This is a genomic window from Hoylesella marshii DSM 16973 = JCM 13450, assembly GCF_000146675.1.
Taxonomy (GTDB): Bacteria; Bacteroidota; Bacteroidia; order Bacteroidales; family Bacteroidaceae; genus Prevotella; species Prevotella marshii.
In genome coordinates, this window is sequence record NZ_GL397214.1 from 2316112 (window position 1) to 2373782 (window position 57671).

Below are 57671 nucleotides of genomic sequence, written 5' to 3' on the forward strand. Positions count from 1 at the left end.
AAGGACGTTTCCGCCCCGTTTTGAGAAGTAGAAAACAGCCATGGGGGCTTACGAGCAAGGGTGCGGCCAATGAAAAGGCGTTCGACACCGAAAGCATCAAACCGCACGTGATTATCACGCCCGGCGTGGAGTTTAAGGAGCGGATGCGCCATATTTCCTACGAACGCGAGGTGAAAAAGAAAAAGCCGTAAGCGGCACGGCTCCGCTTTACTTCTCGCCCGCTGCGGGGCAAGGAGAACAAGGCTTCGCTTCCCAACTTACCTCCCGAGGCAAGAAGAACGGATTTCACCGCCTCGCGCTGCGATGATGAGGAAAGAGCAAGCCTCGCCGCCGGTCATGCAGGAAGTATAAGAAACACCTTTATATAAAAATTGCTTGATTGTAAATTGCTTTATTACACACGAAGAGTGGTACGCGTCGCGATGACGCGTACCACTCGCTTTTTAATGATTGAAAGGTAAGCGCTGTGGACATCAGGTGGGGTCTCCACCTCTTAGAACGATGCCTTTGTAAAAGGGAAAACCTCGGAGAGGTGACAGAATACAGGCAGGGGTGTATAACCCCTGACAAACATGCGCAAAAAGAAAAAGCCCCAAAGGGGCGATGGAATGGCAGCATATCCACTATCGTTCTGTCACTCCTCCGGAGTTTTAATGGAGGGGACGCTTTCATACAGGGGTTGCACTATCGCTTACCCCTACCTGTATTCTGTCGCACCTACAGTGCTCCATTCTGCTGTGATTTTTCGCCCCTTCGGAGCTATTGGATAAGATTCTCTTATCTCAAACTCGCATATAAATTGCTTGATTACACACAAAGAGTGGTACGCGTCGCGATGACGCGTACCACTCGCTTTGTGTTTGTGTGGACGATGTGTCGTTAGTTTTTAAACACCAATCCATCTCCGAAGGAATCTACGACGATGGGCTTATCCCTTGTCACCTTCTCGGCAAGTATCTGCTTCGACAAGTCGTTGAGCACATACCGCTGGATAGCCCGCTTTACCGGCCGCGCGCCAAACTCGGGGTCGAAGCCCACGGTGGCTAAGTAATCGATGGCCGCCGGCGTGACGTCGAGCGTGAAGCCCTGCGGGGCGAGCATCTTTTTCACGGCTGCTATCTGCAATTTCACCACCTCGGCAATCTCACTCTTGGAGAGCGGCAGGAACATGATGGTCTCGTCGATTCGGTTGAGAAACTCGGGGCGTATCGTCTTTTTGAGCATGCTCATCACCGTGGTCTTCGTTTCGTCGATGAGGTGGTCGCGGTTGCTATTGTTCATCTTCTCGAACTGACTCTGGATGTACTGTGAGCCGAGGTTGGAGGTCATGATGATGATGGTGTTTTTGAAGTTTACCGTGCGGCCTTTGTTATCGGTTAATCGGCCGTCGTCGAGCACTTGCAGAAGGATGTTGAACACATCGGGGTGCGCCTTTTCTATCTCGTCGAAGAGCACCACACTGTAAGGTTTGCGGCGCACGGCCTCGGTGAGTTGTCCGCCCTCGTCGTAGCCCACGTAGCCCGGAGGTGCACCGATGAGGCGCGAGACGCTGAACTTCTCCTGATACTCGCTCATATCGATACGCGTCATCATGGTCTCATCGTTGAAGAGATAGTCGGCGAGTGCCTTGGCCAACTCGGTCTTTCCTACGCCGGTGGTACCGAGGAAGATAAACGAGGCGAGGGGACGCTTCGGGTCTTGCAGGCCGGCACGGCTGCGGCGCACGGCATCGCTCACGGCGGCAATGGCTTCGTCTTGTCCGATGACACGGCGATGGAGTTCCTCCTCGAGGTGCAGTAGCTTCTCGCGTTCGCTTTGCATCATGCGCGTCACGGGGATGCCTGTCCATCGGCTCACGACCTCGGCAATGTCCTCTTCGGTCACTTCCTCGCGCACCATGCCCTCGCCGCCTTGCGTGGCTTTGAGCTGGAGCTGTATGTTTTCGATGTCGTCTTGCAGTTCTTTGAGCTTGCTGTAGCGAATCTCTGCCACGCGCTCGTAGTTGCCTTCGCGTTCGGCACGGTCTGCCTCGAACTTGAGGTTCTCTATTTGTTGCTTGTCTTGCTGGATGCGGTTGACAAGCGTCTTCTCGCTTTCCCACTTTGCGCGGAAAGTCTTTTCCTGTTCGCGTAAATCGGCAATGTCTTTGTCTAACTGTGCAATCTTAGGTTGGTCGTCTTCGCGTTTGATGGCTTCGCGTTCAATTTCGAGTTGTTTCAGCTTTCTTGTTATCTCGTCGAGCTCTTCGGGCACGGAATCGCGCTCCATGCGCAGCTTAGCGGCTGCCTCGTCCATGAGGTCGATGGCCTTGTCGGGCAGGAACCGGTCGCTGATGTATCGTTCGGAGAGCTTCACTGCGGCGATACAAGCATCGTCTTGGATACGCACCTTGTGGTGATTCTCATAGCGTTCTTTCAGTCCGCGGAGGATGCTGATGGCACTCATCTCGTCGGGTTCATCTACCATCACAGTCTGGAATCTGCGCTCCAAGGCCTTATCTTTCTCGAAGTATTTCTGATATTCGTTGAGCGTCGTAGCACCAATGCTGCGGAGTTCGCCCCGAGCCAATGCCGGTTTCAGTATGTTGGCGGCATCCATAGCACCCTCGCCTCCGCCGGCACCCACCAGTGTGTGTATCTCGTCGATAAAGAGGATGATGCGTCCTTCACTCTTTGTCACCTCGCTGATAACGCTTTTCAGTCGTTCCTCGAACTCGCCTTTATACTTTGCACCGGCCACCAGCGCACCCATGTCGAGCGAATAGAGCTGCTTGTCTTTCAGATTCTCGGGCACATCGCCCCGCACGATACGTTCGGCCAATCCCTCGACGATAGCTGTTTTACCCGTGCCCGGCTCGCCTATCAGTATGGGGTTGTTCTTTGTACGTCGCGAAAGAATCTGCAATACGCGGCGTATCTCGTCGTCGCGTCCAATCACGGGGTCGAGCTTTCCTGCGCGGGCTTCCTCCACCAAGTTCTTAGCGTATTTGGCGAGACTTTGGTAGTTTTCATCGGCCGATTGCGACGTCACTTTCTGGCCTTGACGCAGTTCGCTAATAGCGGCACGCATCTCTTTTTCCGTGCATCCCGCATCTTTCAATATGCTGCTTGCAGCGGAGCGCATCGCGAGCAGTGCCAGCAGCAGCGACTCAATGCTTACGAACTCGTCGCCCATCTCTTTCGAGATGTCCTCTGCCTTGAGCAGCACGCTGTTCGTATCGTTGCTCAGATAGGGTTGTCCGCCCTGTACGCGGGGCAGGTGCTGTACTTCAGAATCGGCAAGTGTAGAAATCTGCGCACCGTTTACGCCTAATTTCTGGAAGATATAATGGGTCACGTCACTCGCTTTTGTGAGCAACGCCTTCAACAGATGTACCGGTTCGATGCTCTGCTGACCGGCACGCTGCGCCGTATTCACGGCCTCTTGCACAGCCTCCTGCGCTTTGATTGTGTACTTATCGAAATTCATAGGGTGTTCTCCTTTCTTTGTTTGTTATTATCCTTGTTGATTGTTTCTGCTTCGCATCCCTCAAATCTTGTGCCCGCTTGCAATCGTGCCATTCTGTCTCCTCAACTACGACAGGATGGCAATACCCGCTTCCATGCAGACGCCTCTGAAGATAAGACAGCAATAATCCCCTTTCCACCTCGTCTGTGGGGGTGAGGAACAATAGGAATGGTACACCTTATTATATATGCGAGTATGGGATAAGGATATTGGGATGTTAACATAAGTGTTGAAAACGAAATTTGCAGTGCGGAATGGAGCGGAAACGAAGTTCGCTGACACGAAGAGGAAGCAAAGGCAAAGTGCGACAGAATCCCACAAACGATACGATTTGCCGTGGGAAAGGTTGCCGACCTTTCTATGTGCAAACGCCACCTGTACATAGGACGGACACCATCTGTACGGGGCATGAATGCCGACTTATCATCTGTCACTTTACGATCCTTAGAAGTTACAATCTCAAACTTTTGAGCACTGAATACTAAGGAATCATTACAAAAACGGGATGAAAAGTGATGAATTGAAAGCACCCTTTCCTGCCGAATCGGGAAGAAAAGGGTAGGGGAACCGGCACAGGAGGATAAAAGTATGGCGAACGGTTGCGGGTGAGAAGAGATAAAAAGCGAGGATGCCCCGACTTCGGCACATCTTCGGGTATCATTTTTATTTATAACTTACTGCCATAGCAGAGGTCTCCGGCGTCGCCGAACCCCGGCACAATGTACTTATGTTCATTCAACCCCGGGTCTATGGAGGCGCACCAAATGACCGTATTCTCGTGGGGGAATGTCTTTTCGATATGGGCGATTCCCTCTGGACTCGCAATCACACAGGCCACATGTATTTGTCGGGGTGTGCCCTTAGTAAGGAGTGCTTTGTATCCCAACTCCATAGAGCCACCGGTGGCGAGCATAGGGTCGGCAATAATGAGTGTCTTTCCTTCCAAATCGGGCGTGGCCAGATACTCCACGTGAATGCCTACCTTGGTATGAGCAGAATCTTCATATTCGCGATACGCGCTGACAAAGGCGTTACCCGCATGGTCGAAGACATTGAGGAATCCGTTATGGAAAGGTAGACCGGCACGAAAGATAGTGGCCAGCACCATTTTGTCTTCCGGCACTTGCACGCAGGATTCTCCCAAAGGTGTGGTGACGCGGCGTTCGGTATAACGTAGTGTTTTGCTGATTTCATAGGCCTCCATTTCGCCGATACGGAGGATGTTGTTACGGAAAAGAAGTCGATTTTTTTGATATTCAACGTCGCGAACCTCTGCTAAGTACTGGTTGATTATCGAATTTGTTTCACTGAAATTAATAATTTTCATCGTATGAATACTTAATTGATTTCAGAATACAAAGGTACTCAAATTCCCTTGCTTTTTGATAAGCGGGAATTACAAATATCTACTACTGCACTTTTTTTTCGTATTCTTTAACCTAAAAACGTGGCATTCTTCTTTTTTTCTAAACTATTTCTTGTGCAGAATAATTATTTTTTTCTACCTTTGCTTGCCGAATCGAGATAGGAAACCTATTTAATCACAACTAAAAAAGTATTAGGTAAAATGGCAAAATTTGACAAATCCGTATTAGAAAAATACGGCATTACAGGAACAAAAGAAGTCCTGTACAATCCTTCTTATGAAGTACTCTTCAATGAAGAAACCAAGGAAGGCCTGCAAGGCTATGAGGTGGGACAAGAGACCGAACTCGGTGCTATCAACGTGATGACGGGTATCTATACCGGCCGCTCGCCCAAGGACAAGTTTATCGTTGATGATGAAAATTCACACGATACCGTGTGGTGGACTTCAGAAGAGTACAAAAACGACAACCACCGTGCAACGAAAGAGGCTTGGCAGGCTGTAAAAGAAATTGCAAAGAAAGAGCTTTCCAACAAACGCTTGTTTGTGGTAGACGGCTTCTGCGGCACACATAAAGACACCCGTATGAAGGTTCGTTTCATCATGGAAGTAGCTTGGCAGGCACATTTCGTAACGAATATGTTTATTCGCCCCCAGAGCGAAGCCGACTTTGAACAGGAACCCGACTTCATTGTGTATAACGCCTCGAAAGCAAAAGTAGAGAATTACAAGGAATTGGGACTGAATTCGGAAACAGCCGTAGTCTTCAACGTAACAAGCAAGGAGCAGGTTATCATCAACACATGGTATGGTGGTGAGATGAAGAAAGGCATGTTCTCCATGATGAACTACTTCCTTCCGTTGAAAGGCATTGCCTCTATGCACTGCTCCGCCAATACAGATATGAACGGTGAGAATACGGCCATCTTCTTCGGCCTATCAGGAACTGGCAAGACCACACTCTCCACCGACCCGAAACGTAAGCTTATCGGCGACGACGAACATGGCTGGGACGACAAAGGCGTGTTCAACTACGAAGGCGGATGCTACGCCAAGGTTATCAATCTGGATAAGGATGCCGAACCCGACATCTACGGCGCCATCACACGCGACGCCCTGCTGGAGAACGTAACAGTAAGCAAAGACGGGAAGATAGATTTCGCAGACAAGAGCGTAACGGAGAATACCCGTGTTTCTTATCCTATCTATCATATCAAGAACATACAGCGACCCGCATCCGAAGGCCCTGCCGCCAAGCAGGTTATCTTCCTTAGTGCTGATGCTTTTGGTGTGCTACCTCCTGTGTCTATCCTCACACCCGAGCAGACCAAGTATTACTTCCTGTCGGGCTTTACAGCCAAATTGGCCGGTACCGAACGCGGCATCACAGAGCCTACCCCCACGTTCTCCGCATGCTTCGGACAGGCATTCCTCGAACTGCATCCTACAAAGTACGCCCACGAATTAGTGCGTCACATGCAGAAGAGCGGTGCCAAGGCATACCTCGTAAATACGGGATGGAACGGGACAGGTAAGCGTATCTCCATCAAAGACACGCGGGGTATCATCGATGCTATCCTGAACCACTCTATCGACGCTGCACCTACGAAGACGATTCCCTACTTCAACTTTACCGTTCCGACGAGGCTCGAAGGCGTTGCTACAGATATTCTCGACCCGCGCGACACCTATGCCGATGCCGCACAATGGGAGGAGAAAGCCAAAGACTTGGCCGCACGCTTCATCAAGAACTTCAAGAAATACGAAAGTAACGAAGACGGAAAAGCACTCGTGGCAGCAGGTCCGAAACTCTAACTCTCTATTTTTCTCATCTGGCCTGTCTGCCACCCGCAGACAGGCCTTTTAAATCTTTTATAACCATGGATACAATTAGAAAAATGTTTAGCGCATCGCCGCTTGTCGCAGTGGTCTTCTTCCTCTACGTCAAGTACATGCCCCTGTTTGCTCACTTCTTAGGTTTTACGGGAGAGCGAGAGGCCATCATTACACATGGGCTCTTTATTCCCCTCTCCTTTTTTCTCTGTATTGGCACACTGCGTTCCTATTTCCGCATTCAGTCAGAGGGACATGAAAAGCCCCAATCCCATACGATTGCCCGCCGCAGGAGGAATACCCTTATCGCCGGTTTTATCTACCTGTTCTTCTTCTGTTTCTCCATCTATGATGTCGTGTCTGTGCTCTAAGCTGCACCGCATCTGATGGGAAACCCCTGTAAAGTATAGGAGATTCCCTATCTAATAATAGGAATATCCGGTAGGTCGGTAAGAAAGAAACCTCTACTTTTGCATTATATCAAAGCGTATAAACTATTAAAACCATACTAAGATGAAAAAGTGGAACACCTTACTGACAATGATGCTCGTTGCAGCATTCTCTGTTGTGCTGACCGGCTGCGAAACCGACGACTATGATCAAGCACAAAACCTTTGGGGCGTGTGGGAAGGCAACCTCCACGTGACCATGACCTATGGCGGTACTGTTTATAAGGCTTATAAAACTGTTATCCGGTTCGATTACGACGAGGGCACTTACTCATCGGGTACGGGCTACGAGATAGACTATTACAGAAATGCGTTTTGGGGGCGCGACTATGCCGCCAGCCGCTTTACGTGGACAGTGCGCAACGGCAATATCTATATCTATTATACCGACGATGATTACAACGCCGTTATCCGCGAGTACACCATGCAGGGTGATTACTTTGAAGGCTACATCGACGGGGAGGATAACAGTGCTTATTTCCGTCTTATCAAAACGGCATCGCCCTACCGATGGGATACTTTCCGCTACGGATGGCATTACAATGCATCGATGAGCCGTGCCTCACTCGGCACTGATACGGCTCACACAGGGTTATCACCCAAACGTGGCATCGCCTCCAATCTTGTGATAGACGATAATACTTCTAAAACTGACAGGTTCGCACCTTAACGACAATTCAATACTCCATTTCTTCAAAGACAACGTGAGGGTATGCCTAAATAGGCATACCCTCAAAGCGTTTTCATGCACCATACATGATGTTTCAAATGGAGCGCTGTAGGTGCGACAGAATCTCCCAACCGATACGATTTGCTGTGGGAAAGGTTGCCGACCTTTCCTCGTACAAACGCCATCTATACATCGCACGAATGCCGACTTATCATCCCTCACTTTATGACCCCTTAAACCCCCATCGGTTCTCCATTCTGTTTCGTTATGAGAGGTGCTAACAGGAAAATAGGGAAAAAGTGAGAGGCGGGGTAGAATGCATGAAAAACAAAAAGGGCAGGAAATAAAAAAGAGGATGCGTCTGTTATTGACACGTCCTCATGACTCTCTGTGCGGAAAGTGAGGGATTCAAACCCCCGATACCCGAAAGGGGTATACCGGATTTCGAGTCCAGCGCATTCGATCACTCTGCCAACTTTCCTTCGATAGTGCAAAGGTAAATATTTAAATCGAGAAACCTGCAACAAAGCAAGGAATATTTACCCCAATCGATCATGAAACTGCCCATCTACCTTTTTATAGGGATGACATCGCTTCCCGTACAGCCTTTCATGACAGATTTGGATTACTTGAGTGCAAAATAAGACATTTTTTTGGAAGATTCGGAACCTTGGTACATCAATGCCGGTTGTATATTAGATGCAAAGCCGATTAAAGAATGAGCAGAAGGGGCAATGCGTGGGATATTTATCCCAACCGGTCATGTATTTTTCATCAACTATCAGTTCTTTTTTGCGTAAAAAAGGCAAGTATAGTGAAAAACCTACTATCTTTGTAAAAGATAGGCGGCACCTCGCGCTCTCGTAAGACAAGAGAATAGGTTCAGCCATCGGTATACTATCGTGATAGAATATGAATAAATAAAAGGTATGAAAAAATTATTGATGACCGCAGCCATAGCAAGTATTTCCCTTGTTGGCATGGCGCAGGAAACAGAAGAACTTCCGGTACAGAAACACTGTGTAGCCACCAATTCCTTTTGGAGCAACTGGTTCATACAGGCTGGTGCAGGTTGGAATACATGGTATTCGAGTCAGGAACACGGGCAGGGATTGCCCCGCAGTCCGTTTAAGAAGTTCCGTTCAAACCCCGGCTTTGCTGTTGCCATCGGCAAATGGTTCACCCCCGGTATTGCTTTGCGCACCAAGTTGCAAGGCATTTGGGGTAAGACCGTAGTAGATGCAACAGGCAGAGATAACGGAAACAAGTATTGGTCGTTGAATGAGCATGTGCTCTTCAACCTAAACAGTCTGGTGAAAGGCTACAATCCCGATCGCAGATGGAGCGTTATCCCGTTTTTGGGAGCCGGCATCGGACGTTCACTCACCCACAATCGTTATGCGATGAACCTCAGTATCGGTCTGATGAGTGAGGTGTATTTGTGTGAAAAGACGGCCATACACATCGAGATGGGATGGAACTACTTTGAGTCCGACATCGACGGAATGGAACATGTACGTGTACGACGCGGATGGTCTGCCCACGACAATCATCTGTATGCAGAGGTGGGGTTGACCTATCGCTTGGGCAAAGCCACATGGAGCAAAGTGCCCGATACGGAGGCGATGCGTGCGCTCTCACAGGCCGAACTCGACGCACTCAACGCCCAACTCAGCGATGCCAATGCCGAGAACGAGCGGCTACAGACACTGCTCAATGAGCAAAAGCCGACAGAAGAGACTGCAACTCCGGCTGCCCCACCGGTCACTGAAGTATCGGTATTCTTCGACCATGATGACGTACTGTCGTCGCCTAAAGACCTTGTAGACGTAGCAGCATTGGCAGACTATGCCAAAGAGAATCATGCAAAACTGACCGTGACAGGCTATGCAGATAGTGCTACAGGTCATGCAGAACAGAATCAGACGCTCGCTGAAAGACGGGCACAATGTTTGGCCAATGAGTTGATAAAGATGGGTATTGCCAAAGAAGACATCAGCATTGTAGCCAAAGGAGGTGTAAGCCAGCTCTCTCCGGCTCCCTATAATCGGCGGGCTACCGTGCAGATAACGACAAACTGACGAACGGCTTCTCGTAATGACCGCTAACAAAAATCGGCACCCGTAAGAACACGGATGCCGATTTTCTTTTGTGCAAACTATCGTCTTACCTCACGGCAATGGCTTTGGCCACTCCTTGGGTCTTTACAATATAGACACCTGCAGGCAGGCTGAGGGTATAACGATTGTTCACCATGCCCGTAAACATCAGCTTCCCACCGGCAGTGAATACCCGTACATCGGTAGGTGTAGTGGCAAGGAATGTCAGTTCGCCTGCTCCACCCATAGCAGTAAAGGTAGACCCCTTGGCATCATTGATACCCGACGAGATAGTGAAAGTTGCGGCTACTGTGGTCGCTTCAGTCACGATGAACTGTCCATCGTTGTCGAGCGGCTGGCCGTTAGCAGTGGCACTGACCAGCGCATATCCTGCGGCCGGTGTACTCTTAGCCACAAGCACGGTGTTCTTCGCTACCTTAGTGCCCGACAACACTTCCGTATCGGTGGTGGTAAATATCTTTACCGTACCGTTCTCTGCCGTAGCAACAGTGATATAAGCCATGGTACAACCGGAACCGTCTCCCTCGTAGTTAACTTTCCATCCCTTGGCAACGGCAATGGCCGATTCCGCATGCTCTGCATCATTATAGCTATCCGCTTTGTCGCCTTTCGCATAGAGCGTGTTGCCACGAGGCTTGCTCTCATCGCCCGTCTTGGGATATTGAGAGAGGCTGTAATAAAGGTCGTTGAGTGTGCAGGCATCCCATGAATTACCTCCCACATTAAGGTAAGCTAACTTATCGTGGCCGGTAAGGTCGAGTGAAATGAGTTTGTTGCCCTCGACAGACAACGTCGCAAGCAGCGGATTATGGGAAAGATTGAGCTGCGTGAGCTTATTGTTTGCAGTATGAAGCTCGGTCAAGTGCATATTGTTATCTACATTCAATACATTGAGGTTGTTATTCGACACATCCAGCTGTGCGAGGTCGGCCATGTCTCTCACGTCTATCTGCGAGATTTCATTGTGGTTCAGATTGAGGAACGTGAGCTTCTTGTTGTGGCTTACATCCAAAGCGGTCAGCCAATTGTTTTTCATATCAAGGTGGAGTAAGCCGGTTGCATTGGCTAAATTCAGCGATTCAATGTGGTTTCCATAGGCACGCAGGGTGGTGAGTTTCGGATTATTGCTCACATCGAGTGCCTCAAGGTCGCCATATGCGCAGTCGAGTGTTTCGAGTGCAGACAGACGGCTTACGTCAATCGAACCGATACGGTTCATATATGTTTGGAGGGAGCGTAGGTTGGTATTGCGGCTCAGGTCGATACTTGTAATGCGATTGTCGATGCTTACGCCCGGATAACTCGATATGTCGGCACCTGTTACTGCTCCATAAATGGTGACAGTGGTACCGGCCGTCGTACCCTTCACGAGGGTTGGAGTTGCACGCAGTACTACGGTCTCTTTCTCACCGTTGCCCCAATCTATTTGGATTTCCGTATCATCCGTATCAGCAGAGAGGAAATACTGTTGCTCTTTGCCGGAAGGAACTTTCAGAACAATGGCGTTGTTGTTGCCCGTAGCTTTGAACACAGGTTTCACCGTGGCAGCGGCAGAAACGACAAAGATGCTGTCAGCATATAGTTTCCCGTTGATTTCCACTCCCACGAACTCCATGCCGGCTGCGGGCGTACTCTTTACTCGGATGGGGAATCCCGGCAGAGCCTTGGCGGTAATATCGCCCCATGTATCATAGCTTCCGCCGTTTATCACTTGTGAAAGGGTGTACGTGCCATTGTCGGCCGCCAGAGCAGTGATGGAAATGGAGTCCATCGGTGCTGTACCGTCGCCCTCCACATCTACCTTATAATAATTGTCCTCATCATACTTCAGCAATTCGGTCTTGGCATGTTCGCCATGGGAACCGGCTATGAAAACATTCTTTCCATACGATGCCCCTGTGTGCACCGGCATGGCCATGAAAGTGAAGTTCAGCGACTGTGCGGTCATGTTTTCACAGTTCCGAATGTCGAGCTTTCTCAATCGATTGGTACCTATGGCGCCGTGCATATCAAGGAATTGTATACCTGTAGCCCGTGCGCTCACGTCGCGTAAGAAACGCTGATGCGAGAGGTCGAGGCGCTGAATGAGCGTACTGTCCACGTTGATATACTGCAAGTTGGGTAAATGTGCAAGCACCAACCGTTCTATCTTCGTACTGTTGAGGATAAGCGTTGTCAGAACCTTATTCGTTGTTAGGTCGAGCTTTGTCAGAGCAGTATGCGGAGCATTGAGTGCGATAAGCTCTGTGTTGTTCACAAGATTCAGCTCCTTAATGGACGTCTTGCCGATAGAGAGTTTCTCAAGTTTGGCTTGGCAGGTCACATCTATTGCTTCCATCCACTGGCTTCCCGTCACGTCGATGTCGCGCAATTCGGGGTAATTGGTGTTCAACTCCAGCTCCGAAAGATTGTCATTCGCCAGATTCAGGTATTTCAGATTCGGTAAACTGACGGGATAAAAATGTGTCACATCGCAATCAGACATATCAATATTTGTAAGTGCTGTGCTACCGTTGGCAAACAACACCGTCGTCAATGTCGGGTTATGGTTGATGGAAAAGATGCTCAGTTTCGTAAACAGACGCAGGTCGAGCCTCACGATACTGTTGTTGTTCAGGTTGATATTCTCCAAGTTGGGGGCTCCCGACAGGTCGAGTCCGTCGTAGGTCAGCTCATTCTTGTGCATATCAAGATTGATAAGATGGGGTTGTGCCGAGAGTTTCAGGTAACTCACCTTACTTTCAGATACCTCCAGTTCCTTAAAGTCTCCATACACTCGCACGGTATCGCTCAACAACTTACCCGTACACTTCTTAGAACTGCTCCACCCCTCGAGTTGCGCTTCCTTGATGGTGCCATCGCCCCAATCCACATACACCTTGTCGGCATCATTCATTCGGGTTACACGCACTGTAAGGTTTTCTCCCGTGGGAATAGCAGTTGCAATCACCACTTTTCCCTCATCGGCCATTACATGACCCACGGAAAGACACGTTAGCAAAAAGCTAAATAGTAATTTTTTCATGCATTTGTTAGGTTTTAGGTTATAGAATAGTATCAATAATAAATGATTGCAAAGATAGTATTTTCCTTTTACGGCGCAATAGCAAACCGAATAAATCATTTCATCAATGGGAATAAAAACTGTAATAATGAAATAGGAAAGGCATGAACATTCTATGTGAAAACCAAACTATTATCGGTAAAAATACCCGATTCGTCCATTGAAATCTATTAGTATCTTTAACTTTATTCTGTTTTTATTACCATATGTTCTTCGTGTTCTTCCTTTTAATTGCGTATCTTTACGCCCGATTTAATGAAAGACATATCCTATTAAACTCAATTATTATGAAAAGAAACGTTACTGTTTTTTCAGCATGCTTGTGCATGTTTTTGCCTTCTGTTTCTGTGAAGGCGCAGGTGTTAAAGGCCGTGGAATGCAAACCCAAGGCAGAATTGATGGTATCTCAGTCTGGTGGTACTACCGATGCCAATTACAGTTTGCCGGTACCTTTACGTAACATCGCGACCATTAAGAAGACCGACAATGCCGTGTGTAACTTGCTTGTAAGGCATCGCGCAATTAACGGCGGAGCTTGGTTGTTGGCATCTAAAGAGCGCGAAGTCGTGTTTAACGATGCTTCGAAAAACAGCCCTACAGCATGGGAATGGACAATTCCCGGGGCAACCGAATCGTCATTGCAGACACAAAATGCTGCTGCCAAGTATGCCACACAAGGCGTCTTCGACTTCCCAACACTCGAAGTTACAACAGCAGGAGGCAAGAGTTCGTACCATGCCGACTTAAAGATGAAGGCTGGAGGTACCTCTGAAATCACTACAATAGACATGCGTCAATGGGGATCGACCTATCAACTGACCATGTTACCGTTCAATGATGGTATTAACGTAGGGGGATGTTTAGGTGGCACCAATAACAAGGGCATCGTCGGCGTAGGCAATCTTTTCATGATAGGAACAGATGAAGCCTATCTGGATGGAGTAAATGTTTACCTGCACCACAAGCCTACAAAGTATAAGGCAAATGCTAAGCTTGTACTGAAAATATGGATGGTGCAAATTCCGAAAACGGGTGATTTGAAGTTCACAACCACTCCCGTAGAAGCACAAACCTTGAAGATGGAAGATATAAAAGCCGATGGTGAAGACGGTGCATGGGCTCCCGTTGAGGGTGGAGCTGTTGCTGCATTCCGTTTCGATACGCCTTTAGACCTCTTTGGGAAAGGTCTTTTCTTTGTTTCGGTTGAAGGTTTCAGCAATGACCCTGCTACAGAAGACTTCTGCATACTGACCGACCAAATCGGAACGAACCTCTCCGGTGTCGATGTAAACAACCGTCTGGCACACAATTCCTTTGCCCGATTGAAAGGTGAGACCGATTACCTGCGTCCCATCAGTTCGTATGGAGGCGGAACAGGTAGCTTTGCCATCTGCCCGCTTATCAGAATCCCGATGGCGACAACCGGCATCTCATCTGCCCAAAACGGCACTTCAAAAGTATTCCATGCGACGTATGCCAACGGAGCACTGACCCTTTCAACTAATCATAGCGGTATTGTGAAAGTATTCGACCTAACAGGAAAGCTCGTGAGAAATATAGAAGTGCAATCCGGTACAGCAAGCATTTCGATGCCCGAACTGAACAGTGGCGTTTACATTGTGCAGGGACCTCGTGGAGAAAACGTGAAACTCGCATTCTAAATCATCAGAAATATATCAAAGTAATAAACATGAAAACAATTATTAAAACCCTTTTGGCATCGATATTCGCTATCTTTGCAACACATCATGCCGGTGCACAAACCCATCAATGGAAGTTTGTCACCACAGGCGAAGGCAGCACCTACGCCATAGAAAAAGACGGTTCGCTATGGGCTTGGGGATGGAACGAAAGCGGACAGTTAGGTATCGGAGGCGGTGCCGGCAAAGTATCAATCCCCACAAGAGTTGGTACGGACAACAATTGGAAGAGCGCCGTGGCCGGACAATCTTATGCTTTCTTCATTAAAACCGATGGTACATTATGGGCTGTGGGTGACAATACGAAGGGAGTACAAGGCGTTGGCGACGGTACAGGGCATAAGACACCGGTACAAGTAGGCACCGACAACAATTGGAAAAGCGTTGCTGTGACCCGTTTCTTCGGACATACCGCCATCGGATTGAAAACAGATGGCACTCTATGGGGCTGGGGAGAAGGAGAAAAAGGAGCGTTAGGCATGGGCAATTATGCCAACCAATCTACTCCCAAACAGATAGGAACAGACAATAATTGGACGCAGGTGGCCGTAGGGGATGCATCTGTCATAGCTCTGAAAGCCGACGGTTCACTGTGGGGATGGGGCTGGAATAACAAAGGTACGCTCTGCGGTCTTCCCAAACACACAAAAGTTCCTACCCGTATCGGCACAGAAACCGATTGGAAAAGCGTATTTGCTGTTTCCACAAGTGCTTACGGAATAAAGACCGACGGCTCGCTTTGGGTATGGGGCTCGGCAGACAACAACGTATTGGGACTCAACGATGAGAACATTACCAAGGTGACAACGCCACGGAAAATCACGTCCATCAGCGAAGAGGTGGTGTTTATTTCGGGCTACAGAAACGGCCGCGTGATAGGCGTCGGCACAGCAGGTGTGGCCACAAAGATATATGTTTGGGGCACAAACGAGGACGGTGCATTGGGCAATGGCACAGGAGTAGCTGCCGATAACCCCAGTGGCGGTATCACGTATGCAGCACTTCCTGTGGTTGTTAAACTGCCGAAAGATGTAAAAGTCACACAACTGACATCGGGCGAGGCCTATTCCATCGTATTAACCGATAAGGGAAAACTGTACGGTTGGGGGAAGAACCGTGGCGGACAATTGGGCGATCATGCCACAGAAAGTCAGATGACATTCAGCTCTCTGCCTATTGTGGCCGGTGAAAAAGCCAAAGAAGTACAGACGGTATTTACGTTCGACGCCCAACACATTCCCGCATCGTTGAAAGATGCCAAAGAAATCATATTGGAAGGAGAATGGAGCACCGTAGACTTTGCTCATCTCACAGCTGCTATCGGCAATAACTCCGGCTTCCCGCCGGCAGGCAATTCCGTGATTGAAAAGCTGGATATGAGCAAAGCTACCATCAAAGACGGTACGTCATTATATGTGGAATACGGCGCAGGAAGCGTGGGCACATTCCAAGGATGCAAAGCTTTGAAAGAGGTGGTGATGCCGGCTGATGCCGAAGCTGCTCACTTCACCAGTTTCCGTTCGGCTTTCCAGAACTGCAAAAAACTGGAAGCAATCAATCTGAAAGGTTGTATCAATGTACGGAATATGTCGGATGCCTTCTTCGGATGCGAAACATTGAAGAATTGCGACCTGTCGTCCTGCAACAAGCTCACCGGCACAGAAAGTCTTTTCGACCAATGTTCGTCTTTGGAAGAGGTGAAACTTCCTGCCACGATTACATTGCAGAAGTATGCTTTCGGCAACTGCTCAAAACTGAAAAAGATAGATTGGAGCTTGTATGGGGCTATCGTTGCACCCGACTTTGCCAAAGATTTGTTCCAATACGTCACCAACTTAAAGGCAATCACTCTGGTTGTTCCCGATGCCGCATACAGTGCCTTTGCTGCCCACAACGATTGGAAGAAACTGAATCTCGTAAAGGCATCTACCACCGGTATTCATGATGTTGTACAGGGCAAGGCCAATATGAGCAACAAGGTTTACGACCTGCAAGGACGTTATCTGACAACTGTAAGCAGCGAGAAGGAACTCGACAATCTGCCGAAAGGTGTCTATATTTATAATGGTAGGAAAGTGATGGTGAAATAATCGTCACCCTGCTCTACACACTCTGCAAAGCAAGCATCTACTGCTCTCTTTGCCGATATCCTATAAGTGCTAAGGGGTTATGTCGTAACCCTTTAGCACTTACTTTTTTGTCTATACCTTTTCTTCTATTCCAAATCGTGCATGAGCGCTTGTATAGATTTTATTTGATGGTCGTGCAGATGGTTTGTCGTCTGTCGAAGGCATAGCGAGCTACATCGAGAAAGGGCGGCATGCAAGATACCGGCAAGCGAATGGAAGATGACAGGAAGCGAAATCATCCCTATTAAAAGGGTAGATGAGCAGTCTCATGACCGATTTTGGTCCAAGATATACAGGTGGTTGCGAGCATCCCATATTCTGCTGGTGAGCAAAAGAAATTCCGCTGGTGAGCAGAAAAAAGTTTGCTGGTGAGCAGAAAACGGCTCGCTCATTAAGGCCTTTCTCCACCCTCTGCGCAGAGCGTATCAGCGCTTGTGATTGATTGGGGTTCTAACAGCGCCTCGTCGTTTTTCCTCCGCTTGGTCATTATTTGCTGTCAGGAAACGGTTTATTCATCATAAATTCGTATATTTGCCACAAGCAATTGTTCAACTTAAAACAAGCTGGCCTCATGAAATATGCAGACTACATCGAACAGATTGAGATAGAATCGTTGTGGAGCGGACGAAAGCACGTGGTGTGGAACCTCGACCGTCAGGTAAACGTACTCAGCGGTGTAAACGGTGTGGGCAAAAGCACCATCTTAAACAAAGTGGTGAAAGGCCTGTCTACAAGTGGCGAAATAACCTACGAACCCGCACGGGGCGTGCACCTGAAAGTCTATCCTGCCGATGCCGAACGCATTCGTTACGACGTAATCCGCTCGTTCGACAAACCGCTCATCAATGCCGATACCATCACAAAAATGAACCTCTCGTTGGCTACGGAGCTTGATTGGCAAATCTTCCAGCTGCAACGCAAATACCTCGATTACCAAGTAAACATGGGCAATCGTATCATTACAGCCCTGCAAAGCGGTAACCCCGATACGGCCAGCGAGGCACAACGCATCTCCGAACCCAAACGTAAGTTTCAGGATATGCTCGACAATCTCTTCGCCGAAACAGGCAAAACTATCGTCAGAAGCGAAAACGAGATACAATTCATGCAGATGGGTGAGACGTTGATGCCTTATCAGCTCTCGAGCGGCGAGAAACAGATGCTCGTCATCCTGCTCACCGTGCTCGTAGAAGACAGTCTGCCCTATGTACTCTTTATGGATGAACCGGAGGTCAGCCTGCATGTGGATTGGCAGCAACGTCTTATCGACCTTATCATCGACCTCAATCCCAATGTGCAGATTATCCTTACCACCCATTCGCCGGCCGTTATCATGAACGGATGGATGGACAGAGTCACAGAGGTTTCCGATATCACCGACCAACACTGACATGCCATGGGCAGACGACTCAACGACCATCTTTCCTCTCATTATTTCGACGCTGCCAACCACCTCACCTCCAAGCGTGCACGGCGAAAGATAGTAGCTTATGTGGAGAGTTACGATGATATTCTCTTCTGGCGCACCGTGCTTGGCAGTTTTGAAGACCACACCCGTTACTTCGAGGTGATGCTTCCCTCGCGAATCAGTCTCGTGAAAGGCAAGAAATCCGTATTGATGAATCTGCTTTCCCGACAAGTGGGCAGCAGTATGATTGCCTGCGTAGATGCCGACTATGATTACCTTCTGCAGGGGTGTACACCGCTTTCGCGACAGGTTGTGGGCAATCCTTACGTGTTCCATACCTACGTCTATGCCATCGAAAACTATCGCTGCTATGCGCAAAGTCTGCACGAGGTCTGCGTGATGGCAACGCTCAACGACCATCATATCTTCGATTTTGTGGAATATCTCGAAGCCTTTTCCAAAGCCATCTTTCCCCTCTTTGTCTGGAATATCTGGGTTTATCGACAAGGCATCTACGGCCAATTCACTTTGACAGATTTCAACCGAGTAGTAGAAACCGGCCATTTCAACCTGCAAAATCCCTATGCCGCCATTGAAAAACTACGGCGAAAAGTAGGCCGATACATACAGATACTGCAAAGAAAGCATCCCGATGCCAAAGAGAGTTACATCGCTTTGAAAAATGAACTCAAAGCACTTGGCGTAACGCCTGCCACCACCTACCTTTATATACAAGGACACCATCTGTACGACAGCCTTGTCGTTCCCATGCTCAAACGTGTGTGCAATGAGCTTAGACGTGAGCGCGAGAACGAGATTTACCGCAATGCCGTGCATTCCACACAACGTCACAACGAGCTGGCTTCTTATGCCCATTGTGCAGAAGAGGTAGAGGGAGTATTGAGAATGAACATGGGGTACACACTCTCCGCTCCTTTCCAGCGACTCTGCAACGATATTGCAGCCTTCTTGGAGCGAGATGCCAACCGCTCGTCTGTGGATGCCGTCTCATGAAAGAACCGGCAACAAACACTCGCTTTCCCCTTTTCCTTTTGTATCTTTGCAGTCAATCAACCCTTTAAAAACATCATTTTATGAAAATACAGATTATCAACGGACCTAATTTAAACCTGCTCGGCATGCGGGAACCGGACATCTACGGCAACAACAGCTTTGAGAATTTCCTGCCGAAGTTGAGGGCTGAATATCCCGAAGTGGCGTTGGAATACTTTCAAAGCAATGTGGAGGGCGAACTGATAGACAAGATGCAGGAAGTAGGATTCTGCTTCCAAGGCATTATCCTTAACGCCGGAGCTTACACGCACACCAGCATTGCCCTGCAAGACTGCATCCGCGCCATCACCGCTCCTACCGTTGAGGTGCACATTTCCAATATTCACGCACGCGAAGAGTTCCGCCATCATTCGCTGATAGCCGGTGCCTGCGTGGGCACTGTCTGCGGTTTCGGGCTTCTTTCCTACAGACTTGCTCTCGAAGCACTTATCAACCGGCAAAACAAAGAACGATGACCGACAACGAGAAACTCGACCGTTATATCCTCGACCATATTGATGCCGAGGGCGAATACCTGTACCGTCTTTATCGCGCCACGAATGTTCATCTGCTTCACGGGCGAATGGCCAGCGGACATTTGCAGGGACGTTTGCTCAAAATGCTTGTGCAGATGATACGTCCGAAGAATGTGCTCGAGGTAGGAACATTCAGCGGTTACAGTGCGATATGTATGGCCGAAGGTCTCGAAGCGGGAGGCATGGTATGGACATTTGAAGTGAACGATGAGCAGGAAGCCTTTACCCGACCATGGATAGAGGGCTCTTCGGTGGCGGAAAAGATACGTTTCCTTATCGGCGACGCTGTGGAGGAAGCCCCCAAATTGGGCGTTATTTTCGACTTCGTGTTTATCGACGGCGATAAACGCACTTACCTTGAGACCTACGAAATGGCACTTTCAATATTGCGGAAAGGTGGCTTCATTTTGGCCGACAACACCCTTTGGGATGGTCATGTGACAGACCCTGCCTATGACAAAGATGCCCAGACACGCGGCATCAGAACCTTCAACGATGCCATTGCCAACGATGCGCGGGTGGAAAAGGTGATACTGCCGCTAAGAGACGGGCTTACTTTGATTCGGAAAAAGTAGCGCAGAGTGGCCTATGTCACAAATAAAGAGAATAAAACTTTTGTGTTCTTCTTGATAAATACTACCTTTGCACATAGTAAGAAGAAAGAAATAACTATGCAAGAGACAAGACAAAACCGCATCGCACGCCTGTTACAAAAGGAGTTGAGCTTGATTTTCCAAACCCAGACACGCAGTATGCACGGTGTGATGGTCAGCGTGACGCGGTGCCGCATATCACCGGATTTGAGCATCTGCACGGGCTATCTCAGCATCTTCCCTTCCGAACGAGGCGAAGAGATATTAAAGAATATCAACGCAAACGCGCAAACCATACGTTACGACCTTGGCACACGAGTGCGCAATCAGTTGCGTATCATCCCGGAAGTACGCTTTTTCTTAGACGATTCGCTCGACTATATAGAAAAGATAGACCGACTGTTAGAGAAAGACAAGCAAGCCGGCAACTCCTCGCAAACCGCTCAAGAATAAACGCGCTTCAGCTTATCTGCCGCTTGCAGTTTCGGAAAAATGCCGAAAAAGAAAGCTTTTTCCCGCGCACAATGCGGCATGCGACTATCTTTGAACAATGAATTTCCCCTTTTATATTGCACGTCGTTACCTCTTCTCAAAGAAGAGTACCAACGCCATCAATGTCATCAGTCTCATCTCTGTTATAGGAGTGATTGTGGCCACCATGGCGCTTGTCATCGTGTTAAGTGTCTTCAACGGCTTTCACGACTTAGTGGCCTCGCTCTTTACGACCTTTGACCCGCAGTTGGAAGTCGTGCCCGCAAAGGGGAAAAGCGTACCCTCCGACGACCCCATACTCACCCGTATTCGCCAACAACCCGAGATTGCTGTGGCCACGGAGTGTCTGGAAGACCAAGCATTAGCCGTCTATCGCGACAAGCAGGCCATGGTAACGGTGAAAGGGGTGGAAGATAACTTCACACAACTGACGCACATTGAAGACATTCTCTATGGCGATGGCACCTTCGGACTGCAAGCGGCTAATCTGCAATATGGTGTCATCGGCATACGGCTGGCACAGGTATTAGGCACAGGAACACGATGGAACGGCTATCTGAAACTGTTTGCTCCTTCACGAGATGCCGATTTTGACATCACAAACCCTCGTTCCGGCTTTGTTGTAGACTCGCTTTTCTCCCCGGGCGTGGTCTTCTCTGTGAAGCAGGCACGCTACGACCGAGGCTACATTCTCACCTCTATCGCCTTTGCACGAAGCCTTTTTGAACGGCAGGGCGAACTCTCTTCGTTGGAGATAAAGCTGAAACCCGATTGTGATGTTGAAGCTGTGAAAACGCGCATGCAGCACATCGCCGGAGAGAAATACCGCATACTCGATCGCTACGAACAACATGCCGATACCTTCCGCATCATGAACATCGAGAAAATCATTGCCTACCTCTTTCTTACTTTCATTCTTGTAGTGGCTTGTTTCAATATCGTTAGTTCGCTGTCTATGCTCATTATCGACAAGAAGAACGATGTGGTGACGCTGAGAAATTTAGGTGCCGACGATCAACAAATCGTGAAGATATTCCTTTTCGAGGGACGTTTGATTGCTTTCATTGGGGCAGTCATGGGTGTACTGCTTGGCCTTTTTCTCTGCTGGATGCAACAGATGTACGGATGGGTGAGCCTCGGCGAGAGCAGTGGAAGTTTCGTTGTAGATGCTTATCCCGTAAGTGTGCATTATGGCGATGTATTGATTGTCTTCCTTACGGTAGTCCTTGTAGGTGCACTTTCCACATGGTATCCCGTAAGATACCTCAGCAAACGATTGCTTAACAACTGACGTTCTCGAGATACAAGCAAAAAGCAAGACTCATCAGACCTTCGCGGCGTGATGAGTCTCTTTACTTTTCTTCTGACTTAAATTTCTATACTGGTTGATATAGAAGTCATCCTTACAACAATCACCGCAAATATATAAAAAGAATCTATACGAACCAAATAAATTGCGATATTTTTCTTTGAAATGCGTATTTTTCTTTTCTTTTTGCGTTATTTGTCGTGTATTTTTATTTCTTTTTGAAGCCTTAATGCTCTGATTGCTTTCTTTTCGTTTATCCAAAGGTATGCTTTCTCAGATGAATAATAACGGTGTTTTTCAGCCTTCGGCAGGGGATAAGCCAAGCATCGATAACCCCGCGAAACACACGCTTTATCAAAATGATTTGTAAGAGCATAGCTTTGAGCATGTAAAAAGATAGCTTTGAGCGCGTTAAAGGATAGCTTTGAGGACGTAAAAGCTATGTTCTGTCAAATCCCGGGCTGTCTTGCAGTCTTTCAATGGTTGAAGAAGTGTCTGTCAGACGGGGAGCTGCGGTCTCCTAAAAACGTTTTCTGTTAGGTACAAGACGAGTAGAGAAGCAGAAAGCAAACAGGCATTGTTTGCGATGATGGCTACCAACAAAAAAGGTTACAACCTTGAAGTTGCAACCTTTTATCTGTATATGAAAATCAGGATTAGTTCTTAAAGAAGTCCTTAACGGCCTCGTTAGGCACCATCTGCTCATCGAAAATATAAGCACCGGTCTTGGGGCTTTTCACCATTTTGATAACCTTTGTATATGCGCGACCATCCTTCGAGCCTTCGTGGAGGGTAGCAACGGTTTTCTTTGCCATATGTTGAGCTGTTTTATTGGGTTATTACTTAATCTCTTTATGAAGTGTCATTTTCTTCAGAATGGGATTGAATTTCATGAGTTCCATACGTTCCGGCGTGTTCTTACGGTTCTTTGTCGTCACGTAACGGCTGGTTCCGGGCAGTCCGCTATTTTTCATTTCGGTACATTCCAAAATGACTTGTACCCTATTGCCTTTTGCTTTCTTTGCCATAGTTCTTATTCTCCTATCACTTTAATATCTTTCCATTCGCAGTAACCTTTGGAGACAGCTTGCTTAAGAGCAGCATCAAGTCCAACCTTGTTGATAAGGCGTAAACCGGCGGCACTTATTTTCAGGCTAATCCAGCAGCCCTCTTCCACGTAGTAGAACTTTTTATTGAATAAGTTCACATCAAAACTGCGCTTTGTGCGGTGCTTTGAGTGGGAAACGTTGCAGCCTATCTGTGCTTTCTTCCCTGTAATCTGACAAATCTTCGACATCTCTATCTTAATTTTATATTTTTCCGTTTATGTAACTATTCCAAACAGGGTGCAAAATTACGTTTTTTATACGAAACGCCCAAATATTCTATGTAAGAAAAGAGGCATTTAAGTTTTTTTTTGAGTTGATGGGTGCCCTGTTGTGTCAAAATATTTTGGCGGTCGATTTATCCTTTGGGTGTTACGGACTGTTCTTCCTGCAGAAATGCGAGAAACATTTGCAAGGCTTTACTCGTAGCAACGGCTAAATTGATATCGCGGCCTTCGTCTTCCGTCAGTTTCATGGTCACGATTTTATCCTTGTTTCCACAAGCCAACCAGATGGTACCGACGGGGATTTCGGCCGTTCCTCCTCCCGGTCCGGCCACACCGGTGGAAGCGATGGCATAATCTACGTTCAGCGTATGAATCGTACCTCTTACCATGGCTTCGGCCACTTCCTCGCAAACGGCGGTTTTCTCTTCCAGCAAATGATGGTCTACCTGTAAGAGTTTTTCTTTTACTTCATTGGTGTAGGCGATGATACCTCCCTTGAAATAGGTGGATGCCCCCGGTACAGCGATGATAGATTCGGCAATTCTGCCGCCTGTACAACTTTCAGCCGTGCCCACGGTTTTTCCTGTTTCGTAGAGCAGTTGCTGAATCTCTTTGCTTAAAATTTTATTTTCCAATCCCATGATTTCAATTGTTTAAGGGTGAAATATTTATATCAACTGATGGTTGCATTTATTGGAAAGTGACCTTAGAAAAAGCCGGTTTGCTGATGGAGCAAAACTTTCCGTCAAGGTACTTGTAGTATCCGGTAATGGCAATCATGGCCGCATTATCTGTCGTATAGCTGAATTTCGGTATGTAAATCGTCCATCCGTACTTCTCGGAATGCTCATGGAAAGCGTTCCTAAGCCCGTTGTTGGCTGATACACCACCAGCCACGGCCACATGGGTGATACCTGTTTGTTTGACCGCCTCACGGAGTTTCTTCATCAGAATATCGACAATGGTATATTCTAAGCTCGCAGCAAGGTCTTCTTTGTGGTGCTCGATGAAGTCAGGATCTTCTTTTGTCCACTCTCGCAGGTTGTAGAGAAACGATGTTTTCAGGCCGCTGAAGCTGTAATCAAGCCCCGAGATGCGAGGCTCTGCAAAGCGATAAGCATGCGGATTGCCCTGTCGTGCGAGTCGGTCGATAATGGGACCGCCCGGATATCCTAAGCCCATGACCTTGGAACACTTGTCGATGGCCTCTCCGGCAGCATCGTCGATGGTCTGCCCCAGCACCTCTATATCGTTGTAAGCATTGATTTTCACGATTTGCGAATTACCTCCGCTTACAAGCAGGCAGAGGAATGGGTAGGGCGGAACGTGGGTGTCAGCATCGGCTTCCTTAATGAAATGTGCCAAAACATGTCCCTGTAAATGATTGACATCTACCAAAGGAATGTCCAACGAACGGGCAAGTCCCTTGGCAAAACTCACGCCCACAAGTAGAGAGCCCATCAATCCCGGGCCGCGTGTAAAGGCTATAGCAGTCAGTTGCTCTTTTGTGATGCCGGCACGGCTGAGTGCCTGATCAACGACAGGTACGATATTTTGTTGATGGGCACGGGATGCCAACTCGGGAACAACGCCTCCGTAAGCCTTGTGAACTTCCTGAGAAGCCGTTACATTGCTAAGCAACACGTCGTTGCGCAGTACTGCCGCCGATGTATCGTCGCAGCTGCTTTCTATACCTAATATATATATGTCCTTGCGTTTGCTCATTGTGTAAGGATTTCTACGCCATGTTCTGTCATGAGGAAAGTATGCTCCCATTGCGCACTGGGCTGTTCATCGCCTGTAATAACCTCCCATCCGTATTCATCGTCAGCATCGATAAACACTTTCCATGTGCCCATATTAATCATCGGTTCGATGGTGAAGACCATACCCGGTACGAGCAACATGCCCGTGCCACGATGGCCGAAATGCAACACTTCAGGTTCTTCGTGGAAATGAAGACCCACACCGTGACCGCACAAATCGCGCACTACGCCATAATGATACTTCTCTGCATGCTTCTGAATGGCATGTCCGATATCGCCCACAAAGCCATAAGGACGGGCTGCCTCGGCACCTATTTCAAGACATTCCTTGGTAACTCGCACCAACTGCTCTTTCTCCGGAGAGGTCTTTCCGATAATAAACATGCGTGAAGCATCGGCATAATAACCGTCGAGAATGGTGGTAAAGTCTACGTTGATGATGTCTCCTTCTTTCAGCACATCCGTCTCTTTGGGGATGCCATGGCACACTACTTCGTTGATACTCGTACAGACACTCTTGGGAAAGCCTTCATAATTGAGGCAGGCAGGTATGGCACCGTGGGATGTACAGTAGTCGTAGCAGATATGATCTATCTCCAACGTGTTCATACCCGCGCAGATATGTTTGGCCACTTCATCGAGTACGCCGGTATTCACGATGCCGCTTCTGCGTATTCCCTCTATCTGCTCGGGTGTTTTGATTAAATCTCTCGACGGCACTTCCTTGCCTTTGTTCTCCCAATACATCACCTGTTTGTCCATCTCGGTCAGTTCTTGACCGCTTAAAGCGTGCCACTTCCTCTTTTTAAGCCTCATCTTTCTTTGCTTTACAATGTCGTTTAAGAGAAAGGACAGACACGCCAATAGCATGCCTGTCCTCAGCGATTGTCGGAGTGATTCCGTTGGGATTCGAACCCAAGACCCACAGCTTAGAAGGCTGTTGCTCTAATCCAACTGAGCTACGGAACCCTTGAACCAGCTGCAAAATTACGGCTTTTCCATTAAAGGAACAAACATTTCCCCAAAAACTTTGATGCTTTTGCTGCAAAGATGATTAGGAATGAATTTTCTTCTCTTTTTATTTGGCAGGTAAAAATAAAAGGTTTACATTTGCATTGTCTTAATAACATTCTAATCACATTATACCTAACAAACATAATTACTATGGAAGTTCAAAAAATCATGGCAGCCTTGGAGGCCAAACATCCAGGTGAATCAGAGTTCTTACAAGCAGTAAGAGAGGTTCTTCTCTCCGTAGAAGAAGTCTACAATCAGCATCCCGAATTTGAGAAAGCGAAAGTGATTGAGCGTATGGTAGAGCCTGAGCGTATCATCACATTCCGTGTGCCTTGGGTAGATGACAAAGGTGAAGTACAGGTAAACATCGGTTATCGCGTACAGTTCAACGGCGCAATTGGTCCCTATAAGGGCGGTTTGCGGTTCCATCCGTCGGTAAACCTCTCTATCTTAAAGTTCCTCGGATTCGAACAAACCTTTAAGAACGCACTCACCACACTTCCTATGGGTGGTGGAAAAGGTGGTTCCGACTTCGCTCCCCGTGGAAAGAGCGACGCTGAAATCATGCGCTTTTGCCAGGCTTTCATGACCGAACTATATCGTCATATCGGTCCTAACGTAGACGTTCCTGCAGGTGATATCGGTGTAGGTGGCCGTGAGATTGGCTATCTCTTCGGTATGTATAAGAAGCTTACTCACCAGTTTGAAGGTGTTCTTACCGGTAAAGCATTGGAATGGGGTGGCTCTATCTTCCGTCCTGAAGCAACCGGTTATGGTGCCCTCTACTTTGTACATCAGATGCTCGAGACCAAAGGTATCGACATTAAAGGAAAGACCATTGCACTCAGTGGCTTCGGTAACGTGGCTTGGGGTGCAGCAAAGAAAGCGACAGAGTTAGGAGCTAAAGTAATTACCATCAGTGGACCTGACGGTTATATACTTGATGAGGCAGGCTTAAACGCAGAGAAAATCGCTTATATGCTTGAATTGAGAAGCAGTGGTAACGACATCTGTGCACCTTATGCCGATAAGTTCCCGGGTTCTAAGTTCTTTGCTGGCAAGAAGCCTTGGGAGGCTAAAGCCGACATTTACCTGCCTTGTGCCACACAAAACGAGCTCAATGGAGAAGATGCAGCCAAGATTTTGGCCAACAAACCCGTATGTGTTGCCGAAGTATCCAACATGGGTTGCACGGCAGAGGCATCCGAGAAATTTGTTGCAACCAAAACACTCTTTGCTCCGGGTAAGGCTGTAAATGCAGGAGGTGTAGCCACTTCAGGTCTTGAAATGACACAGAACTCTATCCGTCTCTCATGGACAGGTAAGGAAGTAGACGAGCGTCTGCACCATATCATGTCATCTATCCACGAACAGTGCGTGAAATACGGCACAGGAAAGGATGGTTACATTGACTACGTGAAGGGTGCGAACATTGCCGGATTCATGAAGGTTGCTCATGCCATGATGGCTCAGGGCATTGTATAAATGTAAAATATAATATAGTGATATATCGGAGAAGCATCGTCACGATATTATCGATACTGTTTAGCCTTACTGCTCTGTTTGCACAACAGAGGGGTAAGGCTTCTTTTTATTCAAAGAGGGCAACAGGTGCTAGGACAAGTAGCGGTGCAAGAGTGCACCACGACAGCCTTACCTGTGCACATCGTACTTACCCTTTCGGCAGCATTCTTAAAGTAACAAACCTATCAAACGGCCTTTCTGTATTGGTGAAAGTAACCGACCGAGGCCCATATAGAAGAGGCCGCGTCATCGACTTATCATGGAGAGCAGCTAAGGAGATTGGCATGCTGTCTCAAGGGGTTGCCACTGTAGAGATAGAGTTGGCCAACACCGTTAAGATTCCCTATCGAGATGAAACGCCGATAACACTCCCACAGATAGACTTCCAAGTCAACGACGAAGGCTACAGTCTTACTGAAAGATGGAAAAAAGATACCGTGGATGAGGCCACATTATCGGCCAAGATGAATCGGAAATCCATCAAACAAAAACAAGCAGTAAAGGCGATGAAGCCAACCTCTACTCCTAAACCTACAGATACCAACAAGCCTTCTGCTAAGGAACAATCTCTCAAGATAGAAAAGGCACCTCCTCGTTTTCCATAAGGCGGGCACGTAGCTGACGAGAGCCGCACTTATTTCTTGTTCCTTTTCTCTTTCTATTTTTCCCCTTTCTCGCAGGCCTGAACCGAGACAGATTGCAACTCAATCTTATTCCTTTTCAAATCTTTTGTGTCCGCATCCCTTTCTATATCAATCAATTACCATCTCCAATAGTTTACTTCTATCTCTCTCTTGGTCTCCTATAAAACCGTAAAACCAACAATCAGACCTCCTCATACAAAAACAGTAGGCAGCCCGTCATTGGTATCTCTCAACTTTTTCGTACCTTTGCATCAAATAGTTATATATAAAAAAGAAGATATGGAACAAACAGAGAACAAGTACTTAGCTGTGGCTTACACGCTGTATAAAATAACGAATGGGCAAGAAGAGTTGGTGGAGGAAGCGCCGGAAGACAAGCCTTTTTGCTTTATCAGCGGTTTTGGTACAACCATAGAATGCTTTGAGAGCAACGTAATAGGGCTGGAAACAAACGGCACTTTCGATTTTACGTTGAGTAAGCAAGAGGCCTATGGCGACCACGAAGCAGAGCGCGTGCTCGATTTAAGCAAAGATATTTTTACCATCAACGGCCATTTCGACCACGACAACATCTATGTCGATGCCATTATTCCTTTGCAAAACGAAGATGGAAACAGGTTTAACGGTCGTGTGCTCGATATTTCCGACGATAAGGTGAAAGTAGATTTAAACCACCCTTTGGCAGGTTGCGACCTCCATTTCGTAGGGAAAATAGTAGAAAACCGTGAAGCAACAAAAGACGAAATACAGTCTATGCTCAACGCGTTGAGTGGCGAGGGAAGTTGTGGATGCGGTTGTGGAAGCTGTGGTTGCGAAGAGGGAGACGGGCACGAAGGCTGCCACCATGGCCACGAACACCACCATCACCACGGCCATGGACATGACGGCAGATGCGGGTGTCATTGAAACAACCCTGTTACGAAGATACGAGAAACATCGGTAAGGATACCGACAAAACCTTGGATAGAAACGGACGGCAACAATGAGCAACACTTTCGGCAACATATTCAGATTGACTTCCTTCGGCGAAAGTCATGGCGAAGCCATAGGAGGGATTATCGATGGGATGCCCGCCGGTATCGAAATAGATGATGCGTTCGTGCAAAACGAGCTGCAAAGACGTCGCCCGGGACAGAGCAAACTTACCACCGGCCGCCAAGAAAGCGACCGAGTGGAGTTGCTAAGTGGTATTTTTGAAGGCAAATCCACCGGCTGTCCGATAGGTTTTATGATACATAACACCCATCAGTATTCTAAGGATTACGACAACATACAACACCTTTTTCGTCCCTCACACGCTGATTTTACCTACTATAAGAAGTATGGTTTGCGCGATTTTCGAGGCGGAGGACGCTCTTCAGCCCGTGTTACCATTGCGCGATGTGTGGCCGGTGCGCTTGCAAAATTAGCCTTACGACAGATTGGAGTAGAGATTCTGGCCTATACATCGCAAATAGGCACACTTGCATTACAGAACGATTATCGGCTCTATGACCTTGCACAAGCAGAAGAAAATCCTGTTCGCTGCCCCGACAAACAAATGGCTCGTGAGATGGAGAACCTCATTCTTTCGGTCAAAGAGGCCGGCGACACCGTGGGAGGAGTCGTCACCTGTGTCGTAAAAGGTTGCCCCGCAGGTCTCGGTGAACCGGAGTTTGGAAAGCTACATGCTGCTCTTGGCAGCGCAATGCTTAGCATCAATGCCGTGAAAGGCTTTGAATACGGACTTGGATTTGAAAGTGCTCGGGGGAGAGGAAGCGAGCAAAACGATGTTTTCGTGAATGAGAACGGGAATATAAAGACCTCAACAAACAACAGCGGAGGCATACAAGGAGGCATCAGCAATGGAGCAGACATTTATTTCAGGGTAGCTTTTAAACCTGTTGCCACCCTGCTCCGTCACCAAGACACTTTAAATACCGACGGCTTGCCTGCCGCTTTCACCACGCAGGGGAGACATGACCCGTGTGCCGTACCCAGAGCTGTACCCATCGTCGAGGCAATGGCAGCCATGACAATACTCGACTTTTACCTTCTTGGAAAGACAACTTTCATCCGCTAAAAGCTATCCTTTCATCGCCTCAAAGCTATCTTTTTAAGTCTTCAAAGCTATCCTTTTACACGCTCAAAGCATACCTTTTTCATTTTGTTTTGTATGCTGCTGATTATCAATAGTTTATCATTCATGCGCGAGTTCGGGACAAGAGAATTTTATCTAATAGCCCCATCGGGGCGAAAGACCTTAGACAGGGGTAAGTGATAGCGTAGCCCCTGTGTCGTGGAGTCCCGCAGTCTAAGCCCTGAAACGAAGTTCGCTGAAACGGAGAGGAAGCAAAGGCGACAGAACACTAATCTTCCTTCACCCCTACAGGGTTCATCTTTCCACACATGCTTATCAGGGGTTGCCTTTTTGCTTCACGTCCCGTTTTGTGCCGGCGATTTGCAATTGCTCTCTTACGAGCTCCATGCCCTGCCTAAGGTCTGTCGCCCCCTCGGGGCTTACAGTCCGATAGCCTTATCCCAAACTCGCGTATCTTATGATGCCATGAGGCGTAGCCTAAGCGCTGTAAGCGCGTAACATATCAAGCCCAGCGCATAGCATCGGGTAGATGACACTCCCCCCAATAAGCTCTGAAGGAGTGCAATATGTTAGCCCAGCGCATAGCGCTGGGTATAGAGCATTCCCCTAAATGGAGCGCTGTAAGTGCGCCACATCCCGTTCATCTATATATATGAAAATGAAAGAAAAAGGTCTTTCGCACTTACAGCGCTCCATTTTGTGGCGTCTTTTTACCCAAGGCGTTGCCTTGGGCTGACATCTTACGCGCCTACAGCGCTTACTTTTTAAGTCTTAAAAGCATGTAGTTGCAATTCACGCCAACCTACATTTTACCTGCTCATAGGACAAGGATGAGTTCTGAAACGATGTTCGTTGTGCGAAGCGGATAAGCGGAACGAAAAGCAAAGTGTACAGTATGTTAGCCCAGCGCATAGTATTGGGTAGATGATACTCTCCCGAATAAGCTCTGCAAGAGTGCGGTATGTCAGCCTATCGCATAGTATTGGGTAGATGATACTCTCCCGAATAAGCTCTGGAAGAGTGCGGTATGTCAGCCTATCGCATAGTATTGGGTAGATGATACTCTCCCGAATAAGCTCTGCAAGAGTGCGGTATATCAGCCTATCGCATAGCATCGGGTAGATGACACTCCCCCGAATAAGCTCTGAAGGAGCGCAATATGTCAGCCCAGCGCATAGCGCTGGGTATAGAGCATTCCCCTAAATGGAGCGCTGTAAGTGCGACACATCCTTATTAATCATATACATGGAGGTGAAGCGGAATGCCTTTTACTCCCTTTGGGACTATTGGACAAGATTCTCTTATCCCGCCCTCGCGTATGAATTCCATCGCTTTCTGTCATCTTTTATTTGCTTGTCGACATCTGAACGAGTATCCGGCAAAATGTGTACAGGCTCTCATGACCAACTTTCCTTTAAGAGATGACGGCGTGAATGGGAATCGGTTGGTAGATGAAACGAAAGAAAACCTTTTGTCTGAAATTTGGTTTTACACCATATTATATATATAGACTTTAGGAAGCGGATATAGCATCGGCGGGGTCATTGTATGGATGTTTATTTTTTCTTCTTGGTTTTTCGGCATGAAAGGCCTGTTTTTCTTGATGAAGTTTGAAAAACAATCAGAATCTGACATTTTGTATAGCATAAGAGGTTACTTTACCTTCAATTAATACAAAAAAACGGTTCAGTAATCTTTCCTCTTGTTAATTTACTGACAATTTGGTTGGGAAATGATAACGTCTGTTATCGTTTTTCACTGTTTTTAGCGCGCTTTTATGGATTGAAAACAAAAAAAGTAGTAGATGAATGATTTTTTTTTGTCAGATTTTTTGGAACTTACTTAAAAATAACATATCTTTGTGAATCATTTGAATAACACAAACAATTTATTAACTTTAACAAGAGGATTTATGGACAAAAGACTTAGTATGGTGTTTGCCGGTCTGTTCCTATTTGTAGGAATGGCATTGGCACAGACTAAAATCTCCGGAACCGTAGTATCCCAAGAGGATGGTGAGCCTATCATAGGTGCATCTGTTGTTGTCCAAGGAAGTAAACTTGGAACCGTGACAAACATGGAAGGACACTTCTCTTTGGATGTTGCCGCTGGTAAAAAACTTGTTATCAGTTATGTAGGTATGGAGACTGTTACTGTAACAGCCCAGCCTAACATGCGGGTCGTGCTAAGACCCAATACGGCGCTCGAAGAAGTCGTCGTGACTGGTATGACAAAGATTGACAAGCGACTCTTTACGGGTTCTACTACGCAAATTGACGCCAAAGGCGCTAAGGTAGACGGTGTGGCCGACATCAGTCGTTCACTCGAAGGCCGCGCAGCAGGTGTTTCGGTGCAGAATGTATCGGGTACGTTCGGTACGGCGCCTAAGATTCGCGTGCGTGGTGCTACTTCTATCTATGGTAGTTCAAAACCGTTATGGGTAGTAGATGGTGTCATTATGGAAGATGTGGTAGATGTTAGTGCTGACCAATTGTCATCAGGTGATGCTAACACCCTTATCAGTTCCGCTATTGCAGGTTTGAACTCAGACGACATCGAGAGCTTTCAAATCTTGAAAGACGGTTCTGCTACTTCTATTTACGGTGCTCGCGCTATGGCCGGTGTGATTGTTGTTACCACGAAGAAAGGTAAAGCCGGACAGGCACACATCAACTATACAGGTGAATACACCATGCGTCTGAAGCCCAGCTACAGGGAATTCAATATCATGAACTCACAAGACCAAATGGGTGTTTATCAGGAGTTACAGCAAAAAGGTTATCTGAATTATGCCGAGCTTGCTACTTCTGCCAGCAGCGGTATCTACGGAAAGATGTATCAACTCCTTAGCCAGTATGATCCCGCTACCGGTCAGTTCGCCCTTGCCAACACGGATGAAGCCATCGGAAACTATCTGAGAGCTGCCGAATATCGCAACACCAACTGGTTTGGCGACCTCTTCTCGAATGCCGTTATGCACAACCACTCCGTTAGTATCTCGGGTGGTACGGACAAGGCACAGTTCTATTCTTCATTGAGTGCTATGTTCGACCCGGGTTGGACGAAGCAAAGCCGTGTACAGCGTTTCACCGGTAACTTGAACACTTCTTACCGCTTGTCCAGCAAGGTGAATGTAAACCTCATCAGCAATGCTTCTTATCGTAAGCAACGCGCTCCCGGTACATTGAGCAGTGAAACAGATGCCGTTACGGGAGAAGTGAAGCGCGACTTCGACATCAACCCCTATTCGTATGCTTTGAACACATCGAGGGCTTTGGATCCCAATGCCTACTATACACGTAACTATGCTCCGTTCAATATCTATAACGAGTTGAATAACAACTATATGGACTTGAATGTGAACGATATCCGTGTACAGGGACGTCTGAATTATCATCCTATCAGCAAGGTAGAGCTTTCACTGCTTGCCTCAGCTAAGTTCTCCGCAACCTCGCAAGAACATATTATTAAGGATGAATCCAATCAGGCACAGGCCTATAGAGCTATGGGTACATCTACCATCAGAAAGCGTAATCCGCTTCTCTACACAGACCCTGATAACCCCTATGCACTCCCTATGACTCTCCTTCCTGACGGTGGTATCTACGAACGCACTGATAACAGAATGTTCGGATGGGACTTCCGTGCCACCGCACAGTACAACGACGTATATGCAAAAGACCATATCGTGAACTTCTATGGTGGTATGGAGGCAAACTCTGCTGACCGTCGGTCGAATTGGTTCCGTGGCTGGGGTATGCAATACTCTATGGGTGAAATCCCCAACTATGTTTACCAAGTATTTAAGAAGGGCGTGGAAACGAACTTGGACTACTACACGTTGAGCAACAAACATAACCGTAGTGTGGCTTTCTTCGGAACAGCTTCCTATTCATATAAAGGTATCTACAACCTCAACGGTACCGTGCGTTATGAAGGTTCTAACCGTCTGGGACACAGTAACAGTGCCCGTTGGCTGCCTACATGGAATATTTCGGGTGCATGGAACGTGCATGAAGAAAAGTGGTTTAACCAGTTCGAGAAAGTAATGTCTTTCCTCAAGCTGCGTCTGTCTTACTCTCTGACGGCCGAACCGCCTTCCGTTACCAACTCGTTGGCTGTCATCGGAAGCCGTACACCTTGGCGTCCGTTTTCAAGTGTAAGGGAAAGTGAGCTGTACCTCTCTGCATTGGCAAACGAAGATTTGACCTATGAGAAGAAACACGAGTTCAACATTGGTCTCGATATGGGATTCCTGAAAAACCGTATCAACTTCACAGTAGACTGGTATAAACGTAACAACTACGACCTGATAGGTCCTGCTACAACACAAGGTATCGGCGGTCAGGTTACGAAATACGGTAATATCGCTACGATGAAATCCAATGGTATTGAGTTGTCGCTTTCTACAGTGAATATTAAAAACAAGGACTTCTCTTGGACAACCAACTTCATCTATTCGCATACACACAATGAAGTGACGAAGTTGGATACCGACGAACGACTCATCGACTATGTTTCCGGACAGGGCTTTACCCAAGTGGGATACCCCGTAAGAGCATTGTTCTCTATTCCGTTCAAAGGCCTGAATCACGAAGGTTTGCCGACTTTCCTCGATCAGGATGGCAACATCACGACCACCGGAATCTATTTCCAGACCCGTGACCCCGAAAAGTTGAAGTTCTTGAAGTATGAAGGTAGCGTGGATCCCACCGACGTAGGTAGTTTTGGAAACATCTTTACCTATAAAGGAATCACGTTGAATGTGTTCGTTACCTATTCTTTTGGAAACGTGGTTCGCTTAGACCCCGTATTCTCGAACAGATATGATGACCTCACTTCTACACCGAAAGAATTTAAAAACCGCTGGACAGTTCCGGGCGACGAGCGCAGAACCAATGTGCCAGGAATTGCAAGTCTCCGTCAGAACAACTTGGATCCGCACTTAAGTTATGCTTACAATGCCTATAACTTCTCTGATGCCCGTATTGCTAAAGGCGACTTTATTCGTATGAAAGAGATATCTTTGGCATACGACTTCCCAAGGAGTCTTGCCAGTCGTTTGAGCCTGACCAATCTCGCGTTGAAGCTCCAAGCCACCAACCTTTTCCTGATATATGCTGATAAGAAGCTGAACGGACAAGATCCGGAGTTCTTCAATTCTGGTGGTGTGGCTGTGCCGATGCCTAAACAGTTTACACTTACATTAAGATTAGGACTATAAAAATACGTTTCATTATGAAAAGAATCAATATATCAGCGTCGGTTATTGCACTGTCATTGCTGACTCTTCAGTTCTCTTCCTGCAACGATTTCCTCGACACCATGCCGGATAATCGTGCAGAGATAGATTCGGAATTGAAAGTGAAAACCCTGCTTACATCCGCTTATCCGACAAACAGCTACGTTTTCATTACCGAGGTAATGTCGGATAATGTGGACGATACGGGTGAAGAAAGCCCCTATACCGACCGCTTCTTTGATGAAGTTTATGCATGGAAAGACCTCACAGAGACGAATAACGATGATACAGAACGTTTCTGGAATGCATCTTATCGGGCTATTGCTGCAGCCAATCATGCACTTGAAGCCATTGATAAAATGGGAGGCCCCCGCACGTCTACACTGCGTGAATGCAAGGGCGAAGCTCTCCTCTGCCGTGCTTACAACCACTTCATGTTGGTCAATATATTCTGCAAGAACTACAATGCAACGACCAGTACCAAGGATTTGGGTATACCGTATGCCACGAAGTCGGAGACTTCTCTTTTCCCGAAGTATGATCGAGGCACTGTAGCTGAGGACTATAAACTGATAGAGAAAGACTTGTTGGAAGCACTTCCTTTGGTAGGCGATGCCCATTTGAGTGTACCGAAGTACCACTTCAACACGCAAGCAGCATATGCTTTCGCATGCCGTTTCTATCTGTACTATGAGCAATGGGACAAGGCTATTGAGTATGCCAACCTGTGTTTAGGCTCCAATCCTCAGTCCATGTTGCGTGACTGGGAACATGTAGGCTCTATGCCGCAAGGCGATGCCGGTCGTCAGGCTATCGAAGAGCATTACATTTCAGCAGATTTGAACTGTAACCTGCTCCTTGCTACGTCGTATTCAAGTATCGGTCTTGTCTTTAATCCTTATTATGCTTATTCGCGGTATGCACACTCTTCCTACTTGGCAGAGAATGAAACAGGTAATGCTAAGAACATTTGGGGAGAGAGTGTTGATGCTCACGGCAAATCAGTATACTACTCCAGAATGGCAAAGTATTCGGCAACAAACTTGGATATGACTATCTTCTGGAAATATCCGGCACTCTTCGAGATTACCGATCCTATCGCCCAAGTAGGCTTTAGACGTGCTGTCAATACTTTATTCACGGCCGATGAGTGTTTGCTGAACCGTGCTGAAGCGTACACAATGAAGAAAGAATACGATAAAGCGGCAGCCGATTTGAGCATGTGGGCGGCTAATATCCTGAAGGATGACCCCACTTATACGCCTAATGACATCATGACATTCTATAATTCTGTGGGTTATTCGTATGACGATACAGACAAGAAGAAGTCTACAGTAAAGAAACATCTCCATCCGAGCTTTACTATCGATGCCGAACGCAGCCAGCAGGAAACCATGTTGCAGTGTGTATTAGGATTCCGCCGCATAGAAACGTTGCATGGAGGTATGCGTTGGTTTGATATCAAACGCTACGGTATTGAGATTCCGCGTCGTCTTTTGAATGAGTCCGGACAACCTTCCAAGATAACAGACCTATTGACGAAAGATGACGAGCGCAGGGCAATCCAGATACCGATGAAGGTCATTCAAGCCGGTTTAACACCTAATCCACGCAAATAATAACCATTAAAGACCTAATGAAATGAAAAAATTCATATATTCAGCCTTGTTCCTTGCGACGACGAGTGCTTGTCTCTTGTCGTGTTCGAACGATGAACCGGACAAGACAAGTATTATTACTGTCGGTCAAACGGTGCAGACACCACTCGATAAATGGTTGAAGGCTAACTATGTAGATCCCTACAACATACGTTTTAAATATCGTTATGTAGATAATGAAGGCGATATGAACTACTTCACGATACCTGCAAAATACGAGGATGCCGTTAAGATGGCACACCTTATTAAGTATCTTTGCATCGAGGCATACGATGAAGTGGGAGGTGTCGGTTTCACTCGTTCGGTGTTTCCAAAATTGATTTATTGTATCGGCGAATTCGAATATCGCAACAACGGAACAATCATTTTGGGTACTGCAGAGAATGGAAAGAAGATTTTGATGACGGGTTCTAATTATATTACAACCTATGAACATGATATCGAGCAATTGAATCATTTCTACTTCAAAACCATTCATCACGAGTTTACCCACATCCTGAACCAGAACAAAGACTACCCGGCAGCATTTAAGCTCATCACCGGCTCAGCCTATGTGTCTGACAGTTGGAGTACCCATCCCTATGATGGTTACAACACGGATAGAGACCAGAAAAATGGTGTAGCTAACAATTATTGTTATCTGCACGGCTTTATCACTCCTTATTCGCAACATTCCGATGTTGAGGATATTGCCGAACTCTTGTCTACTTATGTAGTAAATACGAAAGCAGAGTGGGACCGCATGGTAGCCTTAGGTGGCACCAATGGTGGTGCTCTCATTACTTCCAAGATGGATATCGTGAAGAGATACATGAAGACAGCATGGAACATAGACCTCGATGCCTTACGAGATGTAGTGCAAAGACGTCAGGCCGATGTGGCTGCCGGCAAAATCGATATCACTGACTTGACTGTTAAATAAACATTAAACCGACGATTATGAAAACAAATAGAATATTAATCGGCTTGTTGATGGCTTTGCCCATGTTCTTTCTTCAGTCCTGTCTGAAAGATCAGGAAGACATCTTCGATAAGTCATCCTCTTTGAGAATGCAGGAATATCAGGCAGAGGCGAAAGCCGCGCTGATTGCTCCCGAGCATGGTTGGGTATTCGAAATATTCCCCCACAAGGAGCAGAAGTATGGCGGATATGCCTTTACCTGTAAGTTTGATGCTGAGCAAGTGACGGCAAAAACCGAATTGGCTCTCGGACAAGAGCGCACCAGCTATTATGGTATGACCAACGATATGGGTCCCGTTCTCACGTTCGATACATACAACGAGTTCATGCATTTCTTCTCTACGCCTTCGGCAAAGAGGTATCAAGGCTATAATGGAGACTTCGAGTATATCATCGACAGCATCGGAGCCGATAAGATGAAAGTGCACGCTAAGCGTACCGGCAACATATTATATATGTATAAGCTGACCGAGAGTGCCGATACTTATCTGCAGAAAGTTGCAGCCATGACAGAGAACTTCCAAGTCGGATTGGTGGCAGGAGCGTTTGGTTCAACCACGCTTAAAGGGTCTTTCGACCTCGACAGCCGTCAACTCATCTATAAAGATGGCAAGAATGCATCGGCAGAAGAGAAGACAGTGGCCTTTGTCTTCACATCTACGGGCATCCGCTTCTATCGCCCCATCAACATGGGAGGTATCAGCGTATCTTCTTTCGACTTCAATGCCGACAATCTCAAGCTTGAAGGAAAAGATGCCAACGGTAACGCCGTTACCTTGCAATGCTCTTATCCCGAAGGCTATGCACCTTTCGACCTCTATGCCGGAAACTATGTGCTGACTTATGATACGAATAAGACCATCAACGTGACGCTGACGGCTAATGCCGATAAGACCGCTTACCTGATGTCTGGTCTCAATGCCAATTATCAGATAACGTTGCCTTACAACAAGTCTACAGGTGTCCTTTCGTTTAATTCACAAAAGATAGGTGAAGTTGGTGGGAAGACCGTTATGATTTGTGGATGGGACTTAGCGCACGGCGGTTACCTTTCTTGGGATCCAAAGACGGGTATGGTTACGCAGTGGAATGGTGACAAGACAAATCCCGTTTTCAATTTCGTTGATAACAAAGCGGATAAGTCTTTCGTTACCGACTCTTACATCCTTTGGACAGTCAATGCCGATGGAAGCAGTGGAGGTCAGCTGACAGTATCCTCATGGTTTATCAACGGCAATAACCGGATTCCTAATATTAAGAGTCTAACCAAACAATAAACAGTTATGAAAAAGTATTATATATTCCTCTTGGCATGTCTTTCCCTCATCGGGTTGGCATCTTGCAGCGATGAGGTAGACAATCCTTACGCTCATACGCCTTCGCTTTCTATAGTCAGTCAAGACCTTACGTTCAGTGCTGCCTCGGCAACCAAGACGTTCAGTGTGAATGCCCCCGACGGTATCACAAAGGTTTCTACGTCTATGGATTGGTGTACCGCTACTATTGAAGGCACGAATATCAAAGTGACTGTTGCAGCGAATGGAAACAAAGAAAGCCGTTCTTCACGTGTTACCGTATGGTCGGGAGCAGATTCCGTCTATGTTGTGGTACAACAGATGGGCACGATATTCACGACAGGTGGCAAAAATGAAATCATCTTAGACGACTTTGCTGCAACAAGAAACATCGACCTTTGGCACAACGTGACACCTACGCTCGCCACTACTGCCGATTGGATGACGGCTGAAATGAAAGACGGCAAGCTGGTGCTCACTACTACCGATAACAACACGGGTAAAATCCGTGCCGGTTACATCAAGTTTACGGTGGGCTCGGTGGTTGATTCCATTTTGGTAATGCAGCGTGATTTCAAGAAAGATATCTTAGGTCAATACTACGTAGTCTTTAAGGACAAGCCCACAGACACTAAGTATTCTGCTACGGAGGCTACGCTGACAGAAACGGAATTGCAGTTTACTACAGATAACCTCACTCTGCCTATCACCTCTGATGAAAAAGATTTCTCCATCTCTATTAAGAGTGGCCGGTATTTAGGCAGTATTGTCTCAGAGGGAAAAACCTATTATATCTATAATATATTCTATGACAAGAAAGGTGAATATTGGACTTCTTTTAATACCAATTACACCGGTAAGGTGTCTTTCTCTTACGATAAGACCTTAGGTACCTATGGTGCCTTGGGTGGAACATTTGGAGACTACACCATTGGCTGTTTCTCTTTGGAAGCATTCAAGTCTCGTTCGTTCACGAAGAGTGCACATGCAGGAGAATTACAGAAAATGTATAATATGACACTTGTCAAGAAGTGATGTAATAGAAACATTGTAATGGATTAGTCCCGAACACGTATTCCGTGTTCGGGACTTTTGCTATATGCCGGCATTCAGCCGCTTCTGCCAGCACTTATCTTTAGAACAATCCGACAAAGAGACAATGAGCAATCCGGGGAGGAGTAATGAGTAATCTCGAAAGAGACAATGGCCAATCTCGAGGGGTTATTGGAGCAAGCCAAGAAAGAGTGATGGGGGTGTTTTACCTCCTAAAATCGACCCTGAGACCGCTTATCTACCATTTCAGGATTGATTCCACCACTTCTTGTCATCTTTTATTCACTTGTCGGCATCCTGTCTGCTGCCTTCCCTCGATGGAGCCCCCAGCTACGCTTTTGGGAAGACGACACACAAGCTGAACGGCCATCCAACAAGACCTGCATAGGTTCTCATGACCGATTGGGGTATGGTCTGTGGAATGTTGGGTGGGTGGCACCCTTGCCGTAGCGGCAGCTCCATCGTCTTTCAAGAGCTATGCTTTTAGCGTGTCAAAGGATAGCTTTCCCGTGCTCGGAGCTATGTTTTTAGCCCGTTAAAGCTATGCTTCTTCAAACACATATCTATATGATTGATTATTAGATGATTATGGATTGTTCGTCTGTGACTTGTCTTCGCTTTCTTATTCAGCAGCCCGTTTACCACCGGCAACTCGTCAGTTCATCGCAGCTTTTTATCCCACAATGAGCCGTGTATTCTCGTTGCTGTACAAGAAATTTCTCCTCCAGCAGGATGTAAATAAACAAATCAAAAGTTATTTTATATTAAATATTAAATTCGATAGATGATTGTTTTCTTCATATATTAGGTAGATTGAATAATTCTTCGTAACTTTGCACCCCGCAAGCTCTTTATGGGAGTAATAGCGTAATTCATTGATAATAAACGAAATAAATATATAAAATTAAAAAGTAACAATTATGCCTACTATTTCACAGTTAGTAAGAAAGGGCAGAAAGGTTCTTGTAGAGAAGAGCAAATCGCCGGCTTTGGACTGTTGTCCGCAGCGTCGTGGCGTGTGTGTTCGTGTCTATACAACAACCCCTAAAAAGCCTAATTCGGCAATGAGAAAAGTTGCCCGTGTGCGTTTAACGAACCAAAAGGAAGTCAACTCTTACATTCCGGGTGAAGGACACAACTTGCAGGAACACAGCATTGTGCTTGTTCGTGGCGGTCGTGTGAAAGACCTTCCCGGTGTGCGCTATCACATCGTTCGCGGAACACTTGATACGGCCGGCGTAGCCAATCGTACCCAGCGTCGTTCCAAGTATGGTGCTAAACGTCCTAAAGCAGCTAAAAAATAAGAGGGACATAAGTCCTGTCGGTCGATGTGAGGTGAGTTGGTAAGTCGGCTTCAGATGCCCTGCTTCGGAACTTCAATGCTGCTTGCTTTGCTTTCAGCATGCCTCGCTCCCCTGATAAGGCGGCGTTTCGGAAAAGAAAGAAACATTACATATTATCATCGTTTTGCTGGTGACTTGTTGATACAAGGTTGAGTAAATGCTCGAGAGCGAGTGTTGAAGAACAAAGAAAGACAGCCCACGCAGAATTTATTTTCAAACAAAATGAGAAAAGCAAAACCCAAGAAGCGCGTGATCTTACCCGATCCCGTGTATCATGACCAGAAGGTCTCGAAATTCGTTAATCACTTGATGTATGATGGCAAGAAGAGCATTTCTTATGAAATATTCTATCATGCGTTAGACATTGTGAAGTCTAAAATGGCGGAAGAAGAGAAGTCCTCCTTGGAGATATGGAAGACTGCTCTTGCTAACATCACTCCGCAGGTAGAGGTGAAAAGCCGTCGTATCGGTGGAGCGACGTTCCAAGTTCCTACCGAGATTCGTCCTGACCGCAAGGAGAGCGTTTCTATGAAGAATATGATAGCTTTCGCCCGCAAGCGTGGTGGTAAAACCATGGCGGAAAAGTTGGCTGCGGAAATCATGGACGCATTCAATAATCAGGGCGGTGCTTACAAGCGTAAGGAAGATATGCACCGCATGGCCGAGGCTAACCGCGCATTCGCTCATTTCAGATTCTAACGTATATATATAAATAAGGTAAAGAGAAATGGCAAATCGCGATTTAAAGCTGACACGTAATATCGGTATTATGGCGCATATCGATGCCGGTAAAACTACCACATCGGAGCGTATTTTGTTCTATACGGGTAAGACCCACAAAATAGGTGAGGTGCATGACGGTGCTGCTACCATGGACTGGATGGCACAAGAGCAGGAACGTGGTATTACGATTACTTCTGCTGCAACCACCTGTAATTGGAATTGGAACGGCAATTCCTATAAAATCAATCTGATAGATACTCCGGGACACGTGGACTTCACCGCAGAGGTGGAACGTTCGCTGCGTGTGCTCGATGGTGCTGTGGCCACCTATTCTGCTGCCGATGGCGTTCAACCCCAATCGGAAACAGTATGGCGTCAGGCAGATAAATACAATGTGCCGCGCGTCGGTTATGTAAATAAGATGGACCGTTCGGGTGCCGACTTCTTTGAGACCGTTAGGCAGATGAAAGAGATTTTGGGTGCAACCCCATGTCCCATACAGATACCTATCGGTGCGGAAGAGAACTTCAAAGGCGTTGTAGACCTGATAAAAATGAAGGCCATCCTTTGGCATGACGAGACGATGGGTGCTGAATACGACGTGGAAGAGATTCCCGTCGACCTCGTAGACGAGGCTAACGAATGGCGCGAAAAGTTGGTGGAAAGTGCCGCTAACTTTGATGATGCCATCATGGAGAAATATCTTGAGGGTGGCGAGATTGGCGAAGAAGAGCTGATAGCTGCCATTCGCAAGGGTACTATCTCCATGGAGATTACTCCGATGGTACTCGGCTCGTCGTATAAGAACAAAGGCGTGCAGCCCCTTCTTGACTATGTATGCGCATTCCTGCCGTCTCCGCTCGATACGGAGAATATTGTTGGCGTGAATCCAAATACCGATGCCGAAGAAGATCGTAAGCCCAGCGAAAATGAACCCACAGCGGCACTCGCCTTTAAGATTGCTACCGACCCGTTCATGGGGCGTCTGGTATTCTTCCGTGTCTATTCAGGTAAGGTAAATGCCGGTAGCTATGTGTACAACGCACGTTCGGGTAAAAAAGAACGCATCAGCCGTTTGTTCCAAATGAACTCCAACAAGGAGATTCCGATGGAATCTATCGATGCCGGTGATATCGGTGCAGGCGTAGGCTTCAAAGATATTCGTACAGGCGATACGCTTTGCGATGAGGCACATCCCATTGTGCTCGAATCCATGTCGTTCCCTGATACGGTGATTTCAATTGCCGTGGAACCCAAGAGCCAAGCAGACATTGCAAAACTTGATAACGGTCTTGCCAAGCTGGCAGAAGAAGACCCCACGTTTACGGTACGTACTGATGAACAGAGCGGTCAGACCATTATCTCGGGTATGGGTGAGCTTCACTTGGATATTATCATCGACCGCCTGAAGCGTGAATTTAAGGTGGAATGTAACCAAGGCAAGCCTCAGGTGAACTATAAGGAGGCCATTACGAAGACGGTAAACCTGCGTGAGGTGTACAAGAAACAGAGTGGTGGTCGCGGTAAGTTTGCCGACATCATTGTAAACATTGGTCCGAGAGACGATGATTACAAGGAAAGCAACCTGCAGTTCGTGAACGAAGTGAAGGGCGGTAATGTGCCCAAGGAGTTCGTTCCCTCCGTTCAGAAAGGTTTTGAAAACGCCATGAAGAATGGTGTACTTGGCGGTTATCCTATGGATTCTTTGAAAGTGACCTTGCTCGATGGCTCTTTCCATCCCGTAGACTCCGACCAGCTGTCGTTCGAGTTAGCAGCATTGAATGCCTACAAGAACGGATGTGTAAAGGCCGGCCCCGTGCTCATGGAACCTATTATGCGCGTAGAGGTAGTAACACCTGAAGAGAATATGGGTGATGTGATTGGTGACCTGAATAAGCGTCGCGGTCAGGTAGAAGGAATGGAAGAAAGCCGTTCCGGAGCCAGAATCGTGAAAGCCTTGGTTCCGTTGGCTGAGATGTTCGGCTATGTCACTGCCCTTCGTACCATTACTTCCGGTCGTGCAACAAGTTCTATGGAATATGACCACCACGCACCGCTGTCAAGCTCTATTGCTAAGACAGTGTTGGAAGAAATAAAAGGTCGTACGGATTTGGTATAAAAACAACGAGAGAAAAGAGAGGCAGGGTAGCGAATGACTCTTACCCTGTATCTTCTTTTCACTTATCAAGAATCATAAACCATTAAAACAACTGAATGAACATGAGTCAGAAGATTAGAATTAAGCTGAAATCATACGACCACAAGTTGGTAGATAAGTCAGCAGAGAAGATTGTGAAGGCAGTAAAGGCAACCGGTGCCATTGTCAGCGGACCGATTCCATTGCCAACCCACAAACGCATCTACACGGTGAACCGCAGCACTTTCGTTAATAAGAAAGCGCGCGAACAGTTCCAATTGTCGAACTACAAACGTCTGATCGACATTTACAGCTCTACCGCCAAGACGGTTGATGCCTTGATGAAGCTGGAATTGCCGAGTGGTGTAGAAGTAGAAATTAAGGTGTAGTTTGGATGTCCGAACACATCAACAGAAGAATAAGAATCATTTAAAAATAAATTGAAATGCCAGGATTAATTGGAAGAAAAATCGGAATGACATCCGTTTTCAGTGCCGACGGTAAGAATGTACCGTGCACTGTTATCGAAGCCGGTCCTTGTGTTGTAACCCAGGTGAAGACCCTTGAGAAAGACGGTTACAAGGCTGTTCAATTAGGTTTCGCAGAGGCAAAGGAAAGCAGAACTACCAAGCCGATGTTGGGAATCTTTAAGAAAGCCGGCACAACGCCGAAAAAGCACTTGGTTGAGTTCAAGTTTGAAGAGGAGTATAACCTCGGTGACACAATTACGGTTGAGCTGTTCAACGATACGGAGTTCGTAGACGTTGTCGGAACTTCTAAGGGAAAAGGTTTCCAAGGAGTTGTGAAACGTCACGGATTTGGTGGTGTAGGGCAGTCTACTCACGGTCAGGACGACCGCGCACGTAAGCCGGGTTCTATCGGTGCTTGTTCTTATCCCGCAAAGGTGTTTAAAGGCATGCGTATGGCCGGCCAAATGGGAGGTGACAGGGTGACAACTCAGAACCTCAGAGTGTTAAAGGTTATTCCGGAGCACAACCTTATCCTTGTGAAAGGTAGTGTAGCCGGATGCAAAGGTTCAACCGTTTTAATTAAAAAATAATGGAAGTTAACGTATTGAATATTAATGGTCAGGAGACCGGAAGAAAGGTTACGTTAAACGAATCTATCTTTGCCATTGAACCCAATGACCACGTTCTTTACTTAGCAGTAAAGCAGTATTTGGCTAATCAACGCCAAGGTACGGCTAAGACGAAAGAGAGAAGCGAAATGAGCGGTTCTACCCGTAAATTGGGACGTCAGAAAGGTGGCGGCGGTGCACGTCGCGGTGACATCAACTCTCCCTTGCTCGTAGGTGGTGCTCGTGTGTTTGGTCCTAAGCCTCGCGATTATGGCTTTAAACTGAACCGGAAAGTAAAAGTTTTAGCTCGCAAGAGTGCACTATCATACAAGGCACAGGAGAATGCTATCATTGTCGTTGAGGATTTTGATATAGAGACGCCAAAGACAAAAGATTTTATAAATATTACTAAAAATCTTAACGTTGACGGGCGAAAATTACTTCTCGTTTTGCCAAAAGAGAATAAAAATGTATATTTGTCGGCTCGTAACTTGCAGCGTTCTGAGGTTATGTCCGCATCTACACTCAATTCTTATAAGATTTTGAATGCAGATGTATTGGTCGTAACCGAAAATTCGTTGAAAGTAATTGACGGCATCTTAACAAAATAATAGGAAGGACGTATAAAGTATGGCATTTATCATAAAACCATTGGTCACTGAGAAGATGACCAAGATTACAGACAAGTTCGCAAATCGTTATGGTTTCATTGTTCGCCCTGAAGCAAACAAACTTCAGATCAAGAGTGAAATCGAAAGTCTGTATCATGTTACGGTAGTCGCTGTGAATACTGCCCGCTATGCAGGTAAGCGTTCTGCCCGTTATACTAAAGCCGGATTGATTAAAGGTCAAAAGCCTGCTTTTAAGAAGGCAATCGTAACCCTGAAAGAGGGTGAGACCATAGATTTTTACAGCAATATTTAAATAAACAATGGCAGTACGTAAATTAAAACCGGTTACTCCGGGACAAAGACACAAGATTATTGGCACGTTCGAGGATATTACTGCATCCGTGCCAGAGAAGTCTCTCGTTTACGGTAAACGTTCTACCGGTGGGCGAAACAACACCGGTAAGATGACTGTCCGTTATATTGGCGGAGGTCATAAGAAGAAGTATCGTTTTATCGACTTCAAACGTGAGAAAGATGGTGTTCCAGCTGTAGTAAAAACAATTGAGTACGATCCGAACCGCTCGGCGCGTATCGCATTGTTGTATTACGCTGATGGTGAAAAACGTTACATTATTGCTCCTAACGGCTTGCAGGTCGGTGCAACCTTGATGTCAGGAAAGGATGCGGCACCAGAGATTGGTAATACGCTTCCTTTGGCTAACATCCCCGTCGGTACGGTAATTCATAATATTGAATTGCGTCCGGGACAAGGTGCGTTGCTCGTTCGTTCGGCTGGTAACTTCGCTCAGCTTACTTCTCGTGAAGGCAGTTATTGTGTGATTAAGCTCCCTTCTGGCGAGACTCGCCAGATTCTGAGTGCTTGTAAAGCAACTGTCGGTAGTGTAGGAAACTCCGACCATGCATTGGAACAGTCCGGTAAGGCCGGTCGTTCTCGCTGGTTGGGACGTCGTCCTCATAACCGTGGTGTTGTCATGAACCCTGTAGATCACCCGATGGGTGGTGGTGAAGGACGTCAGTCCGGTGGACATCCCCGCTCGCGTAAGGGTCTGTATGCAAAAGGTCTTAAGACTCGTGCACCGAAGAAGCTTTCTAACAAGTATATAATTGAAAGAGCTAACAAATAACTTAAACAAGAGTAGAGTATGAGTCGTTCATTAAAAAAAGGTCCATATATCAACGTGTCACTTGAAAAGAAGATTCTCGCAATGAATGAAAGTGGCAAGAAGAGTGTTGTGAAAACATGGGCCAGGGCTTCAATGATTTCCCCCGATTTTGTGGGGCATTCCGTTGCTGTCCATAACGGAAATAAATTTATCCCTGTTTACATTACCGAGAATATGGTAGGACATAAACTTGGTGAGTTCTCTCCTACGCGTCGATTCGGCGGGCATTCGGGAAATAGAAAGTAAGCGGGTTATAACCATTTAAAGAAAATGAATAATGGGAGCAAGAAAACATATATCAGCTGAAAAAAGAAAAGAGGCTCTAAAGAGTTTGTATTTTGCAAAGCTCAAGGGAGTTCCTTCTTCCCCGCGTAAGATGCGCTATGTTGTAGATATGATTCGTGGCATGGAAGTGAACCGTGCTTTGGGAGTTTTGAGATTCTCTAAGAAACAAGCTGCAGCAGATGTAGAAAAACTGTTGCGTTCAGCCATTGCTAATTGGGAGAATAAAACCGAGCGTAAGGCAGAAGATGGAGAACTCTATGTTTCAAAGGTCTTCGTAGATGAAGGCGTTACGATGAAGCGTATGAGACCAGCACCTCAAGGTCGTGGTTACAGAATTCGTAAGCGTAGTAACCATGTTACACTGTTTGTTGATGCCAAAAATAACGAAGATAAACAATAAATAGAATGGGACAGAAAGTAAATCCAATAAGCAACCGTTTAGGTATTATCCGTGGTTGGGATTCAAATTGGTTCGGAGGCAAGAGCTTCGGAGATAACCTCATCGAGGACAGGAAAATCCGTAAGTATCTCAACGAACGTTTGGCAAAGGCGAGTCTATCACGTATTGTCATCGAACGAACTTTGAAACTCGTTACCATTACTATTTGTACTGCCCGTCCGGGTATTGTTATCGGTAAAGGCGGACAGGATGTTGATAAACTGAAAGAAGAGCTGAAAAAACTCTACGATAAAGAAATTCAAATCAACATTTTTGAAGTTAAGAAACCCGAACTTGATGCGAATATCGTTGGCAACAATATTGCCCGCCAGGTAGAAGGAAAGATTGCTTACCGTCGTGCTATTAAGATGGCGATTGCCAATACGATGCGCGCTGGTGCAGAAGGTATTAAAGTGCAAATTACCGGTCGTCTGAATGGTGCAGAAATGGCACGTAAGGAAATGTTTAAAGAGGGACGTACACCCTTGCATACTTTCCGTGCAGACATTGATTACTGTCAGACCGAAGCCTTAACGAAGGTCGGACTGTTGGGTATTAAGGTATGGATCTGCCGTGGAGAAGTCTATGGTGAGTGTGACCTTACTCCTAATTTCGCTCAAGAAAAACAAAGTGCCGGCCGTACACAAGGTGGCGGACGTTCGGGAAGAGGTAATCGTAAGAGAAACAGTAACCGTTAAAAGTAGAAGCTATCATGTTACAGCCAAAAAGAGTAAAATATAGAAGACCTCAAGACGGGCGCGGTAATAAAGGAAACGCGAGCAGAGGCACACAATTGGCTTTCGGTTCATTCGGCATCAAAACACTTGAGGCAAAATGGATTGACAGCCGCCAGATTGAGGCTGCCCGTGTGGCCGTAAACCGTTATATGCAACGTGAAGGTCAGGTCTGGATACGTATATTCCCAGATAAACCCATTACTCGTAAACCTGCCGATGTCCGTATGGGTAAAGGTAAAGGTGACGTTGCGGGGTGGGTGGCACCGGTTACACCGGGTCGCATCCTCTTTGAAGTGGAAGGCGTTTCATTTGATGTTGCTAAAGAGGCATTGCGTCTTGCAGCACAGAAATTGCCTGTCAAAACAAAGTTTATTGTTAGACGTGATTACGATAAAAACGCTTAATTATGAAGATGAAAGAAATAAAGGAATTTGAGACCAAGGATTTGGTTGAGAAATTGGAGCATACGACAGAGGAACTGAATAAAATGAAGTTTAATCATCATGTTACTCCACTTGAGAATCCATCGCAGATTAAGGCTACTCGTCGTGATATTGCACGTATGAAGACAGAACTCCGTCAGAGAGAACTTAATAAATAACAATGGTATAGATGGAAACAAGAAACTTAAGAAAAGTAAGAACGGGTGTCGTTACAAGCAACAAGATGGATAAAACCATTGTTATTGCATCGAAGTTCAAAGAGAAGCACCCGATATATGGTAAGTTTGTTCAAAAGACAAAGAAATACCATGTGCATGATGAGAAGAACGAGGCGAACGTAGGTGATATGGTTCAAATCATGGAAACTCGTCCTCTGTCTAAAACAAAGAGATGGAGATTAGTTCAAATAATCGAAAAAGCGAAGTAAATTATGATACAAGCAGAATCAAGACTTACAGTATGTGATAACAGTGGCGCACGCGAGGCTCTCTGTATTCGTGTCCTCGGTGGTACCGGTCGCCGTTATGCTAGTGTGGGGGATATTATTGTCGTTTCTGTCAAGAGCGTAATTCCCTCAGGTGATTTGAAAAAAGGTGCAGTATCTAAGGCTTTGATTGTTCGCACGAAGAAAGAAATCCGTCGTGCTGATGGCTCTTATATTCGATTTGACGACAATGCTTGTGTATTGTTGAATAATGCGGGTGAGCTTCGTGGTAGCCGCATCTTCGGTCCTGTAGCTCGTGAGCTTCGTGCCGTGAATATGAAGGTTGTTTCTTTGGCACCCGAGGTTCTTTAAATAAACTAAAAACAGGAATTACGAAATGAACAAAATTCATATAAGAAAAGGTGATGAGGTTATCATACTCGCCGGTAAAAACAAAGGTGAGAAAGGTAAAATACTCAAAGTCTTAGTCGACAAGCAACGTGCTATCGTAGAGGGTATGAATATGGTTTCTAAGAGTATGAAGCCATCTGCAAAGAACCCGCAGGGAGGCATTGTTCGACAAGAGGCTCCTATACACATCTCTAATTTAAGTTTGATAGACCCCAAGAGTGGCAAAGCTACTCGTATCGGCATCTCTGTAAAAGAAGATGGTACAAAGGTTCGTATCGCTAAAAAATCTGGGGAGGAAATAAAATAATGGATACAGCACAGTTAAAGAAAATCTATGCGGAGCGTATCGCTCCGGCATTACAGAAGGAATTTAATTATTCTTCGACAATGCAGATTCCTGTCTTGAAGAAAATCGTGATTAATCAAGGATTGGGCGATGCTACTCAAGACAAGAAAATTGTTGATGTTGCCATTAATGAAATTTCTGCCGTCGCAGGCCAGAAAGCTGTGGCAACTTTCTCTAAGAAAGATATTGCCAATTTTAAGCTTCGTAAGAAAATGCCTATTGGTGTGATGGTGACATTACGTCGTGAGCGGATGTACGAATTCTTTGAGAAATTAATTCGTGTAGCCCTTCCACGTATTCGTGACTTTAAGGGAATTGAAAGTAAGTTTGATGGCCGTGGTAATTATACCTTGGGAATCACCGAACAGATTATCTTCCCTGAGATTAATATTGATGCGATAGACCGTATCCAAGGTATGAACATTACTTTTGTAACATCTGCCAAGACAGATGAAGAGGGGTATGCTTTACTGAAGGCATTCGGTCTTCCTTTTAAGAACGCTAAAAACGATTAAAAGATATGGCAAAAGAGTCAATGAAAGCTCGCGAAGTGAAACGTGCACGATTGGTGGCACGTTATGCGGAGAAACGTGCAGCCTTGAAGAAGATTATTGCAACTTCCAATGACATTACTGCTGCTTATGAGGCTGCTCGTAAGTTGCAGAGTATTCCGAAAAATGCAAATCCCATTCGTCTGCACAACCGTTGTAAAGTGACCGGACGTCCAAAAGGATATATCCGACAGTTTGGTCTTTCGCGTATCCAATTTAGGGAAATGGCATCGGCCGGTTTAATTCCCGGGGTAAAGAAAGCCAGCTGGTAGAAAAAGAAAATTACACTTTAATATTGTCGGGGATGTCCCGATTAATTAAACATTTTTTATATGACAGATCCAATAGCAGATTATCTGACAAGACTTAGGAATGCAATTATGGCACATCATCGTGTCGTTGAGGTTCCTGCGTCGAACTTGAAGAAAGAAATCACAAAGATTCTCTTCGAGAAAGGTTACATATTGAATTACAAATTCATTGAAGATGGCCCTCAAGGATTGATTAAGGTTGCCTTAAAGTATAATCCTACTACGAAATCGAGTGCCATTAAGTGTCTGAAACGCGTCTCTACGCCCGGTTTGCGTAAGTATACCGGTTATAAAGACATGCCGAGAGTAATTAACGGATTGGGTATAGCCATTATATCCACATCTCAGGGAGTAATGACAAACAAGGAAGCTGTTGATCTCAAGATCGGCGGTGAGGTGCTTTGTTATGTTTATTAATTGGAGGAATTAGAATATGTCACGAATAGGAAATTTACCAATTAGCATCCCTTCGGGTGTAACCGTTTCACAAAAAGACGGTATTGTTAGTGTTAAAGGCCCTAAGGGCGAACTTTCACAGAAAGTAGACTCCTCTATTAAAGTAAATATTGGCACTGACCAGATTGTTTTTGAAGTAGATGCGAATAGTCCTGTTAATATCAAGCAGAAACAGGCTTTTCATGGTTTATACCGCTCACTGATTAATAATATGGTCATTGGAGTAAGTGAAGGTTATAAGAAAGTATTGGAATTGGTTGGCGTAGGATACCGTGTTTCTAATCAGGGAAATCTGATAGAGTTTACATTGGGATATACACACCCCATTTTTATCCAATTGCCGAATGAGGTCAAAGTGGAGACAAAATCCGAGAGGAATCAGAATCCTCTTTTAATCTTGGAGTCTTGCAATAAGGAGCTGTTGGGGCTTATCTGTGCTAAGATTCGTTCTTTCCGCAAGCCAGAACCTTATAAAGGTAAAGGTATATTGTTCCAGGGTGAAGTTATTCGCAGAAAATCTGGTAAGTCTGCTTCGGCCAAATAACTTAAATAATTATTTGTAATTATGACAACAAAGAAAGTAGAAAGACGAATCAAGATTAAATATAGAATTCGTAAGAACGTTAATGGAACTGCAGAACGCCCTCGCATGAGTGTATTTCGTAGTAATAAACAAATCTATGTTCAAATAATCAATGATTTGACCGGCCAGACTCTTGCATCTGCATCTTCATTAGGGATGGAAACCATGCCGAAGATTCAACAAGCACAGAAAGTGGGCGAATTGGTAGCAGAGAAGGCACAGGCCGCAGGTATCACCACCGTAGTCTTCGACCGTAATGGATATCTCTATCATGGCCGTGTAAAAGAATTGGCTGATGCAGCCCGTAAGGGAGGACTTAATTTCTAAACGATTATGGCAATGAATAGAGTAAAAATAAATAGTGATGTTGAGTTGAAAGACAAGTTAGTTGCCATCAACCGCGTTACGAAAGTAACAAAGGGTGGCCGTACTTTCACATTTGCTGCCATCGTTGTTGTTGGTGATGGTAACGGTGTCATTGGCTGGGGACTTGGTAAAGCCGGTGAAGTAACGGCGGCTATTGCAAAGGGCGTAGAATCGGCCAAAAAGAATTTGGTGAAAGTTCCTATACTGAAAGGAACTATACCTCATGAGATGGAAGTTTCTTACGATGGTGCTAAGGTCTTTTTAAGGCCTGCAGCAGCCGGTACAGGAATGGTTGCCGGAGGTGCAATGCGTGCCGTGCTGGAGAGTGCCGGAGTAACGGACGTTCTTGCAAAGTCTAAAGGTAGCAGTAATCCGCATAATTTGGTAAAGGCTACGATATTGGCTCTTAGTCAAATGCGTGATGCTTATATTGTTGCCGGTGATCGTGGTATCAGTATGGATAAAGTATTTAGAGGATAAGGAGAAACAGTATATGGCAACAATAAAGATCAAACAGATTAAGAGTAAGATAGGTGCCCCAGTAGACCAAAAGCGCACTTTGCAAGCCTTGGGCCTGCGCAGAATCTCACAAGTTGTTGAGAAAGAAGATTCTCCTGTTCTTCGGGGTATGATTCGTAAAGTTCACCATTTGGTGACTGTTGTTGAATAGTTTATCTTTTAAAAGAACGATTATGAAATTAAATAATTTACGGCCGGCAGAAGGCTCCACACATTCACGTCGTCGTATCGGTAGAGGAACAGGTTCTGGACTTGGAGGTACTTCTACTCGTGGACATAAAGGTGCCAAGGCTCGTTCCGGTTATAAGAGGAAAATTGGATTTGAAGGTGGTCAGATGCCTTTACAGCGTCGTGTGCCCAAAGCCGGATTCAAAAATATCAATCACAAGGAGTATGTGGCTGTCAATATTTCAAAATTACAAAAGCTTGCTGAGGAAAAGAATCTCACCAAGATCGGTCTGCTTGAGTTAAAAGAGGCGGGTCTTACGAATGGTAAGATGTTGGTGAAGATTCTCGGCAACGGTGTTTTGAAAGCAAAGTTGGATGTAGAGGCCAATGCTTTTTCTAAGACTGCTGAAGAAGCTATTAAGGCAGTAGGTGGTAATGCAACAATAATCTAAGACAATGAAGAAATTAATTGAGACACTAAGGAACTGTTGGAAGATTGAGGATTTGCGTCAGCGTATCCTTATCACGCTTCTATTTACGGCTATTTACCGTTTTGGCTCGTTTGTGGTACTTCCCGGTATCAACCCGAGTCAGTTGGAAAAGTTACAGTCGCAAACCAGTGGCGGATTGATGTCACTTTTGGATATGTTCTCTGGTGGGGCATTTTCTAATGCTTCTATCTTCGCGTTAGGTATTATGCCCTATATCTCAGCTTCGATTGTCATGCAGATTCTTGCCGTTGCTGTACCTTATTTCCAAAAGATGCAGCGCGAAGGTGAAAGTGGCCACAAGAAGATTAATTGGTATACACGTATCCTGACGGTAGCTATCCTATTGTTCCAGGCTCCTTCGTATCTGATTAATCTGAAGTTGCAAGCAGAAAGTGCACTTGCGGGTGTTTCATGGCAGGTCTTCATGATTCCAGCAACCATTATTTTGGCTGCCGGGAGTATGTTTATCCTATGGTTGGGTGAACGTATTACCGATAAAGGTATAGGTAACGGAATATCTATCATTATTATGATTGGTATTATTGCTCGTTTACCTCAAGCCTTTATTCAGGAGGTTAGTTCACGTTTTACAGCTATCACCGGTGGTGGCCTTGTGATGTTTATCATAGAAATTTTGATTCTTTATGCTGTTGTCTGTGCTGCGATATTGTTGGTGCAGGGAACACGAAGAGTTCCGGTTCAATATGCAAAACGTCTTGTGGGTAATACCCAATATGGAGGTGCTCGACAGTATATCCCGTTGAAACTATTTGCTGCTAATGTGATGCCAATTATCTTTGCACAAGCATTGATGTTCATTCCACTGACTGTTGTGAGATATTCTTCTGGCAGTGCAGGAACTTTGCTTAGTTCATTGATGGACAATCGGAGTCTACTATATAATATAGTATATGTGATTCTGATTTTGGCTTTCACCTATTTCTATACGGCAATAACCCTTAATCCGCATCAGATGGCAGAAGATATGAAGCGTAACAATGGCTTTATACCGGGTGTTAAGCCTGGGCATGATACCGCTGAATATATAGATACCATTATGACTCGAATTACTTTGCCGGGAGCTCTGTTTATTGCATTTATTGCCATTATGCCCGCATTGGCAGGTCTGTTAAATGTACAACAGGGATTTTCGCAGTTCTTCGGAGGGACATCTCTCTTGATTCTCGTTGGTGTTGTGATGGATACATTGCAACAAATTGAGTCTCATTTGATGATGCGGCATTATGACGGTCTGTTGAATGCTGGACGTACTCGCAACAGTAACATGTCTGCCTACTAAAGTACTTCAGAAGAATGAAAATATTTCTGAAGACGGACGATGAGATAGAATTGATGCGACGTGCAAACCAACTTGTTGGACGTACGTTGGGTGAATTAGCAAAGCATATCAAGCCAGGTGTAACGACTCTCTACTTGGATAAAATAGCGGAAGAGTTTATTCGAGACAATGGAGCGATTCCAACGTTCAAGAATTTTCCTAATCCACTTGGAGAACCGTTTCCTGCAAGCATCTGTACCTCTGTCAATGAAGTCGTTGTTCATGGAATACCGGATGAGAAAACGGTGTTGAAAGAGGGCGATATTATTTCGATTGATTGCGGAACGTTGCTCGACGGTTTTAATGGAGATTCATGTTATACCTTTTGTGTGGGTGAGGTTTCTCCTGAAATCACACAATTGCTGAAGACCACAAAGGAGTCTCTCTATTTGGGTATTGAGGCTGCAACGGCAGGAAAGCATTTAGGCGATATAGGACAAGCGATTCAAGACCATTGTGAGACGCAAGGTTATGGTATCGTGCGTGAACTAACGGGTCATGGAATAGGTCGTGAAATGCATGAGGCACCTCAAGTACCGAATTATGGGAAATGTGGCAACGGCGTATTGCTGAAAGCAGGAATGTGTATAGCTATTGAACCGATGGTAACATTGGGTAGTCGCCATATTTGTATGATGCCTGATCGTTGGACAATCTGTACACAAGACAGAAAACCTGCTTGTCACTTCGAACACACCATTGCTATAAGAAAGGGCAGACCTGAAATTTTATCGTCGTTTGAAGAAGTAGAACGTTTAGAAGGAATAATAGATTAAATATGGCAAAACAGTCCGCAATAGAACAAGATGGAACAATTGTAGAGGCTCTTTCCAATGCAATGTTTCGGGTAGAATTGGAGAATGGTTGTCCCATTACAGCGCATATCTCAGGTAAGATGAGAATGCACTATATTAAAATCCTGCCGGGTGACAAAGTAAAGATAGAGATGAGTCCTTATGATTTGACAAAAGGAAGAATCGTATTTAGATACAAATAAATTAAAGTATATGAAGACAAGAGCATCGTTAAAGAAACGCACACCCGACTGTAAGATTGTTCGTCGTAAAGGTCGCTTGTTCGTTATCAACAAGAAGAACCCTAAGTATAAGTTACGTCAGGGCTAATTCAATTTGTAATGAGTAGGTATTCTCCTGCTCCCTAACAAGAATAGTTTAACTTTATCAAATTAATTATTAACAATGGCAATAAGAATTGTTGGAGTAGATTTGCCCCAGAATAAGCGTGGCGAAATCGCATTGACCTATGTCTATGGCATCGGTCGAAGTAGTTCAGCAAAGATATTGGATAAAGCCGGCGTAAGCCGCGACTTGAAGGTCAGCGAGTGGACTGACGACCAAGCAGCTAAAATCCGTGGAATTATCAGCGCTGAATTCAAAGTTGAAGGTGACCTTCGCACAGAGGTTCAAATGAATATCAAACGACTGATGGATATTGGTTGTTATCGTGGAGTTCGTCATCGTAACGGTCTTCCTGTACGCGGTCAAAGCACGAAGAACAATGCTCGTACCCGTAAGGGAAAGAAGAAGACTGTTGCTAATAAGAAGAAAGCTACTAAATAGCATTTAACGGAGAGTTGAAAGTAAGGAGTGAACAGAGTCAGACTCTGATAACTTAAGACTTGAGACTTGAAACTTAAAACTTAAAAGATTATGGCAAAGAAACAAGCAACATCAAAGAAAAGGAATGTAAGAGTTGATGCTATTGGACAGCTTCATGTACATAGCTCTTTTAATAACATTATTGTATCTCTTGCAAATAATGAAGGGCAGATTATTTCATGGTCATCTGCCGGTAAAATGGGATTCCGTGGTTCAAAGAAGAATACGCCGTATGCAGCCCAAATGGCAGCAGAAGATTGTGCGAAAGTAGCTTTCGACCTCGGTCTCCGCAAAGTGAAAGCGTA

General features: G+C 46.0%; 60 protein-coding genes, 2 tRNA genes and 1 pseudogene (1 of these 63 running past the window's edge). 52 read left to right on the plus strand and 11 right to left on the minus strand.

The window, feature by feature from the left end; all coding sequences use genetic code 11:
• Window positions 1-191: pseudogene (locus tag HMPREF0658_RS09525) on the plus strand (hypothetical protein); the annotation flags it as partial.
• Between the two features lie 688 nt (window positions 192-879).
• On the opposite strand, the gene clpB reads toward HMPREF0658_RS09525, so the two are convergent.
• Together clpB and upp are read right to left on the minus strand one after the other, a co-directional pair.
• Window positions 880-3468 carry an ATP-dependent chaperone ClpB gene (gene clpB / locus HMPREF0658_RS09530; RefSeq protein ID WP_006950457.1) on the minus strand — a complete coding sequence of 863 codons (2589 nt, stop codon included), beginning with the start codon at window positions 3466-3468 and terminating at the stop codon, window positions 880-882.
• Window positions 3469-4174: 706 nt separating this feature from the next.
• Window positions 4175-4834, minus strand: coding sequence for a uracil phosphoribosyltransferase (gene upp / locus HMPREF0658_RS09535; protein WP_006950459.1), 660 nt, complete (start codon window positions 4832-4834; stop codon window positions 4175-4177).
• A 240-nt stretch (window positions 4835-5074) separates the two neighbouring features.
• Between upp and pckA the strand changes: the two genes are divergently transcribed.
• The 3 genes from pckA (at window position 5075) to HMPREF0658_RS09550 (ending at window position 7825) form a co-directional block, all read left to right on the plus strand.
• A complete protein-coding gene (pckA, locus tag HMPREF0658_RS09540; protein ID WP_006950460.1) occupies window positions 5075-6688 on the plus strand; it encodes a phosphoenolpyruvate carboxykinase (ATP) in 1614 nt (537 codons plus the stop codon).
• Window positions 6689-6753: 65 nt separating this feature from the next.
• The gene (locus tag HMPREF0658_RS09545; protein ID WP_006950461.1) at window positions 6754-7077 is read left to right on the plus strand and encodes a hypothetical protein; all 324 of its coding nucleotides are present in this window, start codon (window positions 6754-6756) and stop codon (window positions 7075-7077) included.
• 142 nt (window positions 7078-7219) lie between these two features.
• On the plus strand, window positions 7220-7825 hold the full coding sequence (locus HMPREF0658_RS09550) for a hypothetical protein (RefSeq protein ID WP_006950462.1): 606 nt from the start codon (window positions 7220-7222) through the stop codon (window positions 7823-7825).
• Between the two features lie 393 nt (window positions 7826-8218).
• Here HMPREF0658_RS09550 and HMPREF0658_RS09555 read toward each other — a convergent pair.
• Window positions 8219-8306, minus strand: a tRNA-Ser gene (locus HMPREF0658_RS09555).
• A 448-nt stretch (window positions 8307-8754) separates the two neighbouring features.
• Here HMPREF0658_RS09555 and HMPREF0658_RS09560 point away from each other — a divergent pair.
• Window positions 8755-9906, plus strand: coding sequence for an OmpA family protein (locus HMPREF0658_RS09560; RefSeq protein ID WP_006950464.1), 1152 nt, complete (start codon window positions 8755-8757; stop codon window positions 9904-9906).
• Window positions 9907-9991: 85 nt separating this feature from the next.
• On the opposite strand, the gene HMPREF0658_RS09565 is transcribed toward HMPREF0658_RS09560, so the two are convergent.
• Window positions 9992-12970, minus strand: a complete 2979-nt coding sequence (locus tag HMPREF0658_RS09565; RefSeq protein WP_006950465.1) for a leucine-rich repeat domain-containing protein — start codon at window positions 12968-12970, stop codon at window positions 9992-9994.
• A 326-nt stretch (window positions 12971-13296) separates the two neighbouring features.
• On the opposite strand from HMPREF0658_RS09565, the gene HMPREF0658_RS09570 reads away from it, so the two are divergent.
• From HMPREF0658_RS09570 to HMPREF0658_RS09605, 8 genes are all read left to right on the plus strand, one after another.
• The gene (locus HMPREF0658_RS09570) at window positions 13297-14670 is read left to right on the plus strand and encodes a T9SS type A sorting domain-containing protein (protein ID WP_040557749.1); all 1374 of its coding nucleotides are present in this window, start codon (window positions 13297-13299) and stop codon (window positions 14668-14670) included.
• Between the two features lie 29 nt (window positions 14671-14699).
• Entirely contained in the window at window positions 14700-16799 is a 2100-nt protein-coding gene (locus HMPREF0658_RS09575; protein ID WP_006950467.1) for a leucine-rich repeat protein, read from the plus strand.
• A gap of 610 nt (window positions 16800-17409) precedes the next feature.
• The gene (locus HMPREF0658_RS09580; protein ID WP_006950469.1) at window positions 17410-18228 is read left to right on the plus strand and encodes an AAA family ATPase; all 819 of its coding nucleotides are present in this window, start codon (window positions 17410-17412) and stop codon (window positions 18226-18228) included.
• A 6-nt stretch (window positions 18229-18234) separates the two neighbouring features.
• A complete protein-coding gene (locus HMPREF0658_RS09585) occupies window positions 18235-19260 on the plus strand; it encodes a DUF4435 domain-containing protein (RefSeq protein WP_006950470.1) in 1026 nt (341 codons plus the stop codon).
• A gap of 80 nt (window positions 19261-19340) precedes the next feature.
• Complete coding sequence (gene aroQ, locus HMPREF0658_RS09590) at window positions 19341-19775, plus strand: type II 3-dehydroquinate dehydratase (RefSeq protein ID WP_006950471.1); 435 nt, start codon at window positions 19341-19343, stop codon at window positions 19773-19775.
• Complete coding sequence (locus HMPREF0658_RS09595) at window positions 19772-20410, plus strand: O-methyltransferase (RefSeq protein WP_006950472.1); 639 nt, start codon at window positions 19772-19774, stop codon at window positions 20408-20410. Before aroQ ends, HMPREF0658_RS09595 begins: the two co-directional genes overlap by 4 nt.
• A 96-nt stretch (window positions 20411-20506) precedes the next feature.
• Complete coding sequence (rbfA, locus tag HMPREF0658_RS09600) at window positions 20507-20881, plus strand: 30S ribosome-binding factor RbfA (protein WP_024990903.1); 375 nt, start codon at window positions 20507-20509, stop codon at window positions 20879-20881.
• 97 nt (window positions 20882-20978) lie between these two features.
• Entirely contained in the window at window positions 20979-22211 is a 1233-nt protein-coding gene (locus tag HMPREF0658_RS09605) for an FtsX-like permease family protein (RefSeq protein WP_006950474.1), read from the plus strand.
• A gap of 674 nt (window positions 22212-22885) precedes the next feature.
• On the opposite strand, the gene HMPREF0658_RS11165 is transcribed toward HMPREF0658_RS09605, so the two are convergent.
• The 7 genes from HMPREF0658_RS11165 to HMPREF0658_RS09635 form a co-directional block, all read right to left on the minus strand.
• On the minus strand, window positions 22886-23044 hold the full coding sequence (locus HMPREF0658_RS11165; RefSeq protein WP_006950479.1) for a DUF4295 domain-containing protein: 159 nt from the start codon (window positions 23042-23044) through the stop codon (window positions 22886-22888).
• Window positions 23045-23068: 24 nt separating this feature from the next.
• Entirely contained in the window at window positions 23069-23257 is a 189-nt protein-coding gene (gene rpmG / locus HMPREF0658_RS09610; RefSeq protein WP_006950481.1) for a 50S ribosomal protein L33, read from the minus strand.
• A gap of 5 nt (window positions 23258-23262) precedes the next feature.
• Window positions 23263-23526, minus strand: a complete 264-nt coding sequence (rpmB, locus tag HMPREF0658_RS09615; RefSeq protein ID WP_006950483.1) for a 50S ribosomal protein L28 — start codon at window positions 23524-23526, stop codon at window positions 23263-23265.
• A gap of 167 nt (window positions 23527-23693) precedes the next feature.
• Complete coding sequence (locus HMPREF0658_RS09620) at window positions 23694-24203, minus strand: CinA family protein (RefSeq protein ID WP_006950484.1); 510 nt, start codon at window positions 24201-24203, stop codon at window positions 23694-23696.
• Between the two features lie 49 nt (window positions 24204-24252).
• Window positions 24253-25287 (minus strand): tRNA (adenosine(37)-N6)-threonylcarbamoyltransferase complex transferase subunit TsaD, encoded by a 1035-nt coding sequence (gene tsaD / locus HMPREF0658_RS09625; RefSeq protein ID WP_006950485.1) that lies wholly within the window; start codon window positions 25285-25287, stop codon window positions 24253-24255.
• Window positions 25284-26144, minus strand: a complete 861-nt coding sequence (map, locus tag HMPREF0658_RS09630) for a type I methionyl aminopeptidase (protein WP_024990904.1) — start codon at window positions 26142-26144, stop codon at window positions 25284-25286. Before map (HMPREF0658_RS09630) ends, tsaD begins: the two co-directional genes overlap by 4 nt.
• Window positions 26145-26222: 78 nt before the next feature.
• A tRNA-Arg gene (locus HMPREF0658_RS09635) sits at window positions 26223-26297 on the minus strand.
• Window positions 26298-26492: 195 nt separating this feature from the next.
• On the opposite strand from HMPREF0658_RS09635, the gene gdhA reads away from it, so the two are divergent.
• The 39 genes from gdhA to rpsK form a co-directional block, all read left to right on the plus strand.
• On the plus strand, window positions 26493-27830 hold the full coding sequence (gene gdhA, locus HMPREF0658_RS09640) for an NADP-specific glutamate dehydrogenase (protein WP_024990905.1): 1338 nt from the start codon (window positions 26493-26495) through the stop codon (window positions 27828-27830).
• Between the two features lie 74 nt (window positions 27831-27904).
• The gene (locus HMPREF0658_RS09645; protein ID WP_244860923.1) at window positions 27905-28474 is read left to right on the plus strand and encodes a septal ring lytic transglycosylase RlpA family protein; all 570 of its coding nucleotides are present in this window, start codon (window positions 27905-27907) and stop codon (window positions 28472-28474) included.
• Window positions 28475-28792: 318 nt separating this feature from the next.
• Window positions 28793-29419, plus strand: a complete 627-nt coding sequence (locus HMPREF0658_RS09650; protein WP_024990906.1) for an FKBP-type peptidyl-prolyl cis-trans isomerase — start codon at window positions 28793-28795, stop codon at window positions 29417-29419.
• 76 nt (window positions 29420-29495) lie between these two features.
• Window positions 29496-30575 (plus strand): chorismate synthase, encoded by a 1080-nt coding sequence (aroC, locus tag HMPREF0658_RS09655; RefSeq protein WP_006950491.1) that lies wholly within the window; start codon window positions 29496-29498, stop codon window positions 30573-30575.
• Window positions 30576-32505: 1930 nt separating this feature from the next.
• Window positions 32506-35817, plus strand: coding sequence for a SusC/RagA family TonB-linked outer membrane protein (locus HMPREF0658_RS09660; RefSeq protein WP_006950493.1), 3312 nt, complete (start codon window positions 32506-32508; stop codon window positions 35815-35817).
• A 14-nt stretch (window positions 35818-35831) separates the two neighbouring features.
• The gene (locus HMPREF0658_RS09665; RefSeq protein ID WP_006950494.1) at window positions 35832-37454 is read left to right on the plus strand and encodes a RagB/SusD family nutrient uptake outer membrane protein; all 1623 of its coding nucleotides are present in this window, start codon (window positions 35832-35834) and stop codon (window positions 37452-37454) included.
• A 22-nt stretch (window positions 37455-37476) separates the two neighbouring features.
• Window positions 37477-38415: a zinc-binding metallopeptidase gene (locus HMPREF0658_RS09670; protein WP_006950495.1), complete on the plus strand. Its 939-nt coding sequence runs from the start codon at window positions 37477-37479 to the stop codon at window positions 38413-38415.
• A gap of 17 nt (window positions 38416-38432) precedes the next feature.
• Window positions 38433-39731, plus strand: a complete 1299-nt coding sequence (locus HMPREF0658_RS10710) for a DUF4302 domain-containing protein (RefSeq protein WP_006950496.1) — start codon at window positions 38433-38435, stop codon at window positions 39729-39731.
• A gap of 6 nt (window positions 39732-39737) precedes the next feature.
• Entirely contained in the window at window positions 39738-40784 is a 1047-nt protein-coding gene (locus HMPREF0658_RS09680; RefSeq protein WP_006950497.1) for a BACON domain-containing protein, read from the plus strand.
• A 938-nt stretch (window positions 40785-41722) separates the two neighbouring features.
• On the plus strand, window positions 41723-42106 hold the full coding sequence (gene rpsL / locus HMPREF0658_RS09685) for a 30S ribosomal protein S12 (protein ID WP_006950498.1): 384 nt from the start codon (window positions 41723-41725) through the stop codon (window positions 42104-42106).
• Window positions 42107-42367: 261 nt separating this feature from the next.
• Window positions 42368-42844, plus strand: a complete 477-nt coding sequence (gene rpsG / locus HMPREF0658_RS09690) for a 30S ribosomal protein S7 (protein WP_024990907.1) — start codon at window positions 42368-42370, stop codon at window positions 42842-42844.
• A gap of 28 nt (window positions 42845-42872) precedes the next feature.
• On the plus strand, window positions 42873-44987 hold the full coding sequence (gene fusA / locus HMPREF0658_RS09695) for an elongation factor G (protein ID WP_006950500.1): 2115 nt from the start codon (window positions 42873-42875) through the stop codon (window positions 44985-44987).
• A 101-nt stretch (window positions 44988-45088) separates the two neighbouring features.
• Complete coding sequence (gene rpsJ, locus HMPREF0658_RS09700) at window positions 45089-45394, plus strand: 30S ribosomal protein S10 (protein ID WP_024990908.1); 306 nt, start codon at window positions 45089-45091, stop codon at window positions 45392-45394.
• 56 nt (window positions 45395-45450) lie between these two features.
• Window positions 45451-46065 (plus strand): 50S ribosomal protein L3, encoded by a 615-nt coding sequence (gene rplC / locus HMPREF0658_RS09705; RefSeq protein WP_006950502.1) that lies wholly within the window; start codon window positions 45451-45453, stop codon window positions 46063-46065.
• Window positions 46065-46694 (plus strand): 50S ribosomal protein L4, encoded by a 630-nt coding sequence (gene rplD, locus HMPREF0658_RS09710; protein WP_006950503.1) that lies wholly within the window; start codon window positions 46065-46067, stop codon window positions 46692-46694. The genes rplC and rplD overlap by 1 nt, the downstream gene beginning before the upstream one ends.
• 19 nt (window positions 46695-46713) lie before the next feature.
• A complete protein-coding gene (gene rplW, locus HMPREF0658_RS09715; protein ID WP_006950504.1) occupies window positions 46714-47007 on the plus strand; it encodes a 50S ribosomal protein L23 in 294 nt (97 codons plus the stop codon).
• A gap of 7 nt (window positions 47008-47014) precedes the next feature.
• Complete coding sequence (gene rplB / locus HMPREF0658_RS09720; RefSeq protein WP_006950505.1) at window positions 47015-47839, plus strand: 50S ribosomal protein L2; 825 nt, start codon at window positions 47015-47017, stop codon at window positions 47837-47839.
• A gap of 18 nt (window positions 47840-47857) precedes the next feature.
• Entirely contained in the window at window positions 47858-48124 is a 267-nt protein-coding gene (gene rpsS / locus HMPREF0658_RS09725; RefSeq protein WP_006950506.1) for a 30S ribosomal protein S19, read from the plus strand.
• Window positions 48125-48155: 31 nt separating this feature from the next.
• Window positions 48156-48563, plus strand: coding sequence for a 50S ribosomal protein L22 (gene rplV / locus HMPREF0658_RS09730; RefSeq protein WP_006950507.1), 408 nt, complete (start codon window positions 48156-48158; stop codon window positions 48561-48563).
• Window positions 48564-48568: 5 nt separating this feature from the next.
• A complete protein-coding gene (rpsC, locus tag HMPREF0658_RS09735; RefSeq protein ID WP_006950508.1) occupies window positions 48569-49300 on the plus strand; it encodes a 30S ribosomal protein S3 in 732 nt (243 codons plus the stop codon).
• Window positions 49301-49314: 14 nt separating this feature from the next.
• Window positions 49315-49743 carry a 50S ribosomal protein L16 gene (rplP, locus tag HMPREF0658_RS09740; protein WP_006950509.1) on the plus strand — a complete coding sequence of 143 codons (429 nt, stop codon included), beginning with the start codon at window positions 49315-49317 and terminating at the stop codon, window positions 49741-49743.
• 2 nt (window positions 49744-49745) lie between these two features.
• Window positions 49746-49940 carry a 50S ribosomal protein L29 gene (rpmC, locus tag HMPREF0658_RS09745; protein ID WP_006950510.1) on the plus strand — a complete coding sequence of 65 codons (195 nt, stop codon included), beginning with the start codon at window positions 49746-49748 and terminating at the stop codon, window positions 49938-49940.
• Window positions 49941-49951: 11 nt separating this feature from the next.
• On the plus strand, window positions 49952-50209 hold the full coding sequence (gene rpsQ, locus HMPREF0658_RS09750) for a 30S ribosomal protein S17 (protein ID WP_006950511.1): 258 nt from the start codon (window positions 49952-49954) through the stop codon (window positions 50207-50209).
• Between the two features lie 3 nt (window positions 50210-50212).
• Entirely contained in the window at window positions 50213-50578 is a 366-nt protein-coding gene (rplN, locus tag HMPREF0658_RS09755; RefSeq protein ID WP_006950512.1) for a 50S ribosomal protein L14, read from the plus strand.
• Between the two features lie 25 nt (window positions 50579-50603).
• On the plus strand, window positions 50604-50924 hold the full coding sequence (gene rplX, locus HMPREF0658_RS09760; RefSeq protein ID WP_006950513.1) for a 50S ribosomal protein L24: 321 nt from the start codon (window positions 50604-50606) through the stop codon (window positions 50922-50924).
• Window positions 50924-51478, plus strand: a complete 555-nt coding sequence (gene rplE, locus HMPREF0658_RS09765; protein ID WP_006950514.1) for a 50S ribosomal protein L5 — start codon at window positions 50924-50926, stop codon at window positions 51476-51478. Before rplX ends, rplE begins: the two co-directional genes overlap by 1 nt.
• A gap of 5 nt (window positions 51479-51483) precedes the next feature.
• Window positions 51484-51786, plus strand: a complete 303-nt coding sequence (gene rpsN / locus HMPREF0658_RS09770; protein ID WP_006950515.1) for a 30S ribosomal protein S14 — start codon at window positions 51484-51486, stop codon at window positions 51784-51786.
• A 60-nt stretch (window positions 51787-51846) separates the two neighbouring features.
• Window positions 51847-52242, plus strand: coding sequence for a 30S ribosomal protein S8 (rpsH, locus tag HMPREF0658_RS09775; protein ID WP_006950516.1), 396 nt, complete (start codon window positions 51847-51849; stop codon window positions 52240-52242).
• Window positions 52243-52258: 16 nt separating this feature from the next.
• Window positions 52259-52825: a 50S ribosomal protein L6 gene (gene rplF / locus HMPREF0658_RS09780; RefSeq protein WP_006950517.1), complete on the plus strand. Its 567-nt coding sequence runs from the start codon at window positions 52259-52261 to the stop codon at window positions 52823-52825.
• 21 nt (window positions 52826-52846) lie between these two features.
• Window positions 52847-53191: a 50S ribosomal protein L18 gene (gene rplR, locus HMPREF0658_RS09785; RefSeq protein ID WP_006950518.1), complete on the plus strand. Its 345-nt coding sequence runs from the start codon at window positions 52847-52849 to the stop codon at window positions 53189-53191.
• Window positions 53192-53197: 6 nt separating this feature from the next.
• Window positions 53198-53710, plus strand: coding sequence for a 30S ribosomal protein S5 (rpsE, locus tag HMPREF0658_RS09790; protein ID WP_006950520.1), 513 nt, complete (start codon window positions 53198-53200; stop codon window positions 53708-53710).
• 13 nt (window positions 53711-53723) lie between these two features.
• Entirely contained in the window at window positions 53724-53900 is a 177-nt protein-coding gene (gene rpmD, locus HMPREF0658_RS09795; protein ID WP_006950522.1) for a 50S ribosomal protein L30, read from the plus strand.
• Window positions 53901-53922: 22 nt separating this feature from the next.
• Window positions 53923-54369 (plus strand): 50S ribosomal protein L15, encoded by a 447-nt coding sequence (gene rplO / locus HMPREF0658_RS09800; protein ID WP_006950524.1) that lies wholly within the window; start codon window positions 53923-53925, stop codon window positions 54367-54369.
• Window positions 54370-54373: 4 nt separating this feature from the next.
• Complete coding sequence (secY, locus tag HMPREF0658_RS09805) at window positions 54374-55708, plus strand: preprotein translocase subunit SecY (protein ID WP_006950526.1); 1335 nt, start codon at window positions 54374-54376, stop codon at window positions 55706-55708.
• 14 nt (window positions 55709-55722) lie between these two features.
• Complete coding sequence (gene map / locus HMPREF0658_RS09810) at window positions 55723-56523, plus strand: type I methionyl aminopeptidase (protein ID WP_006950527.1); 801 nt, start codon at window positions 55723-55725, stop codon at window positions 56521-56523.
• Window positions 56524-56525: 2 nt separating this feature from the next.
• Window positions 56526-56744, plus strand: a complete 219-nt coding sequence (gene infA, locus HMPREF0658_RS09815; RefSeq protein ID WP_006950528.1) for a translation initiation factor IF-1 — start codon at window positions 56526-56528, stop codon at window positions 56742-56744.
• A 10-nt stretch (window positions 56745-56754) separates the two neighbouring features.
• Entirely contained in the window at window positions 56755-56871 is a 117-nt protein-coding gene (gene rpmJ / locus HMPREF0658_RS11170; RefSeq protein WP_006950529.1) for a 50S ribosomal protein L36, read from the plus strand.
• A gap of 75 nt (window positions 56872-56946) precedes the next feature.
• Window positions 56947-57327: a 30S ribosomal protein S13 gene (gene rpsM / locus HMPREF0658_RS09820; protein ID WP_006950530.1), complete on the plus strand. Its 381-nt coding sequence runs from the start codon at window positions 56947-56949 to the stop codon at window positions 57325-57327.
• Between the two features lie 90 nt (window positions 57328-57417).
• Window positions 57418-57671, plus strand: partial view of a 30S ribosomal protein S11 gene (gene rpsK / locus HMPREF0658_RS09825; protein ID WP_006950531.1) — the 5' portion only. It continues 136 nt past the right edge of the window; the window shows 254 of its 390 coding nt (coding positions 1-254); the start codon lies at window positions 57418-57420; its stop codon lies beyond the right edge, outside the window.

Bases quoted from the DNA above. Each gene is read 5' to 3' on its own strand.
- clpB (WP_006950457.1), bottom strand. From the start codon at position 3,468: ATGAATTTCGATAAGTACACAATCAAAGCGCAGGAGGCTGTGCAAGAG.
- upp (WP_006950459.1), bottom strand. From the start codon at position 4,834: ATGAAAATTATTAATTTCAGTGAAACAAATTCGATAATCAACCAGTAC.
- pckA (WP_006950460.1), top strand. From the start codon at position 5,075: ATGGCAAAATTTGACAAATCCGTATTAGAAAAATACGGCATTACAGGA.
- HMPREF0658_RS09545 (WP_006950461.1), top strand. From the start codon at position 6,754: ATGGATACAATTAGAAAAATGTTTAGCGCATCGCCGCTTGTCGCAGTG.
- HMPREF0658_RS09550 (WP_006950462.1), top strand. From the start codon at position 7,220: ATGAAAAAGTGGAACACCTTACTGACAATGATGCTCGTTGCAGCATTC.
- HMPREF0658_RS09560 (WP_006950464.1), top strand. From the start codon at position 8,755: ATGAAAAAATTATTGATGACCGCAGCCATAGCAAGTATTTCCCTTGTT.
- HMPREF0658_RS09565 (WP_006950465.1), bottom strand. From the start codon at position 12,970: ATGAAAAAATTACTATTTAGCTTTTTGCTAACGTGTCTTTCCGTGGGT.
- HMPREF0658_RS09570 (WP_040557749.1), top strand. From the start codon at position 13,297: ATGAAAAGAAACGTTACTGTTTTTTCAGCATGCTTGTGCATGTTTTTG.
- HMPREF0658_RS09575 (WP_006950467.1), top strand. From the start codon at position 14,700: ATGAAAACAATTATTAAAACCCTTTTGGCATCGATATTCGCTATCTTT.
- HMPREF0658_RS09580 (WP_006950469.1), top strand. From the start codon at position 17,410: ATGAAATATGCAGACTACATCGAACAGATTGAGATAGAATCGTTGTGG.
- HMPREF0658_RS09585 (WP_006950470.1), top strand. From the start codon at position 18,235: ATGGGCAGACGACTCAACGACCATCTTTCCTCTCATTATTTCGACGCT.
- aroQ (WP_006950471.1), top strand. From the start codon at position 19,341: ATGAAAATACAGATTATCAACGGACCTAATTTAAACCTGCTCGGCATG.
- HMPREF0658_RS09595 (WP_006950472.1), top strand. From the start codon at position 19,772: ATGACCGACAACGAGAAACTCGACCGTTATATCCTCGACCATATTGAT.
- rbfA (WP_024990903.1), top strand. From the start codon at position 20,507: ATGCAAGAGACAAGACAAAACCGCATCGCACGCCTGTTACAAAAGGAG.
- HMPREF0658_RS09605 (WP_006950474.1), top strand. From the start codon at position 20,979: ATGAATTTCCCCTTTTATATTGCACGTCGTTACCTCTTCTCAAAGAAG.
- HMPREF0658_RS11165 (WP_006950479.1), bottom strand. From the start codon at position 23,044: ATGGCAAAGAAAACCGTTGCTACCCTCCACGAAGGCTCGAAGGATGGT.
- rpmG (WP_006950481.1), bottom strand. From the start codon at position 23,257: ATGGCAAAGAAAGCAAAAGGCAATAGGGTACAAGTCATTTTGGAATGT.
- rpmB (WP_006950483.1), bottom strand. From the start codon at position 23,526: ATGTCGAAGATTTGTCAGATTACAGGGAAGAAAGCACAGATAGGCTGC.
- HMPREF0658_RS09620 (WP_006950484.1), bottom strand. From the start codon at position 24,203: ATGGGATTGGAAAATAAAATTTTAAGCAAAGAGATTCAGCAACTGCTC.
- tsaD (WP_006950485.1), bottom strand. From the start codon at position 25,287: ATGAGCAAACGCAAGGACATATATATATTAGGTATAGAAAGCAGCTGC.
- map (WP_024990904.1), bottom strand. From the start codon at position 26,144: ATGAGGCTTAAAAAGAGGAAGTGGCACGCTTTAAGCGGTCAAGAACTG.
- gdhA (WP_024990905.1), top strand. From the start codon at position 26,493: ATGGAAGTTCAAAAAATCATGGCAGCCTTGGAGGCCAAACATCCAGGT.
- HMPREF0658_RS09650 (WP_024990906.1), top strand. From the start codon at position 28,793: ATGGAACAAACAGAGAACAAGTACTTAGCTGTGGCTTACACGCTGTAT.
- aroC (WP_006950491.1), top strand. From the start codon at position 29,496: ATGAGCAACACTTTCGGCAACATATTCAGATTGACTTCCTTCGGCGAA.
- HMPREF0658_RS09660 (WP_006950493.1), top strand. From the start codon at position 32,506: ATGGACAAAAGACTTAGTATGGTGTTTGCCGGTCTGTTCCTATTTGTA.
- HMPREF0658_RS09665 (WP_006950494.1), top strand. From the start codon at position 35,832: ATGAAAAGAATCAATATATCAGCGTCGGTTATTGCACTGTCATTGCTG.
- HMPREF0658_RS09670 (WP_006950495.1), top strand. From the start codon at position 37,477: ATGAAAAAATTCATATATTCAGCCTTGTTCCTTGCGACGACGAGTGCT.
- HMPREF0658_RS10710 (WP_006950496.1), top strand. From the start codon at position 38,433: ATGAAAACAAATAGAATATTAATCGGCTTGTTGATGGCTTTGCCCATG.
- HMPREF0658_RS09680 (WP_006950497.1), top strand. From the start codon at position 39,738: ATGAAAAAGTATTATATATTCCTCTTGGCATGTCTTTCCCTCATCGGG.
- rpsL (WP_006950498.1), top strand. From the start codon at position 41,723: ATGCCTACTATTTCACAGTTAGTAAGAAAGGGCAGAAAGGTTCTTGTA.
- rpsG (WP_024990907.1), top strand. From the start codon at position 42,368: ATGAGAAAAGCAAAACCCAAGAAGCGCGTGATCTTACCCGATCCCGTG.
- fusA (WP_006950500.1), top strand. From the start codon at position 42,873: ATGGCAAATCGCGATTTAAAGCTGACACGTAATATCGGTATTATGGCG.
- rpsJ (WP_024990908.1), top strand. From the start codon at position 45,089: ATGAGTCAGAAGATTAGAATTAAGCTGAAATCATACGACCACAAGTTG.
- rplC (WP_006950502.1), top strand. From the start codon at position 45,451: ATGCCAGGATTAATTGGAAGAAAAATCGGAATGACATCCGTTTTCAGT.
- rplD (WP_006950503.1), top strand. From the start codon at position 46,065: ATGGAAGTTAACGTATTGAATATTAATGGTCAGGAGACCGGAAGAAAG.
- rplW (WP_006950504.1), top strand. From the start codon at position 46,714: ATGGCATTTATCATAAAACCATTGGTCACTGAGAAGATGACCAAGATT.
- rplB (WP_006950505.1), top strand. From the start codon at position 47,015: ATGGCAGTACGTAAATTAAAACCGGTTACTCCGGGACAAAGACACAAG.
- rpsS (WP_006950506.1), top strand. From the start codon at position 47,858: ATGAGTCGTTCATTAAAAAAAGGTCCATATATCAACGTGTCACTTGAA.
- rplV (WP_006950507.1), top strand. From the start codon at position 48,156: ATGGGAGCAAGAAAACATATATCAGCTGAAAAAAGAAAAGAGGCTCTA.
- rpsC (WP_006950508.1), top strand. From the start codon at position 48,569: ATGGGACAGAAAGTAAATCCAATAAGCAACCGTTTAGGTATTATCCGT.
- rplP (WP_006950509.1), top strand. From the start codon at position 49,315: ATGTTACAGCCAAAAAGAGTAAAATATAGAAGACCTCAAGACGGGCGC.
- rpmC (WP_006950510.1), top strand. From the start codon at position 49,746: ATGAAGATGAAAGAAATAAAGGAATTTGAGACCAAGGATTTGGTTGAG.
- rpsQ (WP_006950511.1), top strand. From the start codon at position 49,952: ATGGAAACAAGAAACTTAAGAAAAGTAAGAACGGGTGTCGTTACAAGC.
- rplN (WP_006950512.1), top strand. From the start codon at position 50,213: ATGATACAAGCAGAATCAAGACTTACAGTATGTGATAACAGTGGCGCA.
- rplX (WP_006950513.1), top strand. From the start codon at position 50,604: ATGAACAAAATTCATATAAGAAAAGGTGATGAGGTTATCATACTCGCC.
- rplE (WP_006950514.1), top strand. From the start codon at position 50,924: ATGGATACAGCACAGTTAAAGAAAATCTATGCGGAGCGTATCGCTCCG.
- rpsN (WP_006950515.1), top strand. From the start codon at position 51,484: ATGGCAAAAGAGTCAATGAAAGCTCGCGAAGTGAAACGTGCACGATTG.
- rpsH (WP_006950516.1), top strand. From the start codon at position 51,847: ATGACAGATCCAATAGCAGATTATCTGACAAGACTTAGGAATGCAATT.
- rplF (WP_006950517.1), top strand. From the start codon at position 52,259: ATGTCACGAATAGGAAATTTACCAATTAGCATCCCTTCGGGTGTAACC.
- rplR (WP_006950518.1), top strand. From the start codon at position 52,847: ATGACAACAAAGAAAGTAGAAAGACGAATCAAGATTAAATATAGAATT.
- rpsE (WP_006950520.1), top strand. From the start codon at position 53,198: ATGGCAATGAATAGAGTAAAAATAAATAGTGATGTTGAGTTGAAAGAC.
- rpmD (WP_006950522.1), top strand. From the start codon at position 53,724: ATGGCAACAATAAAGATCAAACAGATTAAGAGTAAGATAGGTGCCCCA.
- rplO (WP_006950524.1), top strand. From the start codon at position 53,923: ATGAAATTAAATAATTTACGGCCGGCAGAAGGCTCCACACATTCACGT.
- secY (WP_006950526.1), top strand. From the start codon at position 54,374: ATGAAGAAATTAATTGAGACACTAAGGAACTGTTGGAAGATTGAGGAT.
- map (WP_006950527.1), top strand. From the start codon at position 55,723: ATGAAAATATTTCTGAAGACGGACGATGAGATAGAATTGATGCGACGT.
- infA (WP_006950528.1), top strand. From the start codon at position 56,526: ATGGCAAAACAGTCCGCAATAGAACAAGATGGAACAATTGTAGAGGCT.
- rpmJ (WP_006950529.1), top strand. From the start codon at position 56,755: ATGAAGACAAGAGCATCGTTAAAGAAACGCACACCCGACTGTAAGATT.
- rpsM (WP_006950530.1), top strand. From the start codon at position 56,947: ATGGCAATAAGAATTGTTGGAGTAGATTTGCCCCAGAATAAGCGTGGC.